Below are 57,671 nucleotides of genomic sequence, written 5' to 3'. Positions count from 1 at the left end.
TGGCGCTCGCCCTGGTGCCCGAGGACAAGGAAGCAAACTACCTCCTGGCCGACTGTTACCTCCGGCAGGACAAGTTCGGCCTGTCCGCACCCCACTGGAAGGCGGCCGGCGAGGACAGCTACGCCAAGTGGTTCGCGGCGGTCCGCGGCGAGGCGTACCAGGTCCACGGCGACCTCGCGCGGGTGCCATTCGAGCAGATGGACCCGGAGCCGCTGGTGGCGGCTTCGGTCAACGGCGGACCGGCGAAGCGCTTGGTGTTCTACACCGGCGCCCCGAATCTGAGCGTGCGCGCGTCGGTGGCCGCGGAGGCCGGGCTGAGCCCCGTCGCCAGTCAGAAGATCGATTTCGAGGGCGTCGTCATTTGGGCGCACTACGGGATACTGGACTCCTTCAAGCTGGGCGGCATCGAACTGCGCAACGTCCCGGTGGGCTGGTCGGCGACGGAGTCGGGCGAAGATGTCGACGGCGACAACGACGGCCTGATCGGCACGTGGGTCTTCTACCACCTGCTCACCACCTTCGACTACGCGGGCCGGCAACTGATCCTGCGCCCCAGAACCCCCGAAACGGCCAGGAAGGCACGCGCCGCCGCCACACGGGCGGGCGCCGAGCCCCTGCCGCTGTGGCTGGCCCGTGAGCAGTACCTGCACAGCACGGGCAGCTTCGCCGGTGCCACCGGCTCCCGTACCGGGGTGGTGGGCGTGAACTTCGGCGGAGTCGGCGAGATCGCCGCGGGCATGGCCGGGGAAACGGCCGAGAAGTTGGGGATCCGCACCGACTACGACCGCCAGATCGGAACCTTTGCCCAAAGCCACCCGGCCGCCGTCTACCCCTGCTACCCGAAGGAGATCAGCCTCGGCAACGCCGCCGCCAAGGACGTCTACTGCTACACGAACCCGAACGCGCCGGTCAACGTGCCGTGGCCCTATGGGACAGGGTTCGACACGATGGGCTGGTTCTCCCACTGCTTCTGGAAGCCCTACAACATCACCGTCGACTTCACCGACATGAACCTCTACATCGCCCGCGGCGAGGCCGCCTGATCACGGGCAGGCCCGACCGGAGACCTCGGGTAATCAGCGTGTTCGCGCGCTCTGAGCCTGTCAGGGCGCGCCGCCCGCGGGGCCGTCTGTTGGTGAGTGATGGGCGGGCCAGAATAGCCCGTATGACGACTATGCCGGACAATCAGGCAAAAGCCGCACATCCGTCTCGGTGAGGGGTACACGGCCGAGAACGAGACCAGCCTCGTGAACGCGTACTACCAGCGGCCCGCGATGCTGGAGACGGCCCGGCGGTCGGCTCCTCGTCTCGGTCGACCATCCTTTCGTGATCACCCTCATGAGTGCGATGGCAGGGGAAAAGCCCAGCTTCCTGTTCTTCGTTCTGGAAGCCGACTGACGGCCCGGCGTCCGCCCCTCATGGCTTCCGCGTCTTCAGCTCAAGGGGATCCAGTGGATGGCGCCGAGATATGAGTCAACGCCGACGATCTGCCACCGCTCGCCTTTCCGGAGGGGAATCGTGAAGGAGCTGTACACTCCTTCCAGGAATACATAATCTTCGGTGCGGATTTCGCCGCGCCGGTTGGTCAGGACGAACTGTCCATGACATCCGTCTTCACCAAACGTCTGGATGTAGATGAGACCCGCCAGATCGCCGGTGACCGTCAGCCCGCTCGAACCGATGGTTGTGAGTTTGTTCCCGGTTCTCGGTGAGCCGACAGAAAGGTCGCTCAGGGTCGGGTTGTTGATGGTGATGGTGAGGTTGGCGTACTGGTAGATCGACTGGAGGCCGGCGGCTGGTTGCCGGGCTCCGGAGGTGACGGACGCCCGCAGGGTGAAGGTGGTGTCTTTGAGGATCTGGTATTTGTCTTTCCGGACGGTGCAGAACGTCTTGTCTCCGGCGCAGAGGACCGTGCCGTCGCCGTCGTACAACTCGAAGTAGGTGCCGTTGCTCTCCCAGGTGAAATGGACGGCATCGCCGGCGTTGAAGTTCGTCTTGGGGGTGGTCGGCTTGTTCGGGTCGCCGGCCAGGAAGCTGTGCAGGTAGAAGATGGGCTCTGCGGTGGGCAGGGTCAGTTCGAGCGTGTCTTTCTGGGTGCATCTGCCGGCGCTCGGGCCCGAGGTCTCGGTGAACAGGAGGGTGAGCGGACTGCCGGTGGTGGTGGCGAGTTCGCCGTTGACGCTGAAGGTCAGCGGTTTGTCGATGAGTTCGAACTGCGGTATTGCGGGACGGAGGACGACGTGGTGGTAGTTCGTGTTGCCGCTGAGTCCGAGTTCCTGTCCAGATTTGAGCTGGACAGAGGCGGTGCGCCATTTTTCGTTGTCGGTCGACACCTGGGGGTTTTCGGTGAAGTAGGCGCCTCCGTCCTCCGGTTCGCTGACCGGAACGGCGATGTCGATTTTGGTGCAGTAGACTTTTTGGCCGCTGGGGCTGGAGACGTTGATGTTGATGGTGTTGGCGGCGGGTTTGTCGGGGCTGCCGGCCTGGAGTGGGGATGGACTGGTGGTGGTGCGGTATTGGAGCAGGCGGGCATTGGCCATGAGGGGGAGCCTCCTTGCGGGTGAGGGATCGGAGAGTTGTACACATGACCAGTGCTCTGGTTCGGCGAGGAGGCGGGGCGGGCCGTATTCCAGAACGCGTCATACCGAGCAGCGTACGGACTAACCGGCGATTTCCCGGCGCATGACACCAGCGAGATTTGACGCTGTCCGGGTTCTACGACTGGCAGGGAGGCGGGTCGTTTCACGCATGCTGGGACACCCTGGGCAGTCGTTCCTGGCGCAGCAGGTCCCGCCAATCGGCCGGCCAGTTGATCAGGGCGAAGATGAACATGATCACCAGGTTGGTGGGAGCGGCGACGCGTTCGTACAGCTCGCTGCCGACCACGATGTGCGTCGTGGTCGCGGCGGTGAGGAGCAGGATCAGGACCGTCGCACCGATGAACTTGAATCGCCGGCGGGGGATGACCAGCAACACGGCGCACACCCCCTCGATGGCCCCGACCACGAACCTGAACCAGGACGGGTAGCCCCACTCGACGAACTTCACCGAGTACGCCGGCCCGAAGAACGTGGGGCCGGGCCAGTACTTCGTGACGAAGCCGACGAAGAACGTGAATGCCACGAACCAATAGAAGGCGGTGAGCAGCCGTCGTGGCCACACGCGGGTGGACATGATGGTTTCCTCCGAAGTAACTCGTCCGGAAATGGCGGCCGCCGGTTCAGGCCGGCTGGATGAGGCCGATGACGTTGCCGTCCGTGTCGGTCACCGAAGCGACCAGCTTGCCCCCGCCGACATCCTTGACCTCCTGCGAAGTCCGCGCCCCCGCGTTCAGGAGGGCCCGCAGGCTCACCTCGATGTCGTCGACGTGCCAGTAGGCGACGGGCCCGGACATCCCCTTCTTGTGGCCCTGCGGGTCCAGGCCGATGTCCTGGCCGTTGACGGAGAAACCGACGTAGTACGGCTCGTCCATGTACGGCTCGACGCCCAGCAGCGCGCTGAACACGGCCTTGGCCGCGGCGAGATCTTTGACGGGGTGGATGACAGTCTTGATGCCGTCGTTCATGACCTACTCCTCGTGTGTGTGCCGGTCACATCGGCGAAGACCGGCGGGTCATAGACATGACACGACCCGACGAAGGAATGTGACCGATGGCTGACCACGAGTTTCTGGCCGACCGATTCGAGGAGCATCGCCGTCACCTGCTGGCGGTGGCGTACCAACTGCTCGGGTCGCAGAGCGAGGCGGATGACGCCGTCCAGGAGGCGTGGCTGCGGCTCAGCCGCTCCGACACCAGCGAGGTGGAGAACCTGAGGGGGTGGCTGACCACGGTCGTCGCCCGCGTAGCGCTGAACATGCTGCGCTCGCGCACCACCCTGCGCGAGGACCCGTTGGAGGCGGTGGCTCCGGGCTCGGCCGGCGACGGCGGGAGCGATCCGGAGCGGGCCGCGCTGGTGTCCGACTCGGTCGGCCTGGCGATGCTGGTGGTGCTGGACCGGCTCGCTCCCGCCGAGCGGCTGGCCTTCGTCCTGCATGACGTCTTCGCCGTGCCGTTCGAGGAGATCGCACCGATCGTGGATCGCTCCCCGGCCGCCGCCAGGAAGCTCGCCAGCAGGGCCCGGCGGCGGGTCCAGGGAGCGGACCCGCCGTCCGGTGCCGACCTGCTGCGGCACAGGGAGATCGTCAGCGCCTTCCTCGCGGCCTCGCGGGGCGGCGACTTCGACGCCTTGCTCGCGTTGCTCGACCCGGACGTGGTGCTGCACGCCGACCGTGCGGCCGTGCTGACGGGCGCGCCCGGGCGGCTCCGCGGCGCTTCGGCGGTGGCCGAGACCTTCCGCGGCCGTGCCCGAGGCGCGCGACCGGCGCTGGTCGACGGGGCCGCCGGAGCCGTCTGGTCAGCGGGCGGGCAGCCGCGCATGGCGTTCGATTTCACGATCGCGGCGGGCCGGATCACCGAGATCAACCTGATCGCAGACCTCGACCACCTTCGCGAACTTCGCCTGGAGGCGATCGACGACTGACGAGGGGCTGACGGCCGGCGCCCTCAACCGCTCAGGGTGGTGTACGCGGCGGCGGTGATCTCGCCGAGGGCCTGCCCCGTGAGTTCGGCCGCCTCGCGCTGCGCCTGCTCGCCGTCGGCGGACAGGCCGACGAAGGCGGCGAAGGTCAGCAGGCGGTCATCCGGCAGTTGGACGTATCCGGCCAGGGCCTTGCGCACCATCCCGGCACCGCCGGGGCCGCCGGGGCCGCCCATGCTGGTGCCGGTCTTGGCGTAGACGTGCCCGGCCGCCGGTGAGTCCGGCTGGACGTCGCGCAGGGAGCCGTCCTTGCCCAGGATCGGCAGCGCGGCGCGGTACTCGCCGAAGTGGGGCTGGCGCGCCATGTAGGCCAGGAACCGGGTGAAGTAGCGCGGCGTGTAGTTGTTGTCGGCGGAGCCGGACGGATCCGGGTCCAGGCCGGCCTTGGTGAAGAGGTCGCGCCGTATGCGCCGGCCTGCCTCCTTCGCGTTGCCGGGGTCGCCTCCTGCGATGGCGCCCACCAGGTAGGGCCAGGTCTCGGTGTGCAGGTTGGAGCTCACCTTCAGCATGGGCTTGAGCTGCTCGGGCAGGGCAGGCCCGGCGTACTCCGCGATCAGCTCGCGCTCGTCCGTGCCGGCCTTGCCCGATTGGACGCGCACGCCGGCCTGGCCGAGCACCTTCGTGAACAGGAACTGGGCGAAGACGGCCGGCTCGGGCACGAAGTAGGCCCGGAACAGCCCGTCGTCGCCGGCCGGGATGTCGCCGGTCAGGGTGACCGTGCGCGAGCCGTCGGAGTGGCGCTCGTCGCCGGTGAAGGTGAGCGGACGGGCGGAGGCGGCGTCGGCCGCGGCGATCGTCTGTACCTCGTTGACGACGCTGACGTAGTCGGTGTGCGGATTGATGCGCAGGATGGCGGGCTGACCTGCGCGGCGTCCTGGCTTGACCGTGACGTCCACGACGTTGTCGTTGATCATGATGGGTGAGATGGTGGCGGTGACGTTGTTGGCCAGTTTCTCGCTGCCCTCGGCGAACAGCGAGGTGTCGACCAGGACACGGCCTTCGACGCGCTTGACGCCGGACTTCGCGATCTGGGCGGCGAGCCGGCGAAGCTCCTGCAGCGGGTCGCCGCCGATGGGGGCCGCGCCCGGCGTCGCGCTGTAGGTGTGGTCGGGTTCGGGCAGGAGCAGGCCCCCGCCGCGGCGCAGCCGTCCCGACAGCAGCAGGTCCCCGCCGGCCACCAGCAGCAGGTCGCCCTTGAGCGCGCCGCCCCGCACCGGCCCGGTGCGATACACCCGGGTGGCCAGACGCCGGCCGGCGCCCAGCGCCAGCATCGCCGTCCCGCCGACGAACACCTTGGACGAAGACCCGGCGACGAACAACTCGCCCGCGTTGAGCTCGTAGATCGGCTTCCCGCTGTCCGGGGCGAAGAACTCCGCCCCCCACCGGGCTCCCTGGAACTCGGGCCGTGCCATGATCTGCTCGATCTTGGCCGCCAGCGCCGCGTCCGGGCCCCGCACCGCGGCCCGGAGGGCTCCACCGGCCGGCCGGGCGGCGGCCGGACCGGCTGAGACGGCCGCGGTGGCGAGCGGGACCGCACCCAGCAGTCCGAGCACGGAGCGGCGCGACGGGTGAGCGGAGTACGACCGGCCGGGCTCACCCGGGGCAGTGATGTGCGACAAAGTGTCTCCTCTTCGGCATGACCGGCCTTCTGCCCGGCCGGTCCCGGTGGTGACGATCCTTCGGTCGTGACGATCCAAGGAGGCGGCTCGTTTCCTCCGTGTTTCGCCGCCTCCAAGCTGCGGGCGTCCGCCGGGCGGGCAGCCGGAAACGGCGAGGAAACAAGCCCCGGTGCAGAAAGGGAGGTCGAAAGCAGGCGTGCCGCAAGGGCCTTCAGCTCCGGCTCATCGCCCTGGCGCGCGTCCCCCTCTCAGGAAGGATCTGTGTCGTGAATCGTGTCGCAGCGACCGTCGCGGCCGGACTGGCCTGCGCGATGCTGGCGCAGGGCGTTCACCCCGCCGTCTCCACCACCGTCTATGACCTCGGCGACGTCCAGCGGGCGGCCGACAGCGTGGCGCGGGTCGCCGGTGTCGTCGGTGTCATCGGCGAGGCGTACTACGACGGCCGGCGCATCGGACGTGGATCGGCCGGCTCCCGGCTGATCGGCGGCGAGGGCGGCAAGGTCCCCTCGGACGCCCGCTACCGCGCCTGGTCGCAGACCAAGCAGATGACCGCCACGGTGCTGCTGCAACTGGTCGAGGAAGGCGAACTCGGTGTGGACGACCCGCTCGGCAAGGTGCTGCCCATCACGGTCGAGCAGGACCTGGTCGAGCGGGCCGGCGAGATCACCGTCCGGCAACTGCTCCACCACCGCTCCGGCATCCCCGGCTACAACGGCCCCGGCGCGACGGACCTGCGCCCCTTCGACGACCTCACCACCCGCCACACCTGGACGGAACTGGCCAAGATCTCCCGCGCCATACCGCGCACGAGCGAACCGGACGCGCAGTACGCCTACTCCAACACCAACTACATCCTGCTCGGCGCCATCATCGAGAAGCTGACCGGTAACACCCTGGCAGAGGAGTTCGAACGGCGGCTGTTCACACCACTGCGCATGACCCGGACCTACCTGCCGACCAGGCCGGACCAAGGCATCAAGGGCCCGCACGGGCATGGCTACCATCCCCGGCCCGACGGCACCCCGCGCGACGTCGACCGGATGAACCCCACCACCTTGTGGGCGGCCGGGGGCGTCATCTCCACCGCACGGGACCTGACCACGTTCTACCGCGCCCTCGCCCAGGGCAGGCTGCTGCCGGCGAACTTGCGCGACCTGGTCAGGTACCCGGACCACCAGGAGTCGGTGTGCGGCGGAACGGTCGGGCTGTTCACCGGGTCCGGACCGGGCGGGAACGCGATCACCTTCACCTCCGCCGACGGACGCCTCCAGTTCGCCGTGGACGTCACGACGAGCACACGCACCCAGCCCACCCTGCGCCCGGCCATGTTCCAGGCCGCCGAGGACGTACTCTGCCCTGACCGCTGACCCCGCTCCCCGCCCGCGATCGCCGTCGCCCCCGAAGTCATCCGCACGAGGGTGTCCCCCCGGCAGGTGTTCGTTCGTCAACCGAATATGAGCCCTACCCCCGTACCTCCGCATGGAGCTGAATCGCGTCGCCAGGTCGAGGACGGGCGGCGGTGGCGATGTTCGCGACCGTGCCGGAGTTGGTTCGCCTGGCCGGGCGCGACGGCCCCATAGGGGCTCCCATTGGCCGAGATCTACGGAAGAGACGCGGAGAAGGCCGCCATCGACGCGGTGCTCGCCGGCGCGCGCGCCGGCGAGAGCGGGGTCGTGATGGTGCGCGGCGAGGCGGGGATCGGCAAGACGGCCCTGCTGGAGTACGCCGCGGCCGGCGCCACCGGTATGCGGGTGCTGCGCGGCGCGGGCGTCGAAGCGGAGGCGGAACTGCCGTTCGCCGGGCTGCATCTGGTGCTCGCTCCCGTGCTGCACCTGCGCAGGAGGCTGCCAGGGCCGCAGTCCGCGGCGTTGGGCGCGGCATTCGGCCTGGCCGGCGAGGCCAGGGGTGACCGGTTCCTGCTCGGGCTGGCCACCTTGTCGCTGCTGAGCGAGGTGGCGGCGGCGGGTCCCCTGCTGGTGCTGGTCGATGACGTGCAGTGGCTGGACCGGTGCTCGGCTGCGGTCTTGTCGTTGGTGGCGCGCCGGTTGCGTGCCGAGGGCATCGCGCTGCTGTTCGCCGTACGAGACGGATACCCGACGCCCGCACAGGGCGTACAGGGCGTACGCGACCTGCGGCTGACGGCGCTCGACCGGGACTCCGGCACCGCGCTGCTGGGGGGCCTGGCCGGTCACGTCAAGGACCACCTGCTGGCCGAGGCCCAGGGCAACCCGCTCGCCCTGCTGGAGCTGTCGGCCGCCCTCACGCCCGAGCAGCGCGCAGGCGAACTCCCCGGCGCCACCCTCCACCTGCATCAAGGCCCGATGTCCGGGCAACTGGAATCGGCCTTCGCCCAGCGCGTCAGAGCGCTGCCCGAGCGCACCCGGCTGCTGCTGCTCGCCGCGGCGGCCGACGACAGCGGCGATCTGCAGCTCCTGCTCACGGCGGGCCGGCAGTTGGGCGCCGACGTCGCCGACCTGGAGCCCGCCGAGCACGACCGGGTGATCCACATCTGCGGTGACCGATTGAGCTTCACCCACCCGCTCTTCCGCGCCGCCGCCTACCGTTCGACGTCGCTGTCGGCCCGCATGGCCGCCCATGCCGCGCTGTCGGCGGCCTTCAGGCAGGGCGGCATGGCCGACCGCAGCGCGTGGCACCGCGCCGCCGCCGTACACGGCACCGACGAGAGCGTGGCCGCGGAGATGGAACACACCGCGGGGAACGCCCGCGCCAGGGGCGGTCACGCGGCCGTGGCCACCGCCTATTATCGGGCCGCTCAGCTCACGCCCGACCCAGGACAGCGCGCCCGGCGCCTGGACGCGGCGGCACAGGCCGCTCTCGATGCCGGGATGACCGCCTTCGCGACCCACCTGGCCGATCGCGCCTGGCCGATCGCGCGCGACCCGCTGGTACGCGCCGGCCTGGCGATGGTCCGCGCGGCCGTCGCCCAGCAGCAGGACCTGCGGGCACGGCCGGAGGAGATGGCCGAGGCCGCCGCCGGGCTCGCCGAGCAGGCTCCCGACACCGCCGCCACCATGCTCCTCTTCGCGTTGATCAGCGCCTGGAGCGGCGGCGAGCAGTACCGAACGCCCCAACTCGCCGCCAGTACGGCCGCCGTGCCCCGCTCCTCCCCCATGCTGGCCGACGTCACCGCGGCGGTCACTCACCTCGCCGACGAACGGCTGGCACAGGCCGTCCCCCACGTCAGATCGCTCGTCCAGAAGATCTCCGGCGCTGCGAGCCCAGCCATCTGGCAGCGCATGACCGTTCAGTGGTGGTTCCTGTGGCTCGCCGACATCGACGCGGCTCAGGAGGGCGCGGCGGCGCTGGCCGACCGGTGCCGGGCCCAGGGCAACATCGGCATGCTGCCCCGCGCCCTGCTGCATCTGGCGCGTACCCAGTTGCTCCTCGGCCGGCACCGGGACGTACTGTCCGCCGGCGAGGAGGGCCTGCGCGTCGCACATCACACCGACCAGCCGCACTTCGCGGCCCACCACGCCGGCCTGCTGGCCTGCGTGGCGGCGATCGAAGGCGACCAGGAGCGGTGCACCAAGCTGACGGAGGACGTCCTCGCCGATGGTGTGAGCGAACGCGGCATCGAATGCGTCTACGCCCGCGCGCTCCTGGACCTGGGACACGGACGACACGAGGCGGTGCTGCGCCGCTTCGCCCAGATTCCCGAGGCGCTGATGCGTCACCATCCCGCCATCGACCACAGCCTCGGCACCGCCACCCTCGTGGAGGCAGCGGTCCGTCAGGGCCGTCCCGACCTCGCCGCGGTCCCCCTCGACCGGCTGCGGCGGTGGGCACAGGCGACGGGCCGGCCATGGACCCTGGCCGTCGCGACACGCTGCCAGGCCCAGCTCGCCGACGGCGAGGAGGCGGAACGGCGTTACGAACACGCCGTACGCCTGCACCGGCAGGACGACGCGTACCTCTTCGAGGCGGCCCGCACCCACCTGCTCTACGGGGAGTTTCTGCGCCGCAAGCGGCAGCGCAACAAGGCTCGCCCGCTCCTGCGATCCGCGCTCGACACCTTCGAACGGCTCGGCGCGGTCCCCTGGATCGACCGCGTCCGCAGCGAACTGCGCGCCACCGGTGAGACCTCCCAGCCCCAGGCGCCAGGGCCCGGCCTGCTGGACCGGCTCACCTCACAAGAGCAGCAGGTGGTCAGGCTGGCCGCGGCCGGGCTCAGCAACGCCGGCATCGCGGCCCGCCTGTATCTCAGCCCGCGCACCGTCGGTTATCACCTGTACAAGGCGTATCCCAAGCTCGGCATCGGTTCGCGCAACGACCTGGCCCGCATGGACCTCGACCCGGACGGATGAGGGCGGAAGGCGTGCTCGGTCTGGTCAGCGCGTCAGCTCGATCCTCGGCGGCCGGGACCTGGACCAGGCCAAGCGGTTCTACACGGAGGGGCCGGCGCGCAGCCGCAGGTCTGCCTGGACCCGGTCACGGATGTGCGTGATCAGCTTGAACAGGTCCGGGCAGTACACCGACGGGTTGAGATACCCCGTGCCCTCGCCGTAGCGGTGGGCGTAGTATCCGCCGCCGCACACCCGCGCCACCGGACAGCTCACGCAGGTCTCGCACAGCGCGGCCGCCCCCGCCTGGCGTGCCGCCATGCCCGGGTGTTCGAGCGCCCGGTCGAAGGGATGGTCGAAGACGTTCAGCCCGGTCCCGGCCGCACCTTGGTATCCCGACTTCAGCGTGTCCACCTGCTCGATGCTCCCGTCGGTCTCCACCACGACCAGTACGTTCGGCGACAGACCCACGGAGTCCACCCGGCTCTGCCCGCCGAGCACCAGTTGGATGATCGACTCGAAGAACCGTACGCTCGTCTCCTGCCGGGGCGCGCCGTACCAGCGTTCGAACACGGCGATGAGCCAGTCGGCGTACGGCGTCGCCGCCGACCCGGCCGCGCGCAGTGGCGGCGGCGCGGCCCAGGTGCCGTCCGGCAGCAGGAAGTCCACCACCGGCGGCTCGAACTCCAGCAGCGACTCGTACACCCGCACCGGATCGTTGGCCACATCGACCACGCAGTACAGGTGCGAGAACAGCTCCCGGTACGGCTCGGCGCACAGCCGCCGCAGCCCAGCGGTCACCTCGGCGTGGCTGCCACGGCCGCCGGCGTGGCGGCGGTGTCTGTCATGCGCCCGCGCGTCCCCGTCGAGGCTGACCCCGACCGCGATGCCCTCGGCCAGCAGCATGTCCAGCACCTCGCCGGTCAGCAGCGTGCCGTTGGTCTGCAACCGGAAGCTGAGCTGGGTGACGGGCGGGAGCGCGGCGCGAATGCCGCGCGCGGCGCGGGCGACGGCCTCACGCCCGGCCAGCAGCGGCTCGCCGCCGTGGAAGACGACGTTGACGTACTCGACGTCGTGCGCGGCCACGTGCTCCGCGATGCGGAACGCGGCGCGCTCCACCGTGGCTGGATCCATCTTCCGCGGGCGGTCCCGCCACGACTGGTCGGCCATCTCGTAGACGTAGCAGTAGTCGCAGGCGAGGTTGCACCAGCCGTGCAGCTTGAGCGAGAACTGCTGGAACGGCACCGGTCGCCAGGCCCCGCTTTCGCGCGCCTCCGCGCTCCACTCCTCGGTGGGCCACATCATCAGGGTCCTTTCGCTGCGGGACGGGCGCGGCGGACGGCCGCGCCCGCTCTTCCGGGCCTACCGGTTGTGCCTGCCCGCCAGGATCTTGGCCTCGGGCTCGGCCGCCGCGAGCCCGGCCAGGGCGTTGTCCAGGACGGAGCCTGCGGTCGAGACGGCCACGGTTACGGCCTCTGTCACGGTCTCGGTCACGGCCTGCGCGATCAGCGGGGCCTGCGGGGCGAGCGCGAGCGACGCCGCGGCCGCCAGCGCGACCGCGACCCGCTTGTTGTGACGCTCGGTGTGGGTGGCATTCATGAGAATCCTCCTTGTCGGAACGACGTGCGGCCCATCTCTGGGCGGCTTGATCACCGATACGGTCTGGTACCACTTCGGTCCTGCTCAGCCGGTGGCGCGGGCCGGCCGCCGCTCCCCCGCCCGAACAGGCCCGACCGGATCACCAACCAGGTCGGAGGCCACAATTGGCCTGGTACGTCCGTGCAATGCACGTCCCGGTCATCAACGTAGCAACGCCGCACGGCCCGCGAATCAGTCGGCTGACTGGGGACCAAACGGCGCGAACAACGCGACGGTGAACGGCCCTGTCGGGTTGGAGCATCTCACCAGGTGACCGGGAGTTCGTGCACGCCGTAGACGACGGCGTCGTTCTTGTACGGCAGGTCCTCGGCCGGTGCGGCGAGTCGCAGGGTGGGGATGCGGCGGAACAGTGTGTCGAAGACGATCTGCAGTTCCATCCGGGCCAGGTTCTGGCCGAGGCACTGGTGCGGGCCGAAGCCGAAGGCGAGGTGGTGGCGGGCGCCGCGCTCGACATCGAGTTCGGCCGGGTCCTCGAACGCCGCCGGGTCCCAGTTGGCCGACAGGGTCGAGACGACGACGCCCTCGCCCGCCTCGATGGTCACCCCGCCGATCTCGACGTCTTCGGTGGTCGCCCGGGTGGTGACCGTGTCGGTGATGGTGAAGTAGCGCAGCAGTTCCTCCACGGCCATGGGCGTCCTGTCCGGGTCGGCTTTGATCAGGGCCAGTTGCTCCGGATGGGCGAGCAGCCCGATCACGCCGAGGGAGATCATGTTCGCGGTGGTCTCGTGTCCGGCGGTGAGCAGCAGGAAGGCCAGGCTCACCAGGCCCGTGTGGTCGAGGGCGCCCTCCTGGCGTTGCCGGGCGATCTGACGGCTGAGCAGGTCGTCGCCGGGTTCTGATTCCTTCTGGGCGACCAGGTCGTCGAAGTAGGCGCGCAGTTCGGTGAAGGCTCGCCGGCGGTCTTCGAGCGAGGTCAGGCTCACCATCATGGCGGTGCGGCTCTGGAAGAAGTCGTGGTCGTTGTAGGGGACGCCGAGCAGTTCGCAGATCACCAGCGAGGGCACCGGCAGGGACAGCGCCTGGACCAGGTCGACCGGGTGCTGGTCGGTGGCGAGCAGGTCGTCGATGAAGTGGTCGACGATGTCCTGGATGCGCGGGCGCAGCGCGGCCAGGCCCTTCACGGTGAATTCGCTGATCACCGGGCGGCGGGCCGCGGAGTGTTCCGCGCCGTCCATGGTGAGCATCACCGGCGGCTGGCTGCGCTGCAACCGCAGGGTCGCCGCGTCGAGGTTGAAGAGCGGGAAGCCGTCGCTGCGCCGATCGGAGGAGAAGCGGGGATCGGCGAGGACGGCACGAGCCTCCTCCTGCCGGGACACCCACCATGCCTCGCCGCCGCTGGTCAGGCGGATCCTGCTGATCGGCGCCTGCTCGCGCAGCCGTTCGTAGGCGGCGGGCGGGTCGAACGGGCAGCCCCGCTCGACCGGCAGTTCCAGGTCGGCGCGTTCACTGGCAACGCTGTTCGTCATGAAGGACCTCCTGGTGAAAGATCTGGCTGAATGTGCTCGGGGCTTCAGGCGTGCGCGGGGGCCGGCCGCGCGGGACCGGGGTGGGCGAGGTCGGAATGGGCGAGGTCGGGGTGGGCGAAATCCAGCTCCTTCATCAACGCCACCTTGCGCTGCCACGGCACGAACAACCAGGAGATCACCGGCATCTTGAGCATCCGCATCAACGCCCTGCGCCGTACCAGTTCCACCCGGCCGACCGGGACGAACAGGCCGCGCATCCGCATCCCGTTGCCCTGGAGGTCGCCGATGGCCGGGCGCAGGCGCCGCTCCCAGTGCGCCAGGGCCGTGGACACGCCGCGAGGGTGGCGGGCCAGCATGGTGCCCAGCAGGTCGGCCCCGGCCATCCCGGTCGAGGCGCCCATCCCCGCGTACAGGGTCACGCACCAGGCCGCGTCGCCCACGAGCACCACCCGGCCACGATGCCAGCGGTCCATGTGCACCTGCTCGACGGAGTCGAACAGCACGTGCTCGGCCGACTCCAGCGCGTCCAGCGCCGCGCCCAGAACCCGCCCCGTCGGCTCTGGGCCGAACGCCTCACGCACCCGGTCAGCCTTCGGCCCGGTGAACTCGGCGTCCACATCGTCGGTGCGGTAGCTCAGCAACACGGTGGGCGGCCGGTCCTTGAACGGAAAGGTCCACATCGACCGTCCGGACTCCATGAGGACGACGCAGTCGGTCTGCTCGTGGCCGGGGAGCGCACGGGGCAGTTGGTAGGCGACCGCCAGGCAGTTCATCCGCCGCAGATACCGCTCGTCGGGCCCGAACACCAGTCGCCGCACCGTGGACCGCAGCCCGTCCGCGCCGACGACCAGGTCGAACCGCTCGGTGGCCGACAGCCCGCCGACGGTGGTCAGCGTCACGTCGACCCCCTCGGCGTCCTGCTCGATTCTCGTCGGTACGGTGGCGTACCGGATCTCGACGTCGGACGGCAACGCGGCGAACCCGGCCTCCTCCACGTCTCCCCGCATCATCATCCACGGCCGGCCGGGGAAGTCCCTGAAGCTCCACCCTGGCCGCCGCCTGCCGGTCCGGTCGATGTCGTAGCTGGCACCGTCCGGATCCCGGTCGGCCAGCCCATCGAGGATGCCCAGGCGCTCGGCGGCGGCCCGCCCGGCGCCGAACAACGCGATGAAGTATCCACCGGACCGCCGCGCGGCACTTCGCTCGACGATGACCGGCGTCCACCCGATCTGCCGCAGCCGCAACGCCGTGGCGATCCCGCTGATGCCCAATCCGACCACCAGAGCCCGGCGGCCACCGTAGCCCGATACGTCCATGATCTCCCTCCTCAGAGGTGCGCGCAGGAAACCCCGGCCACCCACCCGGCCCGGCAGTCCGCTGTCCCCGCTGTCCCGGCTGGTAGTCGGCCATGATGATCTCCTGCCGTGTTCGCCGTCACCCCAACGACGAACGAGCCCGCCCCGAGGGGACACCGGCGCCCGAGATCCACCCGACATCCTGGCCACCGAAGAGTCGGTCACCCCCGGTTCAGGCGACCAGGATGGACCTCAGGTAGTCGACCACCGCGTCGCCTGACCGGGTCCGCACGGCCACGTAGCCGTCCGGCCGGACGAGGACGAGCGTGCCCCGGCCGGCGCCGTAGCGCTTGCTCGGGGGGCCTGGCTCCAGGTGGTGGACGCGGATGTCGTCGCCGTGGAGTCTGTCCAGGCGCTCTGCCAGACCTGGCACCGCCGCGCCGAACTGGAGCAGTGTGAAGTGAGGGCCGCGGAAGAGGTCGAACAGCCGCGACTGCGCGCCGGTCACCGGGTGCCGGCAGGGCGAGTCGGGCGCCCGGTCGCCGGGACGGACCTTGCCCTTGTCTCCGACCGACAGCTCGGAGTCGCGGTAGTTCACGCCGAGCTGGGAGGTCCTGGCGACGATCGCCTTGCTCACCGCGGGGCTGCGCATCAGCGGCAGGATGATCCGGTCGCGCAGGAAGGTCATCACAGGCTTGGTGGAGAACAGCGCGGTCATGCCGGCGCCGCTGGTCCTGAGCACGGATTCGGCCACCGGGCGGCGCTCCCGCTCATACGTGTCGAGCAGGCTGTCGGGGACCTGGCCGCGTACCGCGAGGGCCAGCTTCCAACCGAGGTTGTAGGCGTCCTGGATGCCGGTGTTCATGCCGAGCCCGCCCGCGATCGGGTGGACGTGGGCGGCGTCTCCGGCGATGAAGACGCGGCCGGCACGGTAGCGGTCGGCGAGCCGTACCTTGTAGCTGAAGCGGGACAGCCAGGTGGCGTTGTGCAGGCGCACGTCCGTGCGGCCGGTGCGCTGCGCGAACAGACGCTGGAAAAGCTCGAGTGAGGGCTCCTGACCGGCGCCCTCCTCGCCAGGGCGCACGGTGAGGCCGAACTGCCACGACTGCGTACCGGGCAGCAGCGCGAGGCCCACGGAGGACTCATCCGCCGCATACCAGACATAGGAGCCGTCTCGGGGCAGACCGTCCACCTCCACGTCGCCGAGCAGGTAGTGCTCGGTCTCCGACACCAGTCCGGGGAAGGCGATCCCGGCGGCCTCCCGCACGGTGCTGCCGCCGCCGTCGCAGCCCACGAGGTAGGAGGCGTGGATCACCTCACCCGTGGTGAGCCGCGCGACGACCTGGGTGTCGGACTGCTCGAGGTCGGCCAGTCGCAGGCCGCGCTCCACGTGGCCGCCCAGCTCGGACAGGCGAGCGCGGAGTATCTGCTCGGTGCGCCACTGCGGCAGCAGGACGAGCGTCGGGTACGGCACATCCGGCCGGGGGTGGACACCGGCCAGGAGGTGCAGCTCCGCGACGAACCGGCGATCCATGTAGATCCGCGCCGGCATCTCGGTGGTCCCCGCGTCCAGGAAGTCCTGGACCACGCCGAGATCGTCGAACACCTCCAGGCTGCGCGGCTGTATGCCCTTGCCCCGAGACTGGTGGTGGAATTCGGGGGATCTGTCGATCACTCGGAAGGTGATGCCGCGCCGGGCCAGCTCGCAAGCCAGCGTCAGCCCGGTCGGCCCGCCTCCGACGATGAGTACGTCCACGCCGGTCATGTCTTCCCTCAATTCAGGACGGAACCTATCCGTTCCATTTGCAGGCTAAGCCGCTCCGAGGTCGAGACGCAACCGTTCCGTCTCGTGTTAGGATCGCCGATATGGCCGAGATCCACCCGCGTGGTCGTGGCGCCGCCGTGCTGCGCCAGACGGTCACCGACACCATCGTCACGGCGGCGGTCGCCGAGCTGGCGGAGACAGGTTATGCCGGTATGTCCATGGGCGCGGTGGCCCGGCGGGCCGGCACGGGAAAGGCCGCGCTCTACCGGCGGTGGCCGTCGAAAGAGGCGATGGTGGTCGACATCATCGAGATCGTCGCCTCCCGGCAGGTCCCGGTGGGCGGTGCCGGTGACCTGGGTGACGACGTGCGGGCGTACGTCCGAGCGGTGGCCGATACGCTGTCGGATCCCGTGGTCATGCGCATCGTGCTCGATCTGACAGCCGAGGCCGCCCGCAGCCCTGGTCTCTCCGAGGCGTTCGACACCGCGATCCGGCAACCGCGCAGGGCGGCGTGCGAGCGGTTTCTGACGAGCGCGGTGGAGCTTGGCCAGTTGCCCGCCGACCTCGACCTCGACCTGGCCCTCGACCTACTGGTCGGGCTCACGCAGTGGCGGGTGCTCAACACCGGCCGGACGGTCGACGACTCCGCCGTCGAAGCGACGAGCAAGCTGATCATCGAGGCGCTTCCACTCTGCGTGGGCGCCGCCGACAGGCGGGTGGAGGTCGAGCAGCACAGAGGTCCCCGTCCGGGGCGGCAGGGCTGAGGGCGCCCGACGGAGGCCATCGCGCGGAAGACGGTGACGAACGGCTTTGGCCGGGCGGGGAGGTCCGGCAAGCCTGTCGGGCATCCCCGCCCGCGAACCAGAACCTCGTACTCGCCATGCGGCACCCGCGCGGTCAGGCCGGGATGGGTGTGGGCCTGTTGATGAGGGCGATGTTCATCCAGAAGCCCGCCGAGGCGAGCACGATCATCAGGGTGGCCATCGCCTTGTCGTCATAGTGCTTCGCGACCTCCCTGTACAGGTCGTCCGGTACCCGTTCCGCGCCACGCGCGCCGGGCAGGAAGACGGCGTCGGTCAGCGCCAGCGCGGCCTGCTCGGCGTCGGTGAAGTACGGCGCGTCCCGCCAGGTCGCCACGGTGGCGATCCTGGCCTCGGACTCGCCCGCCTTCCGCAGGTCGGCCGAGTGCCGCAGCACCTGGTAGGTGCTGCCGACGATCTGGGCGGCACGCAGATGGACCAGGCTGGTCGTGGTCGCCGGCACCGAGCCGTTGCCGGTGGTCTTGACCATCGCGCCGGCCAGCTCCTGGATCTCGGGCAGGTGTGTGTTGGCGTCGGGGAGTCGTGATCCCACGGTGTCCTCCATGATGCTCGGTGCTCGGAAATGGTGTCGCCCCTATGAACCCTCGCGCGCCGTCGATGTGACAGGCGGCGGAGGAATTCCGGCGGCGTCGGCGAACTGGCGTACCCGCTCGGGGTCGCGGAGCCCGTCGACGGCGACGATGCGGTCGCCCGCGACGGTGAACACCAGCACAGCGAACGGCTGGTCGTCAACGGTGACCAACGCGCCGACCGCGCCGTTGACCAGCACGGGGTGCAACCGCCCGCCGTACGGGCCGCGGCTGTGCCTGGCCACGGCCGCCGCGCCGCGGACGACCACCCGCTGCCCGTCGGCCCCGAAGTCGGAGGTAAGGACGACGTCGGAGTCGAGGATCTGGACCAGGGCGTCGAAGTCACCGGCCCGTGAGGCCGCGTAGAAGGCGTCGACCACCTGCCGCTGCCGCACCAGATCCGGGCCGGGCGACGGGAACTCGGCGCCGTTCACCCGGCGCCGTGCCCGGCTGGCCAACTGCCGCGCGGCGGCCGGCGTGCGGCCCACGATCCCGGCGATCTCGTCGAACGGCAGCTCGAACATGTCGTGCAGCACGAACGCCAACCGTTCGGCCGGACCGAGCCGGTCGAGCACCACGAGCAGGGCCAGCCCCACCGAGTCGGCCAGCAACGCCTCCTGCTCCGGGTCAAGGTCGCCGTCCAGGATCACGACCGGCTCGGGCAGACGCGACTCCTCCCGCCGCTGCCGCCGGGAACGCAGCGTGTGCAGGCATTCCCGGGCCACAACGGTGGTCAGCCAGCCGCCGAGGTTGTCGATCTGGTCCGCGTCGGACCGGCAGAGCCGCAGCCAGGCGTCCTGGACGGCGTCATCGGCCTCGGCCATCGAACCCAGCATCCGGTAGGCCGCCGCCCGCAACCGGGGCCGGTTCTGCTCGAAACGCTCGGCCAGCCACTCGGTCTCCTCCATCGGTCACATCATCCCCTCGTCAAGGCTCAAAGACATGAACCCGCGAAGGCGCCGAATGTGACAGCAGACCGGCCCAGGACCCGTTCTGTCGGACCCGCCTGTCAGGATCGCCCGTATGAGCGCGCGACCCCCCACGTCCGCCAGAGCGGACGTGCACGTGAGCCATCATCAGATGCTCGTGAACGAGGAGACGGGCGCCGACCATCCGTCCCGAGTCCCCAATGGTCTGACGGCGTCGGCCCCCGGAGCGGCGGTGATCCTGACCGGCATACACTCCGGGGTCGTGGACGTCACTGTGCGACTCGCCGACGCGCCCCCTGCCACCACGGCGGAGGGATGGGACGAGGTGGAGGACGTGGAGCTGATCAGCTTCACGGGCGAGACACGGTTGAGGGGCCTCATGGGCCACCTGCCGGAGGCGCTCCCCAACCTCACCCCACACGGTCCCGGCCGCTACGGCCTGCGTGTGCACGCGCGCGGCCGCCACCTCGATCCCTGCGCCGTGCCGAGCGTGCCCTTCGAGTTCTACCTGGTCACGGTCTGGCCCGTCGAGGTGGGGCCGAAGGCGTGCGCCAAGCTCGGCGTGGGTGTCGCGGAAGAGCTGGGGCTGCCGGGCAAGTCCGCCGAGATCAGGCGCTGGGCCCGGGAGCACGCGCGGCCGGAGAGCGAACCGGGGCGCGTCGCCGGGAACGTCCCTCCTCTGCCGCCCACGCCCGTCCTGGGCACCGCACGGGCGACCGAGCATCGGTTGCGGATCGTCAATCCCCACCGGGAGCCCGCCGCCGGACCGGAGCTGCCGGAGGGCCTGGTCGCCGCCGCTCCGGACGCGGTGGTCATCAGGACGCTCAAGGGCCGGGGCGTGGTAGGGGTGCACGTGCGGTGGGATTCGTCCGGGTCCCGCGGGCCCGTCTCCGGATGGGAGGAGGCGGAGGAGATCGAGTTCGTCACGACGACCAGCATCATGCAGGTCGACGGCATGCAAACCCGCGAAGGAGCGCCGCCCCCTAACCTGACCTACCAGGGCGCCGGACGCTACGGCCTGCGTGTCCACGGGCGGGCGCGGCAGGGTGGTGGGCTGTCGAACCGGCCCGGCGAGTCGTACCTGCTGGTCGTGTGGCCGATCGCGTTCGGAGCCTGAAACGTCGGTGCCACACGTCCCCATCAGCGATGGACCCCTGCCGGCCGTCGACACCGCCGACCGGCTCGCTCACCCGCCGGATCCCCGGAGGCGCGGGCATGATCCGCGCGTGGGTGCCGTTCAGGGTGCCGAGTAGCCACTGGTCCCGCCAGGGGACGACGTTCGTGGGGGCCTCGGTGAAGCCGACGAACTGCCGCAGCACCTCGCCGCCGGTGGACAGGACGAGGATGGAGCCGCTCCGTACCGCGTCGGGGTTCTGCAGGAGGGAGGCGGGAAGGCGCGCGACGGTGTGGCGGGCCCACGGGTGGGGCAGGACGTGGCGGTCCAGTACTGCCACGCGGTCGTACATCGGCGCCAAGAGGCGGTCGGCGTCGAGCGTGAGGCCGTCCATGATGCCGGGAACGTCGTCGGCGAACGGCTCCGTGCTGCCCGCCTTCTCCCCGGCGAGCCAGAGTCTGGTGATCCGGTACCGTGTCGATTCCGCGATCAGCAGGCTCCGCTGGTCGGGGGTGATGACGATGCCGTTGGGGAAGTGCAGGCCGGACAGCAGTTCGGTCGTGGTGCGCGTGGCGGGGTCGTAGCGGATGACCCTTCCGTGGGCACGGCCCTCCAGGAAGTCGAACAGCGAGAAGGAGGTCCGGTCCCCCATGGTCGAGCTGTTGTACTTGGCTGAGGAGTCGGACAGGTAAACGGCGCCGTCACGGCCGATCGCGAGATCGTTGGCCGAGCGGATCGGCTTGCCTGCCGCGGAGTCGGCGAGCACGGTGACGGCACCCGCCGGTGAGACGGACTGGAGCCCGACCCCGTGGTTGGCCACGATGAGGTGGTCGCGGGCGTCGAACGCGAGCCCGAGCGGTCGCCCGCCGACCTCGGCGAACGGCTCGGCGGCTGCCGCGCCCGGCCGGAGGCGGAGGATCCGGCCCGTCTTCGTGCCGACGAAGATCTCGCCGCCGCTGTTCACCGCGATGTCCTCGGGGGCGGCCGCGGGCGTGATCGCCCGTACGGAGGCCGCGGCAGTGCGATCCACCCGGTCGGGAGGGACGACGGTCCCCGGGCCTGGTCGCCAGGCGACCGGTTCGAACGGGCGCGCCGGGGGTTCGGCCAGGAGGAAGAAGGCCGCACCCGTGATGACGATCAGGGCGAGCGCCGAGCCGACGATCCGGGTGACCCGTCGGCGCGGGAATCTGGGCGCACCAGTGCGCGGCCTGCTCACAGGCCCGCCTTGGACGCGTCCCGACCGGAGGCGGCCGGAACGGAGGTCGCCGGTGACCTGCTGAGCAGGACCGCCATGACCACGGCGACCACCACCAGGGCCAGGTTCGGCCAGGCGAAGACGCCGCGTACCACGTAGCTGAAGATCGAGACCGTGATGACCCCCGCCGCCCAGCCGAAAGCGAAGATCATCCCGGTGCGGGCGTGGCGGCTCGGCAGGACGCCGGACCCCGCGAGGAGCACGGCCACGGCCACATCCGGCCACAGGAACATGTTGGCCGGCCGGTGTGCTCCGTCGAGGGCCAGGTACACGGTCATGATCAGGCTCATGGTGGCGGCGACGCATCGGGCGACGGTGACGACGTTCACGGGAGGCTCACTCTCGTTCGGCCGGCCGCCATCGGCAGGGCGGCCACGCTCACCGGATGAGTGTGTCGGCGCACTCTCACGGCGAGAAGCGAGCCTGCCCGCACCCATGGGCGTGCCATCCGCCTCCTCGTGGTGCGGTTACCCGCACCTTCAGGCGTTCAGGTAGCGCAGCACGGCCAGCACCCGCCGGTGGTCGTCGGGCCGCGCGGGGAGGCCGAGCTTGGCGAAGATGCCGGTGCAGTGCTTTTCCACGGTTCGTTCCGCGATGGCGAGGCGCTCGGCGATGGCCTGGTTGGTACGGCCCTCCGCCATCAGGGCGAGGACGGCGCGCTCCCGGCCCGTCAGGCTGTGCAGGGGATCGTCTCCGCTCGCGTGCCGCCGCACGAGCTGCTCCACGACGATCGGGTCGAACGCCGATCCGCCCCGGCCCACCTGCCGCACCGCCGCGGCGAACTCGGCCAGGTCCGACACCCGGTCCTTCAGCAGGTAGCCCAGCCCGCGGGCGCCGCCGGCCAGCAGTTCCACCGTGTAGCTGACGCGCACGTACTGCGACAGGACGAGAACGCCCGTGGCCGGGTGGGCTCGCCGGATCTCCTGGGCGGCGCGCAACCCCTCGTCGGTCCGCGTGGGCGGCAGGCGGATGTCGACGACGGCCACGTCGGGCCGCCGCGCCGCCACCTCCGCCAGCAGTGCCGAGCCGTCCTCCACTGTCGCGATGACGTCGAACCCCGCCTCGCCGAGCAGCCGTGCGACTCCTTCGCGCAGCAGTGTGTTGTCCTCCGCGATGACTACGCGCACGGCAGCATCGCCTCGATCCGGGTGCCTCGGCCGGGAGGGCTGTGCACGTGCAGGCTCCCGCCGTTCGTCTCGACCCGGCCGGTGAGCCCGCGCAGGCCCGACCCCCGTTCGGGGTCGGCCTCCCCGCGCCCGTTGTCGCTGATCTCCACCGACAGCCAGCCGCTCGCCCGGCTGATGCTGACCGACGCCTGGTCGGCCGCGGCGTGCTTGGCGAGGTTCGCCAAGGCTTCGGCCACCACGTAGTAGGCGGTGGTCTCCACCTCCGCCGGCAGGTCGCCGGAGACGTCGGACGAGACGGACACCGGGACGGGCGCCACGGCGGCCAGCTCGCGCACCGCGCCCACCAGGCCCCGTTCGGTGAGGATCGGCGGGTGGATGCCCTGGGCGAGCGCGCGTACCTCGTCGAGGGCGGCGAGGGCGGTGTCCCGGGCTTCGCCGATCAGCGGGCCCACCCGTTCGGGACGCGACGCCAGCGCGGCTTCGGCCAGGCTGAGCGTCAGCGGGATGGCCAGCAGCCGCTGCTGGACACCGTCGTGCAGATCACGCTCGAGCCGGCGGCGTTCGGCTTCTGCGGCGCGTACCAGATGGGCCCTGGAGTCGGCGAGCTGGCGCAGTCTGGCCCGCAGTTCAGCGGTCAGGCGCTCGTTCTCCAGGGCGAGCGACGCGGCGGCGCACGCCGCCTGGATCAGCTCCGGGTCCTCCAGCAGGGCCGGGTCATGAGCGAGCACGGCGAGCGGGCCGTCCCTGTCCACCTTGGTCACCACCTGATCGGGCCCTGCGCACAGAGGGCCTCCCTCGACGTCGAGGTACCCCTTCGACTCCTGCACCCAATAGCCCACCCGCAGGGTCGGGTCATGCAGCGTCTCGGCCAGCGCGGTCCGGAGCGTCGCCGGGTGCGCTTCTCTGTTCAGCCGCACCACCAGGCCGGCGACACCGCCCCGGTCCATCCGGCGGCGCAGCAGGCTCCAGAGGATGGCCAGCGGAACCGCGGCGAAGGCGGCCTGAGCGGACAGGGCGAGCACCGGGTCCGAACCACCCGTGACCGTCACGGGTTTCCACACCACGAACAGAGCCGCGGCGACGACGGCGGCCACGAGTACCGGCGTGAGCATGCGGCGCCGGGCCACGCTGCTGTCGCGCAGCCGCAGCACCTGCATGGCGATCACGGCCGCGCCGACGAGCACGAGCGCCGACGTTCCCACGTCGCCGATCACCTCGGCGGCCGCCCGCCCGGCGACGTGTCGCACGCCCATGACGACGACGCACACGTAGCCCAGGGCGACCACGGCCCGGGGCCTCCGGCTCCCCAGCGTGCCCGTGGGAAAGGCCATGACGAGGTGTGCCAGCAGCGCCGGCCAGGCTCCCGCCGTCACGGCGATGACCTCGCGGGGGACGGGGAGCGGAAGCTGGTAAAGCGTCCACAGCACGCCCTCGGTGACCAGCAGCGGCCCGAGCCGACGGCCGGACCTCGACCGCCACGCCACGACACCCGCGACGAAGAAGGCGGCTGTGGCGAGGGCCGACACCAGCACGGCGGCCGGCGACAAGGCGTCGGCGTTCAGGGCCAGGGCGTCGATCGGGGATCGTCCTTTCTCGCTGCTCCCATCCGCCCGGAGAAGGGGCGAGCGTCTGCCTCAAGAATACGCGTGAGGCCCGACAACCTCTTGATCAGCCGCGCCCCGGCACCGTCGGCTCACCACGCCGACAACGGCTTGTCCGCCCCCCGAGAAAGGTCGGAGTCGGCACTGGCGCGAGTTCGGGCAGTCGCTTCAGCAGCGAGTACGAGAGTTCTGAGCTGGGCCGACGCGCCCAGCCCACGCAGGGTCCCGCCCGGCACCGAATTTCCCTGGACCGGCCCCCGCCATCGGGCAACCCGTCGCCGCGGCCGATGCGTCAGTACCGTCAGTAGACCAACGGAAGGCAACTAGGTGGCCGATAGGGCAATATTTCAGGACTTCGTGGTGGCGCGGTCCGACCGGCTCCTGCGCTTCGCGTACCTCCTCACCCACGACTGGGCCATAGCCGAGGACCTCCTGCAGGAGTCCTTGGCCAAGGCGTGGTTCGCCTGGCCGGGCATCGACGAGCCAGAGGCGTACATGCGGCGCGTGCTCATCACGACCTACACCTCGTGGTGGCGCCGGCGGTGGCGCCGGGAACTGCCCAGCGACAGCCTGCCGGATCGGCCGGTGCACGACCAGGTGGCCGACGAGCGGGAGGCGCTCTGGCAGGCGGTGGGCCGGCTGCCCGCCCGGCAGCGCGCAGTGATCGTGCTGCGGTTCTACGAGGACCTCCCGGTGACCGAGGTGGCCCAGCTCATCGGCTGCAGCCCCGGGACGGTCAAGAGCCAGACCGCCAAGGCGCTGGCCAAGCTGAGAATCGACGAGTCGGTGGTTAAGGAGCTGCAGAGGTGACCGTAGAGAATCTCCGCGACGTACTGCGCGAGCACGCCGACCTGCTGCCGCCGCCGAACCCGTCGCGCGCCGAGCAGGTACGCGACCGCGTGCGAAGGACCCGGGTGCGCAGGCGGACCGCGATGGGCGCGGCCGTCGTGGCGGCGGCGGTGGCGCTGACCGTGCCGCTCCTGTCCGCCACACCGCAGCCCGCGACCACCACGACGGCCTCGGGCGGGCCCACGCCCGCGCTGCCGGAGCAGTTCACCTCGGCGGACGGCACAGGCTACCGGCTCGTGGGCAGGACCGCGATCGAGAAGACGGGCGATGCCAAGGTCACGCTCAAGGTCCCCTACACCGGCAAGCCGCTGGACGTCGGCGGCATGTGCGCAGGGCCGGACAACAGCCCGCCGCGAGTCGAGGTCGAGGGGTCTCGGCTGCGGCTGCCGGCCTCGTTCACGGTGTGTGATCCGGAGCTGCGGCTGCACCCGCTGGACGTCCCCGAGGGCGCCACGGAGGTGACGGTCACGTTCAACACGGTGACCTCAGGCCGGGGCTGCGTTCAGGAGGAGCCGGGTGGTGCGTGCGTCACCCAGACGCCCGCGCGTGGTTCGTGGGCGCTGGGCGTGTACGAGTGGACGCCGCCCGCGCGACCAGTCGCCCCCGAACCACTGCGAGACATCCCCGACCGGCTGGGCGAGTGGCGGCGCACCGAGACCAGAAGCGGCCTCTGGCCGCAGGACACCACGGCCACGTTCGAGGTCGGCGGCCAGGCGGGCAGGGTCGCCCTCGACCAGCTCTGCTCGGGCGAGCTGGCCACGCGGCTGAAGTTCAGCTTCAAGGTGAACGGCCAGAGCGAGGCCGCTACAAGCGCTTGCGGTGTCTGGACCTCAGGCGAGTTCCCGACGGCGATGAACGAGCTCAACCTGACCGAGCCCGCCACCATCACCGTGGAGCTGTCCATGGTCGGGCAGTCCACCAACCGCCCGATCCGGTGGTCGATCGGCCTGTTCGAACGATCGTAGGAACATGTCCACCACGCCGCTTCGCTACGTCACCGGAGTGGAGGATGTCTCGCGGTTGAGTTCTGCGGCGCGGGTCATCTCGGCGTCGATCACGGTGCTCTGCGGCCAGGTTCGTACGGCGACCGCCATCACGAGCAGGCCGCAGACGCCCCACACCCCCACCACGACCGGTACGGGGAAGCTTTCCGCCAGCGCGCCAGCGGCGAGTACGGCGGCGGCGAACGAGAGTTGAATGCCTCCCTGCATGACGCCGAACGCGCGGGCGCGGAAGCCGTCCGGAAGCACGCTCACGAACAGGCCGTTGAGCGGCACGACCACCGTGGCGGTGACGCCGGTGCACACCCCCAGCAGGAACACGACGACCGCCGGAGGATTCGCCAGCGCGGGCACCAGGAACACCGGGCTGATCAGCAGCATCGGCTTGATCAGCTTCAGCCGCCGCGACGGCGTCATCCCGCGCACGACGAAGGCGCCGATGACGTTGCCGATCGGCAACGCCGCCATCAGCAGGCCCGCGGTGCGCGAGTCTCCGCCGAGTTCGGCGGCCCAGGCGGCGGCCAGCCCTTCCGGCACGATCTGGATCGCGACCATGCTGAACACCACCAGGGCGATCGGCCGCATGACGCGATGCCCGAACACCACCCTGATGCCGTCACCGGTCTCTTTCAGCAACGAGCGGCCAGGCGTCGCGGCCACTGCCACGGGGCGGGGCCGCACACCGCGCCACAGCAGCAGGGCGGAAACCCCGAACGTCGCCGCGTTGATCAGCAGCGCGACGCGCCCGTCGACGGCGGCGGTCACCCCTCCGAGCGCGTACCCGGCCACCTGAGCCGCCTGGCCCGCCATGTTCTGCACCGAGAGCCCCACGACGTAGCGGTCGCCGGTCAGGATCTGCGCCACCATGGCCGAGCGGGCCGCCTCGAACGGAGGGGTGAGCAGCGAGGAGGCGAGCAACAGGAGCAGCAGCACCGCCAACGGCAGTCCGGGCAGGACCATGAACGCGACCAGAACGAGCCGGACCACATCGCAAAAGATCATGACGCGCCGATACGGATACCGCTCGGCGAGCGCGGCCAGCACGGGCCCGCCCGCCACCCAGGGCAGATAGCCGACGGCGAAGCCCGCCGCGGACAACAGCACCGAGCCCGTGTCACTGAAGATCAGAACGGCTACGGCCACCTTGGCGAAGTAGTCACCGATCCAGGACAACACCGCTGCCATGAACAGACAGCGGTACTCCGACACCCCGAAGACCTCACGGAACGTGGCAGGCCGATCCGCCGGCACCGGCTTCCCTCGACGGCCGTCGACCACGGGCTCGTCCACGAACGCTCATGCCCCCTCATGACACGAAAGCAAAAAACGTGTGGCCCGGCAGGCGCCGGGCCACACTGATCTGGGATCAGCCCCAGCTAGAGTCACGACGCATCACAATCACCCCGATCCATTGATCGTTGGCCATGTCCGACAAAGTACTATGATCATAGTTAAATAGCACTGTGCGCAAGTCCTTCTGATCAAGAACATGACCGCGTCCGCGGCGATGCCGCTTCACCCACAGTGGTCCCCAGCACCCCAGAGTGACTCTGAGCGGCCGCCGTCTTCCTGCGCATATGTCTCTTACGCTGGTGTTCCGGATCAGATGAGCGAGCACCTTCGGTTCGGCCAAGCGATTCGGCGGGCCGCGTGCGCCGTCAGACGCCCACAGTCCGGTCGACGGACTCGGGCGCCAGAGCGTGCTCGATGACCATCACGGCGGCGCCGGCCACCCCCGCGCGATCTCCCAGGCTGCTGGTCCGGATGTCGAGGCGCTGTGTGGCCAGGGGCAGCGAACGGCCGTAGATCACCTCGCGGACGCCCGCGATCAGATGGTCACCGGCCCCGGCCAGGTCTCCGCCGATCACGATCTGCGCCGGGTTGAAGAAGTTCACGATCGAGGCCAGCACGTGGCCGATGTCGCGGCCGCTCTGCCGGACGAGCCGGACGGCCCTGGCGTTGCCGGCCCGCACGAGCCGTACGACGTCGCGGCTCCCGGCGGCGTCGAGCCCGTCCTCGCGCAGCCGCGCGGCCAGAGCGCCGCCGCCGGCCACCGCCTCCAGACAGCCGAGGTTGCCGCAGCGGCACGGGACGTGCTCGGAGCCCGACACCTGGATGTGGCCGATGTCGCCGGCCGCGCCCCTGGAGCCGCGGTGCAGCCGGCCTTCGGAGATGATGCCGCAGCCGATGCCGGTCCCGACCTTGGTGAAGATCAGGTGCTCGATGTCCGGGCTGGCGGCCCAGTGCTCGCCCAGCGCCATGATGTTCACGTCGTTGTCGACGAACACCGGGGCGCCGAGGCGGGAGCCCAGCCAGTCGGGCACGGGAAAGCCGTCCCAGCCGGGCATCAGCGGCGGGTTCACGGGCCGTCCGCTGTCGTGCTCGACCGGTCCCGGCAGGCCGACGCCGATCCCGCAGACGTCGGCCACGCCGTTGCCCGACTCGGCGAGCAACTCGACGCAGGTCTCGAACAGCCAGGCCAGGCAGGGCTCCGGGCCCTGGTCGACGGGCAGGTCGGCGGTCCGCTCCGCGAGCACCGCGCCGCCGAGGTCGGTGATGGCGACCTGCGCGTGCGTGACGCCCAGGTCGGCGGCGAGCACGGTCCGCGCGCGGGGGTTGAAGGCGAACGCCGTGGGCGGCCTGCCCCGGGACGGGACGGCGTCTCCCGCGGGCACGATCCAGCGCTGGTCGAGCAGGACGTCGAGCCGCTGGGTGAGCGTGGATCTGGCCAGGCCGGTCAGCTCTACCAGCTCGGCGCGGGTGCGCGCCTGACCGTCGCGCAGGATCGACAGCAGCGCTCCCGGTGTGGCCTGTGCCAACTCCACTCCCCTTCGGTGCTCACACGTTCATCTTATGCCGTATTCTAGCTGACTTTTGCTTGACCATCGCCATAATACGCGTTTAGCATCCGGAAACATGGAGGACATTGGCCGCAAATCGGCTGATAACCAACGGACAGGCCGCGCCACTTCTGCCCGCCACACCCCTCACCTCCACCGGTGTCCCGCCCTCACTCCCCCGATCACAGGGGGGTGGGCGGGATGCTGACCATGACCGGCATCGGCAAGAGCTTCCTCGGTGTACGGGTGCTGGGTGGCGTGGATCTGACGGCCTCGGCCGGTGAGGTGCACGCGGTGGTGGGCGAGAACGGCGCCGGCAAGTCCACGCTCATGAAGATCCTGGCCGGGGTGCACGCCCCCGACGAGGGCACGATGGAGATCGACGGCCGCCGCGTCTCGTTCGGGCATCCTCTGGAGGCCCAGCGAGCCGGGGTGGCGATCATCTACCAGGAGTTCAACCTGCTGCCCGAGCGCAGCGTGGCCGAGAACGTCTTCCTCGGCCGCGAGCCGGTGCGGCGGGGCCTGGTCGACCGCGCGGCGATGGACGCGGCCACCGCCAAGCTGCTGAGCGAGCTGGGCGAGGACTCCTTCGGCCCCCGCGAGCCCGTCAAGCGCCTGTCGGTCGCCCAGCAGCAGGTCGTCGAGATCGTCAAGGCACTGTCGCTGGAGGCCAGGATCGTCGTGATGGACGAGCCGACCGCCGCGCTCGCCGAGCACGAGGTCGAGTTGCTGTACCGGCTGGTGCGGCGATTACAGCGGCGCGGCATCGCGCTGCTGTACATCTCGCACCGATTACGTGAGGTGTTCGACCTGGCCGACCGGGTCACCGTGCTCAAGGACGGCGCGCTGGTCGCCACCGTCCGGACCGCTGAGGTGACCTCCGACGCACTGGTCAGGCTCATGGTCGGGCGCGACCTCGGCACCTATTTCCCACCCCGCGCCGACGCAGTGGCCGACCCAGCGGCCGCCCCAGCGGGAGAGACGCGGCTGCGGGTCAGCGGCGCGGGCAACGACCGGCTACACGACATCGACCTGGAGCTGAGGGCGGGCGAGATCGTCGGTGTCGCCGGGCTGCAGGGCTCAGGACGTTCCGAGCTGGCCAAGGCGCTGTTCGGCGCCGAGCCGTTCACCTACGGCGAGATGACGCCGGTACGCCCGCGTTCGGTCCGCGAGGGCGTGGCCGCGGGCATCGGGCTGGTGACCGAGGACCGCAAGACCGAGGGCCTGGCCCTGCGCCAGTCGGTACGCGACAACGCGCTGCTGGCGGCCCGCGCGGGCGGCCACCGCGGCGGCCGCGACGGGATACGCGAGCTGCTCGAACGCGTACGGCTCAAGCCGCCGCGCCAGGAGCAGGAGGTCCGCTTCCTGTCCGGCGGCAACCAGCAGAAGGTCGTCCTGGCCAAGTGGATGACCCTCACCCCGAAGGTACTGCTGTTCGACGAGCCGACCCGCGGCGTCGACGTGGGGGCCAAGGCGGCCATCCACGACCTGATGCGCGAGCTGGCCCGCGAGGGCACCGCGATCATGATGATCTCCTCCGAGCTGCCCGAGCTGATCGGCATGAGCGACCGCATCGTCGTCCTGCGGGAGGGCCGCGTCGCCGGGACGCTCCCGGCCGGCCCGTCCGAGGAGGCCATCATGCGCCTGGCCGCCGGCGAGGTGGTCGCATGAGCCCCGACGCGTTCACCGTGCGCAGGGCCAGGTCGGCGGTGCTGTCCACCCCGACGCGGGTGGTCTTCCTGGCCCTGGCCGCGTTGATCCTGGCCGGATGGGCGCTGGTCGCCGCGGACGGCGGGCAGTTCCTCACGCTGGAGAACGTCGTCGGCGTGCAGCAGCGCTCGGCGGCACTGGGGATCGTCGCGGTCGGGCAGACGCTGGCCATCCTGGCAGGTTCGCTGGACCTGTCGGTCGCCTACCTGATCAGCCTCACCTCGCTGGTCGCCGCGGAGACCATGGCAGGCCAGGACGGCGGCATCGTGCCGGCGCTGGCCGCCGTCACCGGGGTCAGCGTGCTCGTCGGGCTGGTCAACGGCCTGGTGATCACCAAGCTGAAGGTGCACGCGTTCATCGCCACCCTCGGCGTCGCGCTGATCATCAAGGGCATCGTGGACCACCTGTACGACGGACCGGCAGGACGGGTGCCCGAATCCTTCCAGCACCTCGGCTACGACCGGATCGGTCCTGTGCCGGTCTCGGCGCTGCTGTGGGCCGGGGTCGCGCTGGCGGCCTGGTTCCTGCTCAGCCGGACCAGGTACGGCTACCGCGTCTACGCCGTCGGCGGCGACGTGGAGGTGGCCCGGCTGTCCGGGGTGCGGACCGACCGCGTGGTGATCGTCACCCACATCCTGTGCTCGCTCTGCGCCGGGATCGCCGGCCTGCTGCTGGCCGCCAGGCTCGGCGCGGGCGCCCCGACCGTCGGCACCGACGGCGGCTACGACCTGGAGTCGATCGCCGCGGTCGTCCTCGGGGGCACCGCGCTGGCCGGCGGCAGGGGCGGCGTGGCCGGGACGGTCGGCGGCGTGCTGCTGCTGGCCGTGCTCGACAGCGTCTTCAACCAGCTCGAGGTCAACTCCTTCGTCAAGGACGTGGTCCGCGGCGTGGTCATCGTGGCCGCGGTGGCCGTCTACGCCCGCCGCAGTGGCCTGCTCGGAAGGAGACGGTCATGAGACGCGCGCTGCCGATCCTCGCGGTGCTGCTGGTGCTGCTGGCCGCGATCGCCGTCGCCAACCCGTACTTCCTGGAGCCGGGCGGGTTCCTGGCCTTCGTCAGGCGGGCGGCGCCGCTGGTCATCCTGGCCGCCGGGCAGTACTTCGTGATCGTCTCCGGCGAGTTCGACCTGTCGGTCGGCTCGCTGGTGACCGCCGAGGTGGTCGTCGCCGCCCGGCTCATCGACGGTGACGAGGCGGCGACCTGGCCGGTGCTCGCCCTGCTGATCGTCCTCGGCCTGCTCGTCGGGCTCGTCAACGGGGCGGTGACGACACTGCTGCGGGTGCCGTCGTTCATCACCACGCTCGGCATGATGCTGATCCTGTCCGGCGCGGTCTTCCTGTGGACGGGCGGTGCGCCGCGCGGCGCCCTGTCGCAGGGCTTCCGGGTCTTCGGCAGGGAGGCCGGCTGGGCCGTGCTGATCCTGCTGGTCGTGGCCGTGGCGGCGATCCTGCTCACGCGCTCCGACTTCGGCAGGACCCTCATCGCGACCGGCGACAACGAGCGGGCCGCCGCGCTGTCCGGCGTGCGCGTGCACCGGGTGCGGATCCTCGCCTTCGTCCTGTCCGGCGTGGCCGCGGCCGTGGCGGGCATCCTGCTCGGCGGTTTCGCCGGGGTCTCGGCCCAGGCCGGCCAGGGGCTGGAGTTCCAGGCCATCACGGCGGTCGTCCTCGGTGGCGTCGCGCTGGGCGGCGGGCGGGGCTCCGTCGTCGCCGCGATGGCCGGCGCCCTGACCCTCGAGGCGCTGTTCACCCTGCTCAACCTGTACGGGATCTCGGGGGCCCTGGAGTTCACCGTGCAGGGCGTCATCATCATCGCCGCCGTGGCGGCCGGAGCGGTACGGCTGCCGTTCCTTCACCTCCGGAGATCCAAAGGAGACGCACATGCGACCTAGGTCCTTCGTCCTCGCCGGGGCGGCGCTGGCGATGCTCGCCTCCGGCTGCACCACCGACAAGCCCGCGGCCACCACGACCGCCACGGGGCCGGCCGCGTCCGCTTCCTCGGCGGCGCCCGCCGCCGGCACGGGTGAGCAGTCGAAGTTCTTCGTCCAGGCCGACTACGACGCCCAGCTCGCCATGCGTTCGCAGACCGCGCAGGGACCGCAGGACAAGCCCTGGGAGCAGGCCATCTCCCCGCAGATGACCGACACGGCCGAGCACAAGAAGACCGGGCCGTACGAGGTCTGCTTCTCCAACGCCGCGGTCAACAACCCCTGGCTGCAGGTGGGCTGGAAGTCCATGCAGGCCGAGGCGGCCCAGCACAAGGAGATCGCCAAGCTCACCGCGCTGGACGCCGAGGGCAAGGACGACAAGCAGATCTCCGACATCTCCGAGCTGTCGGCCAAGGGCTGCGACGTGCTGATCATCTCCCCCAACACCACGGCCACGCTCACCCCGGCGGTGAAGGCCGCCTGCGCGAAGGTCCCGGTCATCGTCTTCGACCGCGGGGTGGAGACCGACTGCCCGGTGACGTTCATCAAGCCGATCGGCGGCTACGCCTTCGGCGCCGACGCCGCCGAGTTCCTGGTGGAGAAGGTGCCGGCGGGCGGGAAGGTCCTCGCGCTGCGCATCAGCCCCGGGGTGGACGTGCTGGAGACCCGCTGGTCGGCGGCGAAGGTGGCCTTCGACGCCAGCGAGCTGGAGGTCGTCGGCGTGGAGTTCACCGACGGTGACGCCGCCAAGGCCAAGAGCATCGTCAGCGACTACATCCAGCGCCACGGCAAGATCGACGGCGTGTGGATGGACTCGGGCGCGACCTCGGTGGCCGTGGCCGAGGCGTTCGAGGACGCGGGCCTGCCCGTTCCGCCGATGACCGGCGAGGACCAGCAGGACTTCCTGCGCAAATGGAAGGACGACCAGCTCACCGCCATCGCCCCCACGTACCCCACCTACCAGTGGCGCACGCCGATCATCGCGGCGCTGAAGATCCTGGCGGGCGAGGAGGTCCCGAAGGTGTGGAACCTTCCCCAGCCCAAGATCACCGCCGCGAACCTCGACACCTATCTGCAGCCCGACATGCCGCCGCTGCACTACGCCCTGTGCGGCTGCGAGAACCTGCCCGGCTTCCCGGAGACCTGGGGCGGGACGAAGGGGTGAGCATGTTCCCGTCAGGAGTGAACACCTGGGTGTGGGTCTCGCCGCTGACCGACGACGACCTGGCCCGGCTCGTACCGCAGGTGGCCGCGTGGGGGTTCGACGTCGTCGAGCTGCCCGTCGAGCGGCCCGGCGACTGGGACCCCCACCTGGCGGCCGACCTGCTCGCCCGGCACGGCCTGGCCGCGTCGGTGGTGCTGGTCATGCCGCCGGGCCGCGAGCTGGTCGCGGCCTCGGCCGAGACCGTCCGCGAGACCCAGGACTACCTGCGCCACTGCGTGGACGTGGCGGTGACGGTGGGCTCGCCGGTCATCGGCGGTCCCGCCTACGCCTCGGTCGGGCGTACCTGGCGGATGTCGGCCGGCGAGCGGCGCGGCGCCTACGCCGAGTTGCGCCGCAACCTCCTGCCGGTCGCCGGATACGCCGCCGAACGCGGTGTGCGGATCGCGGTCGAGCCGCTCAACCGCTACGAGACCAGCCTGATCAACACCGTCGAGCAGGCGCTCGACGCGCTGCCGGAGGAGTGTGACCTGGCCCTTGACGTCTACCACCTGAACATCGAGGAGAAGAACCCGGCGCTGGCGGTACGGGCCGCCGCCGGCCGGGTGGCGCACGTGCAGGTCTGCGGCACCGACCGCGGCGCGCCGGGCGCCGACCTGTTCGACTGGCCCGGCTTCACCCAGGCCCTGAGCGCCATCGGGTACGCGGGACCGCTCGTCATCGAGTCGTTCACCGCGCACAACCAGACCATCGCCACCGCGGCCTCCATCTGGCGGCCGCTCGCTCCCAGCCAGGACGCCCTCGCCACCGAGGGACTGGCCTTCCTCAAGTCACTCTGACCACCGTCACGAACTCCCACCCCCTGGAGCCCTCGCTCGCCATGGAGTTGCGACATGCGTCGATTGTTCGCTGCCCTCATTCTCCCGTTCCTGCTGTTAACCTCCTTAACCGGTACGGCGCGCGCTGACGCCGTCCACCACAAGCCCTTCCGTGCGCTGCTGTTCACCAAGGCCGTCGGATACGTCCACGGATCGATCCCGGCCGGCATCCAGATGGTCAGGGAGATGGCCACCGAGCACGGGTTCGAGGTCGTGCAGACCGCCGACTCCAGCGCCTTCAACGACGCCGACCTGGCCACGTTCGACGTGCTGATCATGCTGCAGAACTCCGGCATGGTCTGGGAGAACGACGCCCAGCGCCAGGCCCTGCAGAAGTACGTGCGCTCGGGCAAGGGCGTGGTCGCCCTGCACAACGCCCTCGACATGGGCATCGAGAACGAGTTCCCCTGGTGGGACGACCTCGTCAACGGCGGCGCCCACATGCCCGCCCACTCCCCCGGCACGCTGCAGGGCACGGCCAAGGTCGCCGACCGCGTGCACCCCTCCACCAAGAACCTGCCGCAGCGCTGGGAGCGCCCCGAGGAGTGGTACAACTTCGCGCCCAACCCGCGCGGCAACGTCCACGTCCTGGTGACCGCGGACGAGACCACCTACAACCCGGGCGGCTCGGCGATGGGCGCCGACCACCCGATCTCCTGGTGCCGCAACGCCGAGGGCGGCAGGGTCTGGGCCACCGCCATGGGGCATGAGACCTCCGCCTACAGCGAGCCGCTGTTCCGCGAGCACGTGCTCGGCGGCCTCGGCTGGGCGGCCGGCGTCGAAGCCGGTGACTGCGGCGGCACGGTGAACAGCAGCTTCGAGAAGATCACCCTCGACGACAACACCGCCGACCCGATGGAGCTGGACGTCGCCCCCGACGGCCGCGTCTTCTACGTCCAGCGCCGCGGCGAGATCAAGATCTTCAAGCCGGACACCCACACCACCGTCACCGCCGCCACCCTGAACGCCTACACCGGCGGCGAGGACGGCCTGGTGGGCATGGAGCTCGACCCGAAGTTCGCCGACAACGGCTGGATCTACCTCTACTGGGCGCCCGCCGACAGCGCCGAGGACGTCAACAGGCTCTCGCGCTTCACCGTGAACGGCGACGGCATCGACCCGGCCACGGAGAAGAAGCTGCTGGAGGTGCCCGCCTACCGGGCCAGGACCTACCCGGAGCCCGGCCACACCGGCGGCGCCGTGGAGTTCGGCCCCGACGGGGCCCTCTACCTGAGCACGGGTGACGACGTCCCGCCGAACCTCTCGCCCGACTGGCAGGGGTACGCGCCCATCGACTGGCGGCCCGGCCAGCACATGCTGGACGCCGCCCGCACCGCGGGCAACACCAACGACCTGCGCGGCAAGATCCTGCGGATCAAGCCCAAGGCGGACGGCGGCTACGACATCCCCGAGGGCAACCTGTTCCCGCCGGGCACCGCCAGGACCAAGCCCGAGATCTACGCGATGGGCTTCCGCAACCCGTTCAGGTTCACCGTGGACCAGGAGACCGGGTACCTGCACGTGGCCGACTACGGGCCCGACCGCGGCGGCCCGACCACCGACCGCGGGCCAGAAGGGCTGGTGGAGTACAACGTCATCAAGAAGGCCGGCAACATGGGCTGGCCGTTCTGCCACGGCGACAACCAGGCGTACGCGCCCTACAACCCCGACACCAAGGTCGTCGGCCCCAAGTTCGACTGCGCCAACCCGGTGAACGACTCGCCCAACAACACCGGGCTCACCGAGCTGCCGCCGATCGAGTCGCCCGTCATGTGGTACGGCTACGGCACCTCGCCCGTCTTCCCCGAGCTGGGCTCCGGCGGCTCGGCCCCGATGAGCGGGCCGGTCTACCGCTACGACCCGGACAACCCGTCCACGACCAAGTTCCCCGCCTACTTCGACGGCGTCGGCTTCTTCTACGAGTGGGCCCGCGACTACGTCAAGGAGGTGCACCGCGACGCCGACGACAAGGTCCTGAAGATCAACAGCTTCCTGGGCAACCAGCAGTTCAACAAGCCGATGGACATGACCTTCGGCCACGACGGCGCGCTGTACCTGCTGGAGTGGGGCAGTTCCTTCGGCGGCGGCAACAACGACTCCGGGCTCTACCGGATCGACTACTCCGCCGGCGCCCGCGCCCCGGTCGCGAAGATCACCACTTCGCGGACCGACGGCCCCGCGCCGCTGACGGTGGAGTTCGACGGCTCGGGTAGCTTCGACCCCGACGGCGACCCGATCGACTTCGCGTGGGACTTCGACGGTGACGGCGCCTTCGACTCCACCGAGGCCGAGGTCTCCCACACCTACCAGCAGGCCGGGCAGTTCAACGCCCAGTTGAGGGTGAAGGACACCACCGGCAAGGAGGGCTTCTCCAACGTCCAGGTGACGGTGGGCAACACCAGGCCGACGGTCACGCTGGAGCTGCCGGTCAACGGCTCGCTCATCGAGTTCGGCCAGAACGTGCCGTACAAGATCAAGGTCACCGACGCCGAGGACGGCGAGATCGACTGCCAGAAGGTGTTCGTGACCCCGGCCCTCGGGCACGACGACCACGAGCACGAGACCTCCGAGATCCCCGGCTGCGAGGGCACCATCCCCACCAGCAACCTCGGCGGCCATCCGGCGGGCGCCAACCTCTACTACGTCATCAACGCCCGCTACACCGACCAGGGCGAGCACCCACTCACCGGGTACGCCAAGGTGATCCTGCAGCCCAGGCACAAGCAGGCCGAGTACTTCACGGCCGGCTCCGGCGTGCGGGTGATCGACGAGGCCGGGGCGGAGAGCGGCAAGCGCATCGGCGACATCAGCGACAACGACTGGATCGCCTTCACCCCGATGGACCTCGACGGGATCACCGCGGTCAGCTACCGGATGTCCAGCCCGTACGGCGTCGGCAGCATCGAACTGCGCGCGGACTCGCCGACCGGCACGCTGCTGGCCACCACCTCCGCCATCAACACCGGGGACTGGAACAACTACCAGATGACGCCGTCCGTCCCGGTCAGGTCCGACGTCCGCACCTCGACCCTGTACGTGGTGTTCAAGAACAGCCAGGACAACGCCTTCGACCTGGACGCCGTCCAGTTCGTGGCCGGGGACGCCCCCGGCGGCCCCGAGGCCGGCCTCTACACGCTGACCGCGCAGCACAGCGGCAGGAACGTCACCGTCAAGGACGCCTCGACGGCCGACAACGCGGTCATCGTCCAGATGGGCGCGACCGCGGGCGCCGAGCAGCAGTGGGAGGCGATCCCGCTCAGCGGGGGCGGCTACCAGCTCAAGAACGTCAGGAGCGGTAAGTGCCTGGACGTGCCCGGCGGCTCGACCGCGCCGGACATCCAGCTCGTGCAGTGGAGCTGCCACCCCTCGTCCCACGCCCACCAGGTCAACCAGCGCTTCAACCCGGTGAAGTCGGGCGAGACCTACCAGATCACCTCCGCGGTGAGCGGCCTGTGCGTCGACGTCGCCGGCGTCTCCCAGGCCGACGGCGCGGCCGTGGTCCAGTGGACCTGCTCCAACGCCGACAACCAGAAGTTCAGGTTCACCCCGGTCGCCGGCGCCGACGACACACCACCGGTGACGACCGCCGAGCCGAACGCGCCCGACGGCGAGGACGGCTGGTACAAGACCGGGCCGATCGAGGTCACGCTGTCGGCCACGGACGAGGGCTCCGGCGTGGCGGCCACCGAATACCGCCTCGACGATGGCGCCTGGACCCCGTACACCGAAACGGTCCTGGTCAGCGGGGACGGCACCCGCAAGCTGGAGTACCGCTCCCGTGACGGCGCCGGCAACGTCGAGGCGCCCGGCTCGCTCACGCTGAGGCTCGACACCACCGCGCCGCAGACCACCGCCTCGTTCGCGGCGCCCAACGACGCGGGCTGGAACGACGGCGACGTGCCGGTGCTCCTGGCCGCGCACGACGCGGGCTCGGGCGTGACCCGCGTCGAGTACTCGCTCGACGCCGGGCCGTGGACGGCCTACGCCGACGGGCCGGTGGTCGTCAGCGGCGACGGCGACCACGAGCTGCGCTACCGTGCCCGCGACGCGGCCGGCACGACCGAGCAGGAGAAGGCCGCCGTCCTGAAGATCGACGGCACCAGGCCCACCCTGATGGTCTCGGGCGTGTCCGACGGCGAGGTGTACGGCGACGCCCAGGACCTGCGCATCACCTGGCAGGCCGCGGACACCACCTCTGGTGTGCGTACCGCGTCGGGCACCCTGGACGGGGGTGCTCTCACGGCCGACTCCGTGGTGCCGCTGTTCACCCAGAGCCTGGCGGCCCACACCGTGGCGGTGACCGCGACCGACAACGCGGGCAACGCCGTGACCACCGACGTCGGGTTCACCGTCACCACCTCGACGCGCGACATGCAGAACCTCCTGGACCGCTTCCGCGCCACGAGCTGGCTGTCCGACCGGGCGCACGCCGCCCTGACCAGGGAGCTGACCAACGCCCGCAAGGCGGAGGCCAAGGGCAACGACGCCAGAGCGGTGCGCCACCTGACCGCGTTCCAGGCCCTGGTCGCCGACCAGCGGCTGGTGACGCGGGCGGACGTCCGCCAGACCCTCACCCGTGACGCCGGCAAGGTGATCGCCGACCTCGATTGACCACCGCCGAGGAGCCCCGGGGCCGCCGTCAGGCAGCCCCGGGGCTCCTGCCGTCGTGACGGCGAGTGGCGCGACGCACCTGGATCAGGTCTTTCCGGAGGTGTAGCGAACTTCCCGGTCAACCGGACCGGCGCCGAAGGCGTCGGCGCACAACTGCGCGAACCACCCCACTCCCGGCAGCAGGAGGAACCAGCCGAGGACGGCCCAGCCCAGGTGCAGGTGCTGGGCCACGTGGGCGAAGGCGGCCACTCCCTGGGCGCGCAGCCCGTCCGCCCGCTCGTAGGTCATCCGGCGCAGACCGGCGGGATGGTTCTCGGCGGGCAGGATCCGCAGCGACACCGGGCGGCGGCGGCCGACCCATCGGCCCAGTCGGTCACACCGCTCACAGGTCGCGGCCACGTAGACGTCGGCGTGCGGCAGGCCGGGGTAGGGACGGACGCGAGGGAGCCAGGCGCGTACGTGCGCCCGGTAGGTCGTCCAGTCGGCGCCGTACCGGGCGAGCAGTTGTGCCCCCTCGTGCCAGGAGGCCAGCCCCGCGCCGTAGGCGACGTTGACGACCGCGGCGGCGGCGAACCGGACGTCGAGAACCGCGAGCGGCAGGTAGGCGGCGACCATGGCGGACTGCATGGGATTGCGCAGGTAGGCGTACGGCCCGCTGGTGACGAGACGTTCGGGCGGGTCGTAGGGCACCGGTGTGCCCCGTCCCGAGACGGCGAACTCGCGCACGGCGGCGACCCCGAACAGCAGCGGCACGGCGAGCACCTGCGCCAGCAGCCCGAGCACCCACGTGGGCTGCCGCCACACGCCGGTGAGCGCGATCGGGACGGCGAGCATGAGCCCGCCCACGAGGACCACCTGTGCCGACACCCGCCACGGCAGACGGCGGTCCGCGGCGGTCCACCGGGCGAGGAGCAGGCCGGGCACCAGGGCGAGCCCGATCGCGGCGGCCTCGCCGTACAACCAGTCCTTTCCGAGCACCACCACCGGCTCGGCCAGCGGCATCACCGCCAGGTCCAGCCAGGCGAGCACGGCGACGACCAGCGCGGGCGGCAGGGACCGCGCGGCGCAGGCGGGCAGCGCGCCCCAGAGCAGCGCCCAGCCCAGCAGGAGGTCGGCGGGGACACCGGCCACGAGCGCGCCCTTCGCGCCGAACGTCCACCATCCCGCCGCCACGGCGACGACGTTCACCACCGCGAGAGCGAGCAGGTTCCACGCCGTGGCGACGATCATCGCGGCGAGGTCGCGCTGCCCTGGCCGCCGTAGCGCGACCGAGATCCACACCGCGGCCGTCGGCACGAAAAGCGCGACGCCCCGGATCAGCGCCGGATCGTTCACGAGGTGAACGTCCTGGCCAGGTAACCGGCCGCCTCAGAGACCGCGTACCGCTGAAGCGGGCCGAAGTACCAGCCGGGGTCGAAGGTGCGGCGATAGGCGACGGTGACCGTCAGGCGGTCCGCACGCCAGTCGAACGTCGCCTGGCGCAGGTCCATCCAGCGAGCCACGGTGGTGTCCTCGACCACGGCGAACACGACGTGCCCTGGAGCGCGCTCGCTCACCCGCAGAGTCAGCGACCGGGGTTCCAGCGGGGCGCCGATGCCCAGTGAGCGGCGGGGAGTGAAGGTGATCGTACGGGTGTCGCCGACGGCCAGCCCGGTGCCTTCCGACCGGATCGGGCGGGGGAAGCCGAGGCGCAGGAAGGGTGACTCCACGGGCCCGAACCTCGGTCGCGCGGCCAGTACGCGTTCGACGTCCGTGCCTGCCGCGCTCACGGTGACGCTCACCTCGTCGGCACGCGGCATCGAGGCCACGGTGCCCTCCAGCGCGCCGGCCATGACGAGCGGCACGAGGAGCAGCCCCATCCGCCCCTTGCCCGTGCGCCGCCGCACCTCGTCGATGAGCACCCCGACCAGTGCGCCGACCAGGTAGAACAGCGGAGCGGCGAACACCAGGCAGACGATCCCCTCACCGAGCAGCGGCCCGGCGAGGGCCAGGGCGACGGTGATGGCGGCCATGACCAGGCCGACCGTGCTGCGGGGCCGCGCGGTGAGAGCGACGGTGACGGCGATCACGGCCGGTATGCCGACGTAGAACAACGCCGTCTGCTCCAGATGGCCCTCGTGCAGGACCCGATAGAGCAGCATCGCCGCGAACAGGGCGGCCAGGACTCCGGCGAGTAACCGTCTCGCGCGCTGCTGGGGTTGCCGTTCGGGCTCCACAGGCACTCCTTAATCGTGCGGTTTAACCGACTGATTAAACCGTATGATGGAGGCCCAGGAATCTGTCAAGAGGGGGCGCGGGTGACCGGAAAGCAGCAGCCAGGGGTGGAGACGCGGGACCGCCTGATCGAGGCCGCTGCCGAGACGGTGCGCAGTAACGGGTACGCGGGCACCAGCGCGCGGGCCATCGCCGCGACGGCGGGGGTCAACTCGGCGCTGGTCTTCTACCACTTCGGCGGCGTCGACGCGCTGCTCCTCGCCGCGCTGGACCGGTCGTCGGAGCAGCGCATGGAGGCCTACCGGCAGGCGGTGGAGCAATGCCGGACGCTGGAAGAACTCGTCGCGACCGCGAACGAGATCTACCACGCCGACATCGAGGGCGGGCACATCACGTTCTTCGCCGAAATGGTCGGCGCGAGCATCGCCCGCGCCGAACTGCGCGAGGAGATCACCGCGCGCGCCGAGCCGTGGATCGACTTCGTCGAGGAGGCTCTCGAGCGGGTCATCGGCGGATCGCCGCTGGCCAGGCTCCTGCCGCCCCGCGAACTCGCCTATGCGGCGATCACCTTCTATCTCGGGGTCAACCTCTTCACTCACCTGGACGCCGACCGTACCCGGACCCAGGCGCTGTTCGGCCTGGCCGAACGGACGGCGCCACGCGCGCGGCTGCTCACCATGCGTCTGCCCGGCCGCCGCCGCAACGACAAAACCCCGGCACCGGACGAGCCCTGACCTCCGAGCATGGCCGACCGTCACCCGCCATGCCCGGATTTTCAGACGCGGGGCTGCCCCCAGACCGGGGTCCGGGGGCAGCTCCGGTCAGCCGATCGCGTACGCGCGGATGACTGTCTGGGTCACCGCCGCGCCCGCCGTGTCGGTCACCGCCGCACGCAGGGAGACGAATCCGGCGGCAGCCGGGTTCCTCACCGCCGCCGACCAGCCGGAACCGGTGCGGACGACCGGCACCGCGCGCCAGGTCGCGCCGTCGTCCGACGACACCTCCAGCCGGACCGACTTCGCCTGCGCCGCAGCCGCGCCCGGGTTGCGCTCAACCCACAGCGGCAGGGCCGTCGTGCTGCCCGGCTTGGCGCGGTTCGAGGCGTCCAGGCCCGCCGGGCTGTAGCGGACCGCCATCAGCGGCAGCGGCTCGCTGTCCGCCGTGGTCGCTGACGGGAACGTCCACACCGACTCGACCGAGGTCGACAACGCCGCGTACGGCACCTGCCTGCGCATCTGCGCGCTCAGCGTGTACGTGCCCGGCCCGGCGGGCAGGTCGGCGCGCAACTCGCACCCGTCCGGCCGGTAGAACTGGCAGTCGGCCAGGCCGGCCTCGGCGAGCACCCGGCCGTCCTTGCTGATGGCGGCGGTGCCGGTGGCGGCGCTGTCCAGCCCCGTCCGGCCCTTCTGCCCGTCGGAGAACAGCCCCTGCGCGGAGAAGGCGAGCCTGTCACCGGTACGGTCGCCGCCCGGCAGCAGGAACGCCGGCCCGGTGACCGCCGCGCCCCAAACCTCGCCGGCCGAGCCGCGCCTGGCGACCTTGCCGCCGTCGAAGGTCAGCGCCGTGCCGACCATGAGCCCGCTGTCGTAGGTCAGCCCGGGCGTGCGGTAGTGGACGAGCGTGCCGGGCAACGAGATCTCACCGACCGGGATGTCGAGTGAGAAGCCGGGCAGGTCAGTCATCCGCAATCCGGTCATCGGCATGCCCTCCGCCGCCACCCCGGAAGCCCGGTACGTGGCGGTGATCTTGGCCAGGTCCTTCTGCCTGGCGTTGTAGGAGGGGTCCTCCGGCAGCCCGTCGGTCCGGCGGTCGACGAGGGTGTAGACGAACGGGCTGGGCCGCACGTCCTTGCTGAGCCACGTGGTCGCCAGCGTGTAGGTCAGACCCGGGCTGCGAGCCGGGACCACGAAGAACTCGCTGTTGACGTCCATGCCGAAGGTGCCCACCCAGAGGTTCCACGCGCCGTGGACGAGTCCGAGGGTGTAGCCGGACCTGAGCGCGGCGTTCGGGTCGTCGAGGGTGATCTTGGCGGGTCTGCCCTGGCGCGAGTCCACCGTGAGTCGCTGGTCACCGCCGTCGACCCGGAAGGAGGCGTCGCCGATCGTCGAGGCGAACTTGCCGTCGTTTCTCTCGAGGACCTCGGTGTAGAGGTTCCAGTCGCCTTCGGGCAGCCGGACCGTTGCCACGCCGTCGCGGAAGGCCGGCCGGTGGACGACACCGGTCCTCGCGTCGTAGATCTCGCTCATGAACGGGTCGACCGGCCGGCCCTGCTTGCCGAGGGCGGTGATGGTGACGTCGTACGACTCCGGCTCCACGTAGGCGCCCGCCAGCGTGCGCACCACGGTCTCCCCCGACCTGGCGGTGACCGTTCCCGGGTAGTCGCCCGGCGTCTTCCCGCTCGCGTCGACGGTCAGCGTGACCGACGCCTCGCCCTTGGCCGGCACCTCGACCTCGGAGGCCGACAGCTTCAGCACCTCGCCGTCCGCCGACAGGTCCAGGCTGACCGGAGCGTCGCCCGCGTTCGCGTACGTGATCGTCCTGGTCGCCACCCGCTCGTCGCCGTCCCACGGGAACGCCGCCCAGAGGTTGGCCTGATCGGCCGTGACCTGCTGCGCCAGCAGCCGCTTCAGGTCGACCAGCCCCGCGCCCTGCTGGTACGGGGTCGTGCCCGCCGCGGGCGCGGCACTGCCGATCAGCGCGGCCTTGAGCTGCGCGCCCGTCCAGTCAGGATGCCGCTGTGCCACGATCGCCGCCGCCCCTGCCACATGCGGGGTGGCCATCGACGTGCCGCTCATCGCTCGATACGGGCCGTCGGCGGTGCCGGCCGCCGCCGCGGCGACGATGTTCACGCCGGGCGCGGTCACGTCCGGTTTGATCGCGTGGTCGGCGACGCGCGGCCCCCGGCTGGAGAAGCCCGCCATCCGTCCTTCGCGGTCCACCGCGCCCACGGTCAGCGCCGCCTCGGCGCTTCCGGGGCTGCCGACCGTGCCGTCGGCGCCGTCGTTGCCCGCCGCGGCCACGAACAGCGCGCCGGTCCGCTCCGACAGCGTGTTGACCGCCTGCTCCAGCGGGTCCAGCTCAATGCTGTCCGGGCTGCCGAAGCTCATGTTGACGACCTTGGCCTTGACCTCGACCGCCGCCCACTCCATGCCCGCGAGGATGGCCGAGTCCGTCGGGCCCGACGGACCACCCACCTTGCCGATGGCCAGCCGCGCCTCCGGCGCCACCCCTCGGTACTTCTCGCCCCGGCCCGCCACGGTCGAGGCCACATGCGTGCCGTGGCCGAGGTTGTCGCGGATGTCGGGCTCGTCGCTGAAGTTCCGCTCCACCGCCACGGCGTCCTTCAGGTCCGGGTGGTCGGGGTCGTAGCCCGAGTCGAGCACCGCGACGGTGACGCCCTGGCCCTTCAGCCCCTGTTCCCACGCCTGCGGAGCACCGATCTGCTTGACGCTCTCGTCCAGCGTGAACGACCTGCGGCCGTCCAGCCACAGCTTGGACCCGCCCGCCCCCAGCGTGCGAGTGCCGTTCGTCAGGTCCTTCCACGCCTGCGCGGCTTCCGCCTTGGGCACGCGGGCCGCGCTCATCCCCAGATCGGACAGCCGCCGCACCCCCTTGGCGCCCTCCGGTCCTGCGAACCCCTGCGCGATCACCGGGATGTCCGGCGTGTCGGCGTCGCCGTACTTCCAGGCCAGCAACTGGGTCACGTCGAACAGCCGGGGGTCCAGCGCGTTCCTGGCGATCAACGGCACGGCGTCGGAGGGGATCACGTACAGATGGCCTCCGCGCATCTGGCTCGTGAAACGCACCTGCCTGCCCGGTCCGGGCTCGACGTGGCGCCCCTGGCCTGCGACGATGACCCGGTCGCCGGTGATCAGCGTCACCCCGTCAGGCGGCCTGGCCTCCGCCGACGCCGGGGTGAGGCCGACCGTTCCCACGAGCAGGGCGGCCATGAGTGCTTTGCCTAAGATCACGAAAATGCCTCCATGGGCTCAGGATGATCTTGTCCGGCAATCACCGTAGGCCACAACACCCATCAATTCGCTCGAAATCCAACAATTCCCTTCAACTCAGCACAGACAAGGCAGTCAGCCCCAGCGGGATCGCCTCCAAGGCCCGGCCGGAAGGGCGTCACATGAGGCTCTGCCCGCCGTCGACAGTGATCACCGTGCCGGTCACGAAGTTGTTCGCCATCACGAACACCGCGGCCGAAGCCGCCTCCTCGGCCGTCCCGAACCGTCCCAGCGGAGCCGTCCGCCCCGCCGCGGCCACGGCGTCGTCGTCGGCCCATCCCATTGAGGTACGCGAGAGCGGCGTGTCCACCACCCCGTACCGGATCGCGTTGACGCGCAGCCGGCGCGGCGCCAGCTCCACCGCCAATGCCCTGGTCAGCCCTTCGACGGCGCCGATGCCGGCGATGGCCGCCGAGGCGCCGGGGATGGGACGCGTCAGGTAGACGCCGGAACTGAAGGTGATCGAACCGCCGGCGGGCAGGCGGCGTACGGCGGCGCGGGCGGTGCCGTACGCGCCCCAGATCCGCCCTTCGACGACATCGCCGACCCGCTCGCGCGGCGTGTCCAGCAGCGCTCCGACGGCCAGCGCGCCCGCCGTCACCAGGACGTGGTCCACCGCGCCCGCCTGGTCGAGCGCCCGCTCGAGGTCGGCCTCGTCGGTCCCGTCGGCGGCGATCCCGGCCACGGTGGCGCCGGGCGTCGCGCGTACGCGGTCCACTGCGGCGGCGAGCCGGCGGGTGTCGCGGGCCACGAGGGTGACGCGCGCCCCGATCGAGCCGAGCAGCGTGCCGGCGGCCAGGCCGATGCCCGAGCTGCCCCCGACGATCACCACGGAACGGCCCTCCAGCCCGGCGGGCATGGGGGAGCTGACGGGCACGGGGGCGAGCGTGATCACGGACATAGGTGCTTCCTTCCACAAATAAACCATCTGGTTGGTTTAGACCATGGCGTGCCGCAGCCAGAAAGTCAACCGAATGGTTTATTCTGTGGTCATGACGTACGACGCGGGGGCCACCCGGCAGCGGATCTTCCAGGCCGCCACCGCCGAGTTCGCCGAGCACGGCCTCGCCGGTGCCAGGATCGACCGCATCGCCACCGCCGCCCAGGCCAACAAGCAGGCCATCTACCTGTACTTCGGTGGCAAGGAGAAGCTGTTCGGCACGGTCGTACGGGCCAAGCTGGACGAGATCTGCCACGCCGTCAGCCTGGACCCCCGCGCGCTGCCCGAAGGGGTGGGCCGGCTGTTCGACTGGTACCACGAACACCCCGAGCTGATCCGCCTGCTGCTGTGGGAGGCGCTGGAAGTGGGAGAGGGGCAGGTCGAGGGCGAGCAGGAGCGCAAGGAGTCCTACCGCGGGCACGTCGACGGCCTGACGGCCGCCAGCCTGCCCGAGCGGGCGACGGCCCAGGACTGGCTGTTCACCATCCTGGGCCTGGTGGCGTGGAACTTCTCGGTGCCGCAGCTACGGCGCCTCATCCTCGATGAGCCCGACCAGGAGCGGGCCCTCGCGCGCCGCCGCGTGGCCGTGATGGACCTGGCCAGAGTGCTGGCCGAGCAGGCGATCGGGGCCCGCGCCTGACCGGGCGGGAGCAGACCCCGGGTCCCTTCGCGCCGCCGCCTCGCCCAGACCGGCCGCGGAGGCCGAGCCGGAGGTCGCCGCCGAGCTGATCGACTCGCTGTCCGCCGATGAGGGCGGCCGGCGTAGACGGGCAGGTAGTGGGCGGCGAAGCCCGGCCAGGCGTGTCCGGTCCGCGGACACGCCTGGCGCCCGGCGTGGCGGTCAGTGCCTGTAGGCGGCGACGACCTCCACTTCGACCAGCCAGCCCGCGACCGGGAGGTTGGCGATCTCGATCGTCACGCGGGCCGGACGGGCCGGGTTCACCTCCATGGGCGGGGCGGGCGGGGCGGTGCCGAGCGGGACGGGTACGGGCCGGCCGGTGGCCAGGTCCGTGTTCGCGAAGAACTGGCGGTAGGCGCGGTTCCAGCCGGTGAAGTCGGCCGCCTCCGCTCCGGGCGGCTTCTCCAGGTAGGCGCGCATGGAGACGACGTCGGCGAGGCCGAGCCCGGCCGCGGCGAGGTTGGCCTTGATGCGCTTGAGCACGTTGAGGGCCTGGGCCTCGGTGATGGTGACGCCCGGGGGCAGGGTCCCGCCGGGGAAGTCGACGTAGCGTTCGGGAGAGTCGGCGGGGGCCGCGGGATTGGCCGCCGCCGGGCCGAGACCGCTGGCGGTGTACGAGGCCACCTGCTTTCCGAGCGCCACTCCGTCGGCGATCGAGGGGTTGGTGGTGCCCGCCGGGAGGAAGGGCTTGACCTCCTGCGGCCGGGGCGACCAGGTGGGGCCGGCGGCGGCCGTTCCGGTGCCGAGGACGAGTACGGCGGCCGCGGAGAGGGCGATGGTGCGGATCTTCATGGGGAGTGTCCTCTCAGGAGGTGCTCAGGACGCGCTGGTGCAACTCGGTGACGACCTTGCGGGCGGACTCCAGGGCTCCCGACTGCCAGGCGATCATGTAGCTCAGCCAGTCGCCCGCGAAGTACACATGACCGGCCGGTTTGTTGAGGAGCTGGTACGCGCCCTGCCGGGACGGCCAGCCCACCCATGCGCCCTCGATGTGCGGCTGGAGCTTCCAGGCGACGGACACCGACGACGCCAGCGCGTCCCTGTAGTTCGCGCCGTGGATCTTCATCCCCTGCTCGATCGCGCGGCGCTCGCGGTCGGCGTGCTTCAGCGCGGCGTAGGCGTCGGCCTGCGGGCCGAAGTTGTAGTAGCCGACGACCATGCCACGCGCCGTGCCGTACCCGTAGGAGGGGTACCAGATCGTGGACAGGTCGAGGTCGGTGGCGGTGATGCCGCCGTAGATGTCCTCGTCGGTCTCCCACCAGCGGCGGCGGTACTCCAGGCCGATCTTGCCCGCGTTCGTGACGGTCGGGGTGGCGAGCGCGGCCTGGACCTCCGGGCCGAGGTTGTGCGCGGTCTTGGCCAGGATGTTCGGAGGCATGGCCGCGACGCACATGTCCGCCGTGATCTTCTGGGTACGGCCGTGGCGGTCCTCGTACTCGACCTCCACGCCGTCCCGCAGATCGGTGATCTTCGTGACCTTGGCCCGCAGCCGGATCCGCTGCCGCCCGATCTTGCTCGCGAAGGCGCGCGGGATGGCGTCCATGCCGCCCACCGGCTGGAACATCAGCATCGCCTGGTCGTAGCCGAACTCGAACGCGAACCGCTGCCCGACGCCGCTCGCCAGCACCTCCGACAGTGACGGCACCGGCCCGAGCGGCGTGCCCGCCTGCTCTCCCGCGCCCGGGTTCACGCTGTGGCCCCGGCGGGTGGTTCCGGAGTACCGGAACCCGCTCGCCTTGTCCCCCACCGCGCCGAAGCTCGACAGGAAGGCGATCAGCCGCTCCTTGTCCTGCGCGGTGAGCGCCGTGTCCAGCGCGCCCGCGTCGGTCGCCCGCGACAGCAGCTCCGCGACGTACCCGTACACGTCGGCCTTGGCGGCACGCCAGCGGACGGGGGCCGGCATGTTCTGATGGTAGATGTACGCCTGGGCGTTGGCGTTGGTGAAGACCTCCAGGTCCACGCCGAGTTCGCGGCAGTAGTCCATGGTGACCATCCACTGCGCCAGCCGGGCCGGGCCCGCGTTGAGATAGACGCCGTCACCGAACCGCGCGACCTGTGTCGAACCGTTCAGCTCGGTCACGCGGTCGCCGCCGCGGATGGTCCAGTTGCGGCCGCCCACCCGGTCGAGCGCCTCCAGTATCGTGCAGTCGTAGCCCGCCTTGCCCAGCTCGTACGCCGTGGCGAGGCCCGCTATCCCCGCGCCGAGGATCACCACCTTCTTCGCGGAACGCCCGGTGAGCGAGAAGTCGGACTGCTGCGGCGGGTCGAAGGTTCCCTTCGCGGACGCCTCTGCGGACGGCGCGAGCCCCAGGGCCCCCATGGTCGCGAAAAGCGCGCCTGCGCCGCCGGAAACACCGACGGCGGACAGGAAATCGCGTCTGCTGTACCCCAACACGTACCTCCAAGATTTTGCTGGAGGCGAGTCTTGGGAGGTTTTATTGCCGATTATCCGACTCCGTGTTGTTTGTACGTTTCAAGCTGATCATCGTGTTTGTGGTGAATTGTTAGCTTCCGTGATCACAGGCCCTGTTTTTCGCATGTCGGGTGGTTCGAAGCTCGCCGGGTCACCACGGTGATCGCCATCGCGGCATGACCAGGCCCAGCGAGACGGCGTGCACAGCCGGGCATGGCCGACGCCGAGAAGCTGCTCGGAGCGTCGCCGGCCGGGGAGAGCCCGCCTTCCCCCGAGAACCCACTGGTTCGCCGATCAGCCGCTCACTGCGGCGCCGTCGGCCTGATCACCGGCCTGTCCGGCGTCCGCGAGCTGGCCATGAACGCGGACCACACCCGCCTGTACGCGGCGCTCACCGGCTCGAACGAGGTGGCCGAGATCGACACCGTGAGCCTCGCCGTCACCCGGCGGATCGACCTGTCGGCCCACCCGTGCCCGTCCACCCTGGCGTTACTGGGCGAGCGGCTGTGGGTGGGGCACGGGTGCGACAACGGCCCTGGCGGCGTCGTCGGCCTGGATCTGGGCGCGGCCACCCCGGCGCCGATGGCGGTCGGGGGCGAGCACCTGCGCGCCCCCGTGGACGACGCAGAAGGACGGCACGTTCGCTTTCGAGGACACGCCGCCGGATATCGGTGAGGTGACCTACTGGGTGTTCTGGGACGGCGACGACCACTACCGCCGGAGCAGCGCCTCCGTCATCGTGACGGTCAGGCACAGATCCACCCTCACCATGGACGGGCCGCAGTCAGGCGTCGTCGGCACAGCCATGGAGCTGACCGGCGTGCTGACGGCGGGTGGCAAGCCGCCCTCGCCGGGGGCCACGCTCACCGTGCAGCGCAGCGTGTACGTCGACGACGTCAGCGGAGGAAGCGTCGCGCTCCCGCCGGTGAGCGTGAACGCCGACGGCACGTACACCTTCACCGACACGCCCGTCATCGCCGGCAGGTACACAGCTACCTCGCGTTGTGGTCAGGGGAGGCCACGGCCGGGCCGGCCAAGGCCACCCATCAGGTCATGGTCGAGTGACCTGACGGCCGTGCCCGGCCATGGACAGGGATCTCGGGAGCGGCGGGGGTCGGCCGCGGCCGTATCGAGTGCGAGACGGGAGTGTGGGAGCCTGGGACACGTGACGATCGAGTGGTCCCGGCAGGAGGTCCTCGCAGCGGTCAGGACATGCCTGTCACGTGCGGGCAGCGTGACGGAAGGCTACTGCCCCGTCGATGTCAGACCAGAACCTGACGGGATGTTGGTGATCTTCCGCTGGCGGCTGGACCCAAACCTCTACGCCATCGCGGTCGAGTATCCGACGGCACCACGGAGTCCATGGACCGGCCTGCCGGTGCACTCGGCGTACGAATGGGCCGCGGACGTCGCGGGCCGGCTCGCGGAGGAGCTCGCGACCGGGCTGGTCCGCCGCGGCCACCGGACGATCCGCAACGGGTACGTCCTGCTGAACCCCCGCGACGCCCCCGACGTCTGCCCCACCGGCTACTCCATCAGCTCGGTTCCCCCGCATCCGACCGAGGCCGGCTCCTGGCTGGCCAAGGCGGGGCTGGACGTGACCATCCCCAGACATCTGATCGCCCGAAGCAGGCTCGCCTGCTGGCTGCAGGCCTGCGTCAACAACGAGCGCGGCAGGCCCTTCATCGGCCATGCGGCCGCGTCCTGGGAGAACGAGCAGCGCACCACCGTCCGGCTCGACCTGGTGCACGTCCTGCCCGGCGTTCCATCGGAGGTACGCAACGCGCTGGTGCGTCTTGCGGTCGGCGAGGCGACCGAAGCCGGTGCCCTGCGCGTGGTCACCGCGATCGACGATGCCGCCCTTGCCGGGCTGGGGTTCCGGTCCGCCTCCGGCGACGGCCTCGTATTGCACACCGATGCCCAGCGGCAAGCCCAGGGCGGGTGACTCCCGCAGGGCAGGCCAAGGCGATCGGCACCCCGCTGGGCGCCGATCGCCGTGGTGACGCTCGCGGTCACGGCCTGACCGGTCGGTACCGCACACTCAGCTCGGCCGTGGGGTCGCCGGCGCCGACCCGATGGAGGTAGTGCGGCCGGCCACCGGGGAGGTCCAGCAGCCGGATGCCCTCGCCGAGCAGCACGGGCGCGATGTGCAGATTGATCTCGTCGAGCAGCCCGCGTTCGAGAAGCTGGCCCCCGATCGTCGGCGAATGCACCTCGACGTTCTTGCCATCGGCCGCGGCCAGCGCGATCCGCGCCGCCTCGGCCACGTCACAGTCCAGGAACGTGACGCCGTCGGCGGGCTTGGCGTCCTCCGGATGGTGGGTGAGCACGAAGATGGGTCCGGTCCAGGCGCCGCCGTAGACCATCCCGGGATCCGGGAAGAGGTCCCAGCCGCGCCGGCCGCCCAGGATCGCGCCAGTCGTGCTGACGTACTCGTCAATCAGGCCCGGCTGGGGCGAGATGCCGGTCATCATCCAGTCCATCTCGTGGTTCGGCCCGGCCACGAACCCGTCCAGGGACATGGTGAAGTGCCAGAGCACCTTGCCGTTCGCGGTCTGCGGTTCGATGTCGTTCACTGCTGTCTCCTCTGCCGGCTGATTGCCTCGTACGGTGTTGAGACGGCATCCACCGCGAAACCTCATCGGTCCAGGATGGGTGGGAGGTTGAACGACGGGAACAGGGCCGGCTCGTGGAACGCGACGATCTCGCTGATCCGACCGTCGCGGACCAGCAGCACGCCGATGCCGAACGGCTCGTACGCCTGCCCGCCCGGCGGACACCGGTACGTAGCCGCGGCCAACTGGCCGTTGGCGCTCGCCGGCAGCATGCGCAGCGTTCCGATGTAGTCGGGTGAGTCGGCGTCCCAGCTCGCCGACAGCGCTGCCAGCACGCCGTCGCGGTCGGCGAACCACTCCGGGTACGGCGGCATCGTCGCCCGCACGTCCCGCGCCAGCAGCGCGGCGACCTCGGCCAGGTCGCCACGCTCCACCGCGGACATGTAGCGGCGCAGGAGCCTGCGGTCCTCGTCGGTGGGCGGGGCTGACGGGGCCCAGTCCGACCGGCCGGGCGGCAGGTGGGCGCGCAGGGTGGCTCTGGCCCGCTGCAGTGCGCTGTTGACGGAGGCGACACTGCCGTCGAGGGCCTCGGCCGTCTGGCGGACCGGCCAGCCCAGCACGTCGCACAGGATCGTCGCGGCGCGCTGCCTGGGCGGCAGGTGCTGGATGGCGGCCAGGAACGCCAACTCCAGGGTCTCCTTCGCGACCACCGCGGCCTCCGGGTCGTCGGCGCTCGGCGCCACCGGCTCCCACAGGTGGCCGGGGAACGGCTGCAACCACGGGCCGGTCGGCGAATCGGCCTGGTCGGGCAGCGTCCGGCGGCTCCGGCCGTCGAGGAAGTCCAGGCAGGCGTTGGTGGCGATCCGATACAGCCAGGCGCGCAGTGAGGAACGGCCCTCGAAGCCGTCCCGGCCGCGCCACGCCCGCAGGAACACCTCCTGGACCAGGTCCTCCGCCTCGTCGAACGACCCGAGCATCCGATAGCAGTGCACCCGCAGCTCACCCCGGTGCCGCTCGATGCGTTCGGCGAAGCCGGTCACCGGGCGGCCGTCCGGACGTGCCGCGGCGGGTGGGGCAGCTCACCGCCCATCGGCGTGTCCCGGATGACGCCTGCGGATCTGTGCAATGGCTCTCCACCTCCTCGCCAGGGAAACGCCGCCCTGGCTGGTCGGGCTACGGACCTGGTCCAGGTTCTGGCGCTGTCTCGGAAACTCAATACCTACCGTAATTCGAAAATCTCTCTCCGAGCACTTCAACGTTGAGGGGTCGTCGTCAATATGTTCTGATCTTTCGATGGTCGCGTCCGGCCCGTGTTCCGGACGTGATCCGATCGCGGCAGGATCACCATCATGAGGAGGATCATCATAACTTTGATGGCCTGCGCTGCTCTGCTCGTTGGCGCTGCTCCCTGGCAGGCAGCGGCCAAGGACCCCGTCCAGGCGCTGAAGGCCGTTCTGGCGCCCGGACACGGCATGTATTTCACCGAGACAACCACCTTTTCGAATGGCGCGGACGAGCGGGCGGAACGCCGGCGCAAGGGGGTCTTCGAGTTCGATGTCAAGGGCGGTATCAAGGCCCTGGACGTCACTACTACCGGAGGTGAGCACGGGCGCGAACGTGTCATCGGCTTCAACCACGACATCGGCGGCACCGGCTATCGATCCGGCGGCCTCGTGGGGAAATGGCTGGAGAAGGGCAAGATCTGGTGGAAGGATTCTCACCAGTTGAACCTCTGGCACACCGAGCTGCTCGGCTACGATGAGCAACTCGTCAGCCCGGCCGAGCCGGCGACCCTGTCCGCCCTGCTGAAGAACGGGCGGCGGAGCGGGGACACCGTCACCGGCGCGATCACCTTCAAGGAGCTCGAGCGGGTCTCCCGTTGGGCGGAGCACTCGGGTCACGCCGGCTGGGATCCGGACATGAGGCTCGGCTACACCGTCACGCTGACCTCCGCGGGCCTGGTCAGCAGGGTGCAGAGCAAGTTCACGTTCACGTTCGCCGCCGGCCTCGACGAACTGATAGGCAAGACCCTCCACGTCGACACCCACTACAGCCGGTGGGGCGGCAAGGTATCGATCAAGGCGCCGGACCCGCGCGTCACGACCACCGAGCTGTGCATCGAGGGCATCTGCAATTGGCGCCTTCCGGGCTGACGACGCGAGGGGTGGGCGAGCGCCATCCGAACGACTCATACGGTACGGGCTGACGGACTTCGCATGCCGGTCCACCACTGAGCAACACCTAGCTCTTTCCATCGTGAAGGCGCTGGTCAGGATGGGTCTGCGGAAAGCGGTGGCGGCTGAGAGAACGCTCCCGTCCGCACCAGGCACGCCGAACGCCGCTCCCGGCAGCGGAAGTCGGACCCAGCGCAGCAGGCCCTACTGGTCCTGGCCGATTTGCGCAATGGCGACACCTACGCCCGCCTGGCCGCCGGTTTCGCCGTGGGGACCACCACGGCCTGGCGCTGTGTTCGCGAAGCCGTCGATCTCCTGGCCGCCCTGACCGATGACGTGGTCGGCCTGATCCACGCCTTGACCAGCACCGGCGTGAAGACCTTAGGCGCGGGCGGCACGATCCGGACTCCGTTCAAGCGGCATCGCCATCGGCCCGGGGCGACCGCGCTCGTGCAGGCGATCCTTGTGCCGCAATTCGCGGAAGAAGGCCGCTACAGGATGAAATGGCTCTTGTTGTGTCGGTGGGTGCTGGGAGCATGACGGGATGATCGCGACTCCTGACGACTACTCCTGGCTCTCCCCCGAGCGCTTCCCCGGCCTGGCGGATGCCTATTGCTTCACCTACGTCCGCGGCCTGACGCCTGAGGAAGTGGTGAACCGGCTCGGCGTCCGGGTTGAAGACTGCTCTCGCGTGACGCTTGATGAGCTGATCTGGCGGGAAACCTTCGGTGCCGTCGCCGTTGGAGACTGGGTACTCCTCGTCGAGGCCTGCAGCGGGCTTGGCATCACCGAAGAGATCATTATGCCGCTGTCGGCGGGCACCCGCCTCGTCTCCCACTTCTACCTCGACGTCGACGGCATGGACTGCTTCTACTGGATCGACGACGGAAAGATCCGGTTCGAGTTCGCGCACCAGGAAGGTTATTCCCACTGGATCAAAGACGGGAAGCTCCAGTTCATGTTCAGGCACCATGAAAGCTACTCAGAGGAGATGCCGGACGAACTCGTAGAGATTCTGGAGCGGATCGACTCCCCCGTCCACCCGATCGCCGATCCCCACGAAGGGCCGGCGTTCCTCCTGGCCGAGCACCTCACCGGGATCACGATGACCCCGCGACTGCTGGAAGAGTCCACTTACCTGTGCGGAGTCGTTCCCGGGTCGAGGTGAGCGGAACCCGCCCTCCGCGGGCCTGCCGTACCAGGCCGTCAGGATGAAAAAGCGTCACCGTTTAGGCCGTCATCGCCGAAATTCAGGGTGAGGGGCCATGGAGATTCCGGACAGCCGTCTTACGGGCGTAGCCCATGCGACGGTTTGGGGTCCAGGAAGCGCCCTGACTCGTCAGAGGTGTGGTTCGAGCCGCAGTCACCGCACACCCGGCGAATGCGCGGGGGCGGAGGACCCGTTCCTGGCCGATCGGATCAAGTCCGCGCAGCGAGTGGAGCAAAAGCAGCGCAGCCGCTGACGCCGCCCAGCCACCTCCTGCTTTCTTCCTCAGGAAATCACAGGGTTCACTTCTGGGTGGCCGTTCCACACCTCCATGGAATCTGGGCAGCATCGCGCGGCATGGCGTCCCAGGTAGGCTTTGGCAGCCGCACCGCTTGTCGTCATAGGGAGAGATTTGAAGTGTCATCCGATGGCCGCCATCGCGTGCATCACAGCCCTTTTAGGTGTCGCGTCCGCCTGCAGCGCACCGAGCCCGTTCAGCCCGCCACAATCCCGCCCCGTGAAGAATGAGTCCGACCTGGTCCTGCCGCTGGACGCCTACGATCTGACGTCCGAACAGCGCTCGACGGTGCAGACCGCCCGCTATCTCCTGATAGAGCGATGCGTGGCCAGGTTCGGGCTGGATTTCAAACCGCACAACACCAAGCCGATCTCCTATCCGAAGAACGCGTCCTACCTCGGCTGGCTGGGGGCAAAGAAAGTCGCCGAATACGGCTACAGCGGCCCTCCTGGACAATGGGAGGAAGCCGCGGCCGCCGTTTCCGGCATCCGCGGGTACGTCATTCCGGCGGAGCAGGACGCCGTTCACGTCGGCACCGTGAAAACGTACAAAGGTCGTGCCGTTCCTTCGGAAGGATGTGACGGCCGGGCGCAGCGCAAGCTCAATGGGAACGCTCCCGGCCCGGACGGCAAGGCGCCGGCCAAGCCACACATCTACAAGAACCTCTACGTCCTGATGGACGACGCCGCGATGGCCGCGTACAACCACCCCCAAGTGCGGGCCGCCGGCTCGGCATGGAGCGAGTGCATGCGTGCATCGGGCTTCACCTACCCGGACCCGCCGGCCGCCGAGAGCGACAAGCGATGGGCCGGGCGAGGCGGGCAGGACAGCGCGTGGCAGCCACCCGGCAAGGACGAGATCGCGGTGGCGGTCGCCGATGAGGCGTGCCGGTTGAAGGTCGACTACAGCGGCGCCCATAAGCGCGCCTACGCGTCGGCCCAGGAAAAGATCATCGCAGCCAACCACCCCGCCCTCGACCGCTTGTCCGATCTTCTGAAGGTGCGCTACGCGAACGCCGCCAAAATCCTCCCTTGACCTGATTTCGATGCTGTCCGCGCACGTGGAGTCGGAGGGTGCCGGAAGACGGCAAACGTTTACGGTGCGGCCATCCAAGATCACCCGACTGGTTGCCGATGATCTTTATTTTTGCGGCGTTTGTGCAGTTCTCTCCCACCCACGTGGAAGGACATCCATGCGCATTTCCGCTCGGGCATTCGTCGTCACCTTAGCGACGGCCCTGGCACTCAGCAGCGCGACCGTGGCAGGTACCCCGGCCATCGCCGCGCAGGAAGACCCTGCCCTGGCAGCCCTCACCCAGGTGGTGCCCGAGATCGTCGAGGAGGCCAAGACCGTCCCGCCGACCGAGATCCCGGATGGAGACGTCCAGCGGCCGTTCGGCATCGCGACGGACCCCGACCGTACGCTGGTCGCGACCGTCAGCGAGACCGACATCGGCATCGGCCTGCCTGAGGCCAGCGGCGCGGGCAACCAGCCGCTGCCCGGTCTGGTCACCTACGCCGCCAACCAGCCCAGCGTGGCCTACGCCCACCAGCGCACCGGTCAGATCGCTCGCGCGTTGACGATCATCAAGGACTCCTCGGCACCGACCGAGTACCGCTTCCCGATCTCCGCGCCCGAGGGCTCGATGCTGGAGGTCGAGGAGGACGACGGCACGGTCCTGATCTACAACAACGACTTCTACCTCGCCGAGATCGACCTGCCCTGGGCCAAGGACGCCAACGGCAACCCGGTGCCGACCTCGTACCGGGTGGAGGGCATGACGCTCATCCAGACGGTCAGCCACGCGGGCGCCGCCTACCCCGTGGTCGCCGACCCCGCGCTCAAGCTGCAGTGCGAGTGGTGGAAGGCCATGTGCCGGCTGATCTTCTCGAAGAGCCTGACCAAGAAGCTCTACAACGCCTGGTTCGTCGCCGGCGTCGCCGGCGCCATCGAGGCGATGAAGGGTGCCTGCGACAAGCTCAAGGGCAAGGCCAAGCTGATCTGCAAGATCGCCTATACGGCGGGTGGGGCCTCGGCCATCTACAAGGTCCGGGAAGCCGCCAGGAAGAACCAGTGCTTCGCGGTCCGGTTCCAGGCTCCAGGC

General features: G+C 70.4%; 47 protein-coding genes and 1 pseudogene (2 of these 48 running past the window's edge). 22 read left to right on the top strand and 26 right to left on the bottom strand.

The features are described from left to right. On the top strand, positions 1 to 1,043 hold the 3' portion of the coding sequence (locus ACZ6S0_RS37670) for a tetratricopeptide repeat protein (RefSeq protein ID WP_465924109.1). The gene continues 280 nt to the left of window position 1, outside the view; only the last 1,043 of its 1,323 coding nucleotides appear in the window; its start codon lies beyond the left edge, outside the window; its stop codon occupies positions 1,041 to 1,043. 390 nt (positions 1,044 to 1,433) lie between these two features. On the opposite strand, the gene ACZ6S0_RS37665 is transcribed toward ACZ6S0_RS37670, so the two are convergent. The 3 genes from ACZ6S0_RS37665 to ACZ6S0_RS37655 all read right to left on the bottom strand — a co-directional run bounded on the left by ACZ6S0_RS37665 (position 1,434) and on the right by ACZ6S0_RS37655 (position 3,565). Next, positions 1,434 to 2,540, bottom strand: coding sequence for a hypothetical protein (locus tag ACZ6S0_RS37665; RefSeq protein WP_465924108.1), 1,107 nt, complete (start codon positions 2,538 to 2,540; stop codon positions 1,434 to 1,436). 202 nt (positions 2,541 to 2,742) lie between these two features. Further along, positions 2,743 to 3,174 (bottom strand): DoxX family protein, encoded by a 432-nt coding sequence (locus ACZ6S0_RS37660; protein ID WP_465924107.1) that lies wholly within the window; start codon positions 3,172 to 3,174, stop codon positions 2,743 to 2,745. Positions 3,175 to 3,220: 46 nt separating this feature from the next. Next, on the bottom strand, positions 3,221 to 3,565 hold the full coding sequence (locus ACZ6S0_RS37655; RefSeq protein ID WP_465924106.1) for a VOC family protein: 345 nt from the start codon (positions 3,563 to 3,565) through the stop codon (positions 3,221 to 3,223). A gap of 86 nt (positions 3,566 to 3,651) precedes the next feature. Between ACZ6S0_RS37655 and ACZ6S0_RS37650 the strand changes: the two genes are divergently transcribed. Then, positions 3,652 to 4,521 (top strand): sigma-70 family RNA polymerase sigma factor, encoded by an 870-nt coding sequence (locus ACZ6S0_RS37650; RefSeq protein ID WP_465924105.1) that lies wholly within the window; start codon positions 3,652 to 3,654, stop codon positions 4,519 to 4,521. A gap of 23 nt (positions 4,522 to 4,544) precedes the next feature. Here the strand turns inward: ACZ6S0_RS37650 and dacB are convergent, their stop codons facing one another. Then, positions 4,545 to 6,197, bottom strand: a complete 1,653-nt coding sequence (dacB, locus tag ACZ6S0_RS37645; RefSeq protein WP_465924104.1) for a D-alanyl-D-alanine carboxypeptidase/D-alanyl-D-alanine endopeptidase — start codon at positions 6,195 to 6,197, stop codon at positions 4,545 to 4,547. Between the two features lie 266 nt (positions 6,198 to 6,463). Here dacB and ACZ6S0_RS37640 point away from each other — a divergent pair, with 266 nt between their 5' ends. Continuing rightward, positions 6,464 to 7,564, top strand: a complete 1,101-nt coding sequence (locus ACZ6S0_RS37640; protein ID WP_465924103.1) for a serine hydrolase domain-containing protein — start codon at positions 6,464 to 6,466, stop codon at positions 7,562 to 7,564. Positions 7,565 to 7,786: 222 nt separating this feature from the next. Further along, positions 7,787 to 10,522, top strand: coding sequence for an AAA family ATPase (locus tag ACZ6S0_RS37635; RefSeq protein ID WP_465924102.1), 2,736 nt, complete (start codon positions 7,787 to 7,789; stop codon positions 10,520 to 10,522). Between the two features lie 78 nt (positions 10,523 to 10,600). Here the strand turns inward: ACZ6S0_RS37635 and ACZ6S0_RS37630 are convergent, their stop codons facing one another. The 5 genes from ACZ6S0_RS37630 to ACZ6S0_RS37610 all read right to left on the bottom strand — a co-directional run bounded on the left by ACZ6S0_RS37630 (position 10,601) and on the right by ACZ6S0_RS37610 (position 16,683). Further along, the gene (locus ACZ6S0_RS37630) at positions 10,601 to 11,803 is read right to left on the bottom strand and encodes an FxsB family cyclophane-forming radical SAM/SPASM peptide maturase (protein ID WP_465924101.1); all 1,203 of its coding nucleotides are present in this window, start codon (positions 11,801 to 11,803) and stop codon (positions 10,601 to 10,603) included. 57 nt (positions 11,804 to 11,860) lie between these two features. Further along, on the bottom strand, positions 11,861 to 12,097 hold the full coding sequence (locus ACZ6S0_RS37625) for a hypothetical protein (protein ID WP_465924100.1): 237 nt from the start codon (positions 12,095 to 12,097) through the stop codon (positions 11,861 to 11,863). Between the two features lie 302 nt (positions 12,098 to 12,399). Continuing rightward, complete coding sequence (locus ACZ6S0_RS37620) at positions 12,400 to 13,623, bottom strand: cytochrome P450 (RefSeq protein WP_465924099.1); 1,224 nt, start codon at positions 13,621 to 13,623, stop codon at positions 12,400 to 12,402. A 44-nt stretch (positions 13,624 to 13,667) separates the two neighbouring features. Continuing rightward, a complete protein-coding gene (locus ACZ6S0_RS37615; protein ID WP_465924098.1) occupies positions 13,668 to 14,939 on the bottom strand; it encodes an FAD-dependent monooxygenase in 1,272 nt (423 codons plus the stop codon). Positions 14,940 to 15,150: 211 nt separating this feature from the next. Next, positions 15,151 to 16,683, bottom strand: a complete 1,533-nt coding sequence (locus tag ACZ6S0_RS37610; RefSeq protein ID WP_465924097.1) for an FAD-dependent monooxygenase — start codon at positions 16,681 to 16,683, stop codon at positions 15,151 to 15,153. 101 nt (positions 16,684 to 16,784) lie between these two features. On the opposite strand from ACZ6S0_RS37610, the gene ACZ6S0_RS37605 reads away from it, so the two are divergent. Then, positions 16,785 to 17,447 (top strand): TetR/AcrR family transcriptional regulator, encoded by a 663-nt coding sequence (locus ACZ6S0_RS37605; protein ID WP_465924096.1) that lies wholly within the window; start codon positions 16,785 to 16,787, stop codon positions 17,445 to 17,447. 133 nt (positions 17,448 to 17,580) lie between these two features. Here ACZ6S0_RS37605 and ACZ6S0_RS37600 read toward each other — a convergent pair whose 3' ends face one another. The 6 genes from ACZ6S0_RS37600 to ACZ6S0_RS37575 form a co-directional block, all read right to left on the bottom strand. After that, entirely contained in the window at positions 17,581 to 18,036 is a 456-nt protein-coding gene (locus ACZ6S0_RS37600) for a carboxymuconolactone decarboxylase family protein (protein ID WP_465924095.1), read from the bottom strand. Between the two features lie 42 nt (positions 18,037 to 18,078). Beyond that, a complete protein-coding gene (locus tag ACZ6S0_RS37595; RefSeq protein WP_465924094.1) occupies positions 18,079 to 18,981 on the bottom strand; it encodes a sigma-70 family RNA polymerase sigma factor in 903 nt (300 codons plus the stop codon). 1,004 nt (positions 18,982 to 19,985) lie between these two features. Next, positions 19,986 to 21,332: an SMP-30/gluconolactonase/LRE family protein gene (locus ACZ6S0_RS37590; protein ID WP_465924093.1), complete on the bottom strand. Its 1,347-nt coding sequence runs from the start codon at positions 21,330 to 21,332 to the stop codon at positions 19,986 to 19,988. Further along, positions 21,329 to 21,700 carry a hypothetical protein gene (locus tag ACZ6S0_RS37585; RefSeq protein WP_465924092.1) on the bottom strand — a complete coding sequence of 124 codons (372 nt, stop codon included), beginning with the start codon at positions 21,698 to 21,700 and terminating at the stop codon, positions 21,329 to 21,331. The genes ACZ6S0_RS37590 and ACZ6S0_RS37585 overlap by 4 nt, the downstream gene beginning before the upstream one ends. Positions 21,701 to 21,850: 150 nt before the next feature. Continuing rightward, positions 21,851 to 22,498, bottom strand: coding sequence for a response regulator transcription factor (locus tag ACZ6S0_RS37580; RefSeq protein ID WP_465924091.1), 648 nt, complete (start codon positions 22,496 to 22,498; stop codon positions 21,851 to 21,853). Next, entirely contained in the window at positions 22,489 to 24,045 is a 1,557-nt protein-coding gene (locus ACZ6S0_RS37575) for a sensor histidine kinase (RefSeq protein WP_465924090.1), read from the bottom strand. Before ACZ6S0_RS37575 ends, ACZ6S0_RS37580 begins: the two co-directional genes overlap by 10 nt. 381 nt (positions 24,046 to 24,426) lie before the next feature. Between ACZ6S0_RS37575 and ACZ6S0_RS37570 the strand changes: the two genes are divergently transcribed. Both ACZ6S0_RS37570 and ACZ6S0_RS37565 read left to right on the top strand, forming a co-directional pair. Further along, positions 24,427 to 24,909 (top strand): SigE family RNA polymerase sigma factor, encoded by a 483-nt coding sequence (locus ACZ6S0_RS37570; RefSeq protein ID WP_465924089.1) that lies wholly within the window; start codon positions 24,427 to 24,429, stop codon positions 24,907 to 24,909. Next, positions 24,906 to 25,913, top strand: coding sequence for a hypothetical protein (locus tag ACZ6S0_RS37565; RefSeq protein ID WP_465924088.1), 1,008 nt, complete (start codon positions 24,906 to 24,908; stop codon positions 25,911 to 25,913). The genes ACZ6S0_RS37570 and ACZ6S0_RS37565 overlap by 4 nt, the downstream gene beginning before the upstream one ends. A gap of 24 nt (positions 25,914 to 25,937) precedes the next feature. Here the strand turns inward: ACZ6S0_RS37565 and ACZ6S0_RS37560 are convergent, their stop codons facing one another. Both ACZ6S0_RS37560 and ACZ6S0_RS37555 read right to left on the bottom strand, forming a co-directional pair. After that, positions 25,938 to 27,239 (bottom strand): MFS transporter, encoded by a 1,302-nt coding sequence (locus tag ACZ6S0_RS37560; protein WP_465924087.1) that lies wholly within the window; start codon positions 27,237 to 27,239, stop codon positions 25,938 to 25,940. A gap of 368 nt (positions 27,240 to 27,607) precedes the next feature. Continuing rightward, complete coding sequence (locus ACZ6S0_RS37555) at positions 27,608 to 28,768, bottom strand: ROK family protein (protein ID WP_465924086.1); 1,161 nt, start codon at positions 28,766 to 28,768, stop codon at positions 27,608 to 27,610. A gap of 222 nt (positions 28,769 to 28,990) precedes the next feature. Between ACZ6S0_RS37555 and ACZ6S0_RS37550 the strand changes: the two genes are divergently transcribed. Genes ACZ6S0_RS37550 through ACZ6S0_RS37525 form a run of 6 tightly spaced genes read left to right on the top strand, consistent with a single transcriptional unit; the run spans position 28,991 to position 39,077 of the window. Beyond that, positions 28,991 to 30,460 carry a sugar ABC transporter ATP-binding protein gene (locus ACZ6S0_RS37550; RefSeq protein ID WP_465924085.1) on the top strand — a complete coding sequence of 490 codons (1,470 nt, stop codon included), beginning with the start codon at positions 28,991 to 28,993 and terminating at the stop codon, positions 30,458 to 30,460. Further along, positions 30,457 to 31,455, top strand: coding sequence for an ABC transporter permease (locus ACZ6S0_RS37545; protein WP_465924084.1), 999 nt, complete (start codon positions 30,457 to 30,459; stop codon positions 31,453 to 31,455). Before ACZ6S0_RS37550 ends, ACZ6S0_RS37545 begins: the two co-directional genes overlap by 4 nt. After that, complete coding sequence (locus ACZ6S0_RS37540) at positions 31,452 to 32,390, top strand: ABC transporter permease (RefSeq protein ID WP_465924083.1); 939 nt, start codon at positions 31,452 to 31,454, stop codon at positions 32,388 to 32,390. Before ACZ6S0_RS37545 ends, ACZ6S0_RS37540 begins: the two co-directional genes overlap by 4 nt. Next, the gene (locus ACZ6S0_RS37535; RefSeq protein WP_465924082.1) at positions 32,380 to 33,591 is read left to right on the top strand and encodes a substrate-binding domain-containing protein; all 1,212 of its coding nucleotides are present in this window, start codon (positions 32,380 to 32,382) and stop codon (positions 33,589 to 33,591) included. The genes ACZ6S0_RS37540 and ACZ6S0_RS37535 overlap by 11 nt, the downstream gene beginning before the upstream one ends. A 2-nt stretch (positions 33,592 to 33,593) precedes the next feature. Beyond that, positions 33,594 to 34,427 (top strand): sugar phosphate isomerase/epimerase family protein, encoded by an 834-nt coding sequence (locus ACZ6S0_RS37530; RefSeq protein WP_465924081.1) that lies wholly within the window; start codon positions 33,594 to 33,596, stop codon positions 34,425 to 34,427. Positions 34,428 to 34,481: 54 nt separating this feature from the next. After that, on the top strand, positions 34,482 to 39,077 hold the full coding sequence (locus ACZ6S0_RS37525) for a ThuA domain-containing protein (RefSeq protein ID WP_465924080.1): 4,596 nt from the start codon (positions 34,482 to 34,484) through the stop codon (positions 39,075 to 39,077). 84 nt (positions 39,078 to 39,161) lie between these two features. Here the strand turns inward: ACZ6S0_RS37525 and ACZ6S0_RS37520 are convergent, their stop codons facing one another. Both ACZ6S0_RS37520 and ACZ6S0_RS37515 read right to left on the bottom strand, forming a co-directional pair. Further along, the gene (locus tag ACZ6S0_RS37520; RefSeq protein WP_465924079.1) at positions 39,162 to 40,412 is read right to left on the bottom strand and encodes a methyltransferase family protein; all 1,251 of its coding nucleotides are present in this window, start codon (positions 40,410 to 40,412) and stop codon (positions 39,162 to 39,164) included. Continuing rightward, positions 40,409 to 41,293, bottom strand: a complete 885-nt coding sequence (locus ACZ6S0_RS37515; protein WP_465924078.1) for a hypothetical protein — start codon at positions 41,291 to 41,293, stop codon at positions 40,409 to 40,411. Before ACZ6S0_RS37515 ends, ACZ6S0_RS37520 begins: the two co-directional genes overlap by 4 nt. 81 nt (positions 41,294 to 41,374) lie before the next feature. Here ACZ6S0_RS37515 and ACZ6S0_RS37510 point away from each other — a divergent pair, with 81 nt between their 5' ends. Then, the gene (locus ACZ6S0_RS37510; RefSeq protein WP_465924077.1) at positions 41,375 to 42,025 is read left to right on the top strand and encodes a TetR/AcrR family transcriptional regulator; all 651 of its coding nucleotides are present in this window, start codon (positions 41,375 to 41,377) and stop codon (positions 42,023 to 42,025) included. A gap of 87 nt (positions 42,026 to 42,112) precedes the next feature. Here the strand turns inward: ACZ6S0_RS37510 and ACZ6S0_RS37505 are convergent, their stop codons facing one another. Together ACZ6S0_RS37505 and ACZ6S0_RS37500 are read right to left on the bottom strand one after the other, a co-directional pair. Further along, positions 42,113 to 45,262, bottom strand: a complete 3,150-nt coding sequence (locus ACZ6S0_RS37505) for a S8 family serine peptidase (RefSeq protein WP_465924076.1) — start codon at positions 45,260 to 45,262, stop codon at positions 42,113 to 42,115. A gap of 157 nt (positions 45,263 to 45,419) precedes the next feature. Next, positions 45,420 to 46,202 carry an SDR family oxidoreductase gene (locus ACZ6S0_RS37500; RefSeq protein ID WP_465924075.1) on the bottom strand — a complete coding sequence of 261 codons (783 nt, stop codon included), beginning with the start codon at positions 46,200 to 46,202 and terminating at the stop codon, positions 45,420 to 45,422. A gap of 91 nt (positions 46,203 to 46,293) precedes the next feature. Between ACZ6S0_RS37500 and ACZ6S0_RS37495 the strand changes: the two genes are divergently transcribed. Next, positions 46,294 to 46,881: a TetR/AcrR family transcriptional regulator gene (locus tag ACZ6S0_RS37495; RefSeq protein ID WP_465924074.1), complete on the top strand. Its 588-nt coding sequence runs from the start codon at positions 46,294 to 46,296 to the stop codon at positions 46,879 to 46,881. 201 nt (positions 46,882 to 47,082) lie between these two features. Here ACZ6S0_RS37495 and ACZ6S0_RS37490 read toward each other — a convergent pair whose 3' ends face one another. Both ACZ6S0_RS37490 and ACZ6S0_RS37485 read right to left on the bottom strand, forming a co-directional pair. Then, the gene (locus ACZ6S0_RS37490; protein ID WP_465924073.1) at positions 47,083 to 47,712 is read right to left on the bottom strand and encodes a Rid family hydrolase; all 630 of its coding nucleotides are present in this window, start codon (positions 47,710 to 47,712) and stop codon (positions 47,083 to 47,085) included. Between the two features lie 13 nt (positions 47,713 to 47,725). Next, the gene (locus tag ACZ6S0_RS37485) at positions 47,726 to 49,312 is read right to left on the bottom strand and encodes a flavin monoamine oxidase family protein (RefSeq protein ID WP_465924072.1); all 1,587 of its coding nucleotides are present in this window, start codon (positions 49,310 to 49,312) and stop codon (positions 47,726 to 47,728) included. Positions 49,313 to 49,546: 234 nt separating this feature from the next. On the opposite strand from ACZ6S0_RS37485, the gene ACZ6S0_RS37480 reads away from it, so the two are divergent. After that, positions 49,547 to 50,008, top strand: a complete 462-nt coding sequence (locus tag ACZ6S0_RS37480) for a YncE family protein (RefSeq protein ID WP_465924071.1) — start codon at positions 49,547 to 49,549, stop codon at positions 50,006 to 50,008. 36 nt (positions 50,009 to 50,044) lie between these two features. Here the strand turns inward: ACZ6S0_RS37480 and ACZ6S0_RS37475 are convergent, their stop codons facing one another. Beyond that, on the bottom strand, positions 50,045 to 50,308 hold the full coding sequence (locus ACZ6S0_RS37475) for a hypothetical protein (protein WP_465924070.1): 264 nt from the start codon (positions 50,306 to 50,308) through the stop codon (positions 50,045 to 50,047). 307 nt (positions 50,309 to 50,615) lie between these two features. Between ACZ6S0_RS37475 and ACZ6S0_RS37470 the strand changes: the two genes are divergently transcribed. Next, on the top strand, positions 50,616 to 51,278 hold the full coding sequence (locus ACZ6S0_RS37470) for a hypothetical protein (protein ID WP_465924069.1): 663 nt from the start codon (positions 50,616 to 50,618) through the stop codon (positions 51,276 to 51,278). Between the two features lie 67 nt (positions 51,279 to 51,345). Here ACZ6S0_RS37470 and ACZ6S0_RS37465 read toward each other — a convergent pair whose 3' ends face one another. Continuing rightward, the gene (locus ACZ6S0_RS37465) at positions 51,346 to 51,909 is read right to left on the bottom strand and encodes a dihydrofolate reductase family protein (RefSeq protein WP_465924068.1); all 564 of its coding nucleotides are present in this window, start codon (positions 51,907 to 51,909) and stop codon (positions 51,346 to 51,348) included. Positions 51,910 to 51,971: 62 nt separating this feature from the next. Further along, positions 51,972 to 52,928: an RNA polymerase subunit sigma-70 gene (locus tag ACZ6S0_RS37460; protein WP_465924067.1), complete on the bottom strand. Its 957-nt coding sequence runs from the start codon at positions 52,926 to 52,928 to the stop codon at positions 51,972 to 51,974. 309 nt (positions 52,929 to 53,237) lie between these two features. Between ACZ6S0_RS37460 and ACZ6S0_RS37455 the strand changes: the two genes are divergently transcribed. The 5 genes and pseudogenes from ACZ6S0_RS37455 to ACZ6S0_RS37435 all read left to right on the top strand — a co-directional run. Beyond that, the gene (locus ACZ6S0_RS37455; protein ID WP_465924066.1) at positions 53,238 to 54,041 is read left to right on the top strand and encodes a hypothetical protein; all 804 of its coding nucleotides are present in this window, start codon (positions 53,238 to 53,240) and stop codon (positions 54,039 to 54,041) included. A gap of 162 nt (positions 54,042 to 54,203) precedes the next feature. Further along, positions 54,204 to 54,602, top strand: a pseudogene (locus ACZ6S0_RS37450) (helix-turn-helix domain-containing protein); the annotation flags it as partial. 4 nt (positions 54,603 to 54,606) lie between these two features. Further along, complete coding sequence (locus ACZ6S0_RS37445) at positions 54,607 to 55,230, top strand: DUF6461 domain-containing protein (protein ID WP_465924065.1); 624 nt, start codon at positions 54,607 to 54,609, stop codon at positions 55,228 to 55,230. A gap of 556 nt (positions 55,231 to 55,786) precedes the next feature. Beyond that, the gene (locus tag ACZ6S0_RS37440; protein ID WP_465924064.1) at positions 55,787 to 56,602 is read left to right on the top strand and encodes a hypothetical protein; all 816 of its coding nucleotides are present in this window, start codon (positions 55,787 to 55,789) and stop codon (positions 56,600 to 56,602) included. Between the two features lie 157 nt (positions 56,603 to 56,759). Continuing rightward, positions 56,760 to 57,671: the 5' portion of a hypothetical protein gene (locus ACZ6S0_RS37435; protein WP_465924063.1), read on the top strand. The gene runs 45 nt beyond the window's last position; only the first 912 of its 957 coding nucleotides appear in the window; the start codon lies at positions 56,760 to 56,762; its stop codon lies off the right edge, out of view.

The sequence above is a fragment of the Nonomuraea sp. NPDC051298 genome (assembly GCF_055586305.1).
This window is presented reverse-complemented; position numbering and strand designations above follow the sequence as displayed.

Bases quoted from the DNA above. Each gene is read 5' to 3' on its own strand.
- ACZ6S0_RS37665 (WP_465924108.1), bottom strand. From the start codon at position 2,540: ATGGCCAATGCCCGCCTGCTCCAATACCGCACCACCACCAGTCCATCC.
- ACZ6S0_RS37660 (WP_465924107.1), bottom strand. From the start codon at position 3,174: ATGTCCACCCGCGTGTGGCCACGACGGCTGCTCACCGCCTTCTATTGG.
- ACZ6S0_RS37655 (WP_465924106.1), bottom strand. From the start codon at position 3,565: ATGAACGACGGCATCAAGACTGTCATCCACCCCGTCAAAGATCTCGCC.
- ACZ6S0_RS37650 (WP_465924105.1), top strand. From the start codon at position 3,652: ATGGCTGACCACGAGTTTCTGGCCGACCGATTCGAGGAGCATCGCCGT.
- ACZ6S0_RS37630 (WP_465924101.1), bottom strand. From the start codon at position 11,803: ATGATGTGGCCCACCGAGGAGTGGAGCGCGGAGGCGCGCGAAAGCGGG.
- ACZ6S0_RS37625 (WP_465924100.1), bottom strand. From the start codon at position 12,097: ATGAATGCCACCCACACCGAGCGTCACAACAAGCGGGTCGCGGTCGCG.
- ACZ6S0_RS37620 (WP_465924099.1), bottom strand. From the start codon at position 13,623: ATGACGAACAGCGTTGCCAGTGAACGCGCCGACCTGGAACTGCCGGTC.
- ACZ6S0_RS37615 (WP_465924098.1), bottom strand. From the start codon at position 14,939: ATGGACGTATCGGGCTACGGTGGCCGCCGGGCTCTGGTGGTCGGATTG.
- ACZ6S0_RS37610 (WP_465924097.1), bottom strand. From the start codon at position 16,683: ATGACCGGCGTGGACGTACTCATCGTCGGAGGCGGGCCGACCGGGCTG.
- ACZ6S0_RS37605 (WP_465924096.1), top strand. From the start codon at position 16,785: ATGGCCGAGATCCACCCGCGTGGTCGTGGCGCCGCCGTGCTGCGCCAG.
- ACZ6S0_RS37595 (WP_465924094.1), bottom strand. From the start codon at position 18,981: ATGGAGGAGACCGAGTGGCTGGCCGAGCGTTTCGAGCAGAACCGGCCC.
- ACZ6S0_RS37550 (WP_465924085.1), top strand. From the start codon at position 28,991: ATGCTGACCATGACCGGCATCGGCAAGAGCTTCCTCGGTGTACGGGTG.
- ACZ6S0_RS37545 (WP_465924084.1), top strand. From the start codon at position 30,457: ATGAGCCCCGACGCGTTCACCGTGCGCAGGGCCAGGTCGGCGGTGCTG.
- ACZ6S0_RS37540 (WP_465924083.1), top strand. From the start codon at position 31,452: ATGAGACGCGCGCTGCCGATCCTCGCGGTGCTGCTGGTGCTGCTGGCC.
- ACZ6S0_RS37535 (WP_465924082.1), top strand. From the start codon at position 32,380: ATGCGACCTAGGTCCTTCGTCCTCGCCGGGGCGGCGCTGGCGATGCTC.
- ACZ6S0_RS37530 (WP_465924081.1), top strand. From the start codon at position 33,594: ATGTTCCCGTCAGGAGTGAACACCTGGGTGTGGGTCTCGCCGCTGACC.
- ACZ6S0_RS37525 (WP_465924080.1), top strand. From the start codon at position 34,482: ATGCGTCGATTGTTCGCTGCCCTCATTCTCCCGTTCCTGCTGTTAACC.
- ACZ6S0_RS37500 (WP_465924075.1), bottom strand. From the start codon at position 46,202: ATGTCCGTGATCACGCTCGCCCCCGTGCCCGTCAGCTCCCCCATGCCC.
- ACZ6S0_RS37495 (WP_465924074.1), top strand. From the start codon at position 46,294: ATGACGTACGACGCGGGGGCCACCCGGCAGCGGATCTTCCAGGCCGCC.
- ACZ6S0_RS37490 (WP_465924073.1), bottom strand. From the start codon at position 47,712: ATGAAGATCCGCACCATCGCCCTCTCCGCGGCCGCCGTACTCGTCCTC.
- ACZ6S0_RS37480 (WP_465924071.1), top strand. From the start codon at position 49,547: ATGGCCGACGCCGAGAAGCTGCTCGGAGCGTCGCCGGCCGGGGAGAGC.
- ACZ6S0_RS37475 (WP_465924070.1), bottom strand. From the start codon at position 50,308: ATGACGGGCGTGTCGGTGAAGGTGTACGTGCCGTCGGCGTTCACGCTC.
- ACZ6S0_RS37470 (WP_465924069.1), top strand. From the start codon at position 50,616: ATGTTGGTGATCTTCCGCTGGCGGCTGGACCCAAACCTCTACGCCATC.
- ACZ6S0_RS37455 (WP_465924066.1), top strand. From the start codon at position 53,238: ATGAGGAGGATCATCATAACTTTGATGGCCTGCGCTGCTCTGCTCGTT.
- ACZ6S0_RS37445 (WP_465924065.1), top strand. From the start codon at position 54,607: ATGATCGCGACTCCTGACGACTACTCCTGGCTCTCCCCCGAGCGCTTC.